Source organism: Streptomyces sp. SL06, from assembly GCF_058244745.1.
Window position 1 is genome coordinate 5538697 of the sequence record NZ_JBSYOT010000002.1, and the last position, 56636, is coordinate 5595332.

The window sequence follows — 56636 nt, forward strand, 5'->3', positions numbered from 1 at the left end:
GGCGGCGACGGTGTACGGGTTGAGGCCCACCAGGACCACGATGCCGCCCAGGATCGCGTTGCCCATCACGATCCAGAACTGCGCCCAGCCCAGCCGGGTCAGAGCGAGCCGGTACGGCTTCTGCGAGCGGGCGGCGACGATCGCCCAGCCGACCGCGGCGCACAGCACATACGTCAGCATGCGGTTGCCGAACTCGATGACGCCGTGGAAGCCCATCGCGCCGGTCGTGGTGAGGGAGTCCTCGGTGCACTTCGGCCAGGTCGGGCAGCCCAGGCCCGAGCCGGTCAGACGCACGGCACCGCCGGTGACGACGATGACCACCGCCATGACGAGCGCGAGGAACGCCGCCCGCTGGACCGTCCGGGGTCGCGGGGTCCAGCGTGCGGCGATGAAGGCGAGCGGATTGCGCACGGCTGCTGCGGCGTCTGCGCGGGTCACGTTTGGCACGCCGTCCATGGTAGGGGCCCGCTTGTGCACGCTTTCACGAGGGTCCGTCCCGTGACGCCGGTCCCTACTCCCAGCGGAAGAACCTCCCGGCGGCGGCGAGCCCCACGACCGCCCACCCGGCGAGAATCCCCAGGTCGCCCCACGGCATCCCGGCCCCGTGCCCGAGCACGTCCCGCAGTCCGTCCGACAGGGCGGAGATCGGCAGCAGCCCCAGCACGCTCTGCGCCGCGTCCGGGAACTTGTCCAGCGGCACGATCACCCCGCCGCCCACGAGCAGCAGCAGGAAGACCAGGTTGGCGGCGGCCAGTGTCGCCTCCGCCTTCAGGGTGCCCGCCATCAGCAGCCCGAGCCCGGAGAAGGCGGCCGTGCCCAGGACCAGGAGCAGCAGCACGGCGAGCGGGTTGCCGTGCGGCGACCAGCCGAGCGCCAGGGCGATCACGGTCAGCAGGACGATCTGGAGCACCTCGGTGACCAGGACGGACACCGTCTTCGCGGTCATCAGCGCCCAGCGCGGCAGCGGCGAGGAGGCCAGCCGCTTCAGCACGCCGTAGCGGCGCTCGAAGCCGGTGGAGATGGCCTGCCCGGTGAACGCCGTCGACATCACGGCCAGCGCGAGGATGCCGGGGGCGAGGAAGTCGACGGCCTTCCCGGCGCCGGTGTCGATGATGTCCACGGAGCTGAACAGGACGAGCAGCAGCGTCGGGATGACCACCGTCAGCAGCAACTGCTCGCCGTTGCGCAGCAGCATCTTCGTCTCGAGCACGGCCTGCGCCGCGATCATGCGCCCGAGCGGCGCGGCACCGGGCTTCGGCGTGTGGGTGCCCGTGGTCGTCGTGGTCATCCGCGCAGCTCCTTGCCGGTGAGTTCGAGGAAGACATCCTCCAGGGTGTGCCGCTCGACCGAGATGCGGTCCGGCATCACCCCGTGCTGGGCGCACCAGGAGGTCACCGTCGCGAGCAGTTGCGGGTCGACCGTGCCGTTGACGCGGTAGGAGCCCGGCGTCAGCTCGGCGGCCGCGGAGTTCGTGGGCAGTGCCTTGAGCAGCGAGGCGACGTCCAGTCCCGGCCGGCCGGAGAAGCGCAGGGTGTTCTCGGCGCCGCCGCGGCACAGTTCCTCGGGCGAGCCCTGGGCGATGACCCGGCCGGTGTCGATGATGGCGACGTCGTCGGCCAGTTGCTCGGCCTCGTCCATGTGATGGGTGGTGAGGATCACCGAGACGCCGTCGCCGCGCAGGTCCCGTATCAGGTCCCAGGCGGCGCGGCGGGCCTGCGGGTCGAGGCCGGCGGTCGGTTCGTCCAGGAACACCAGCTCCGGGCGGCCGACGACGGCCATCGCGAGGGCGAGCCGCTGCTGCTGCCCGCCGGAGAGCCTGCGGTACGTCGTGCGGCCGCACGAGCCCAGCCCGAGCCGCTCGATCAGGGCGTCCACGTCGAGGGGGTGGGCGTGCAGCCTCGCGACGTGGCGCAGCATCTCGTCGGCGCGGGCGCCGGAGTAGACGCCGCCGGACTGGAGCATCACGCCGATCCGGGGCCGCAGTGCGGAGCCCTGCCCCACCGGGTCGAGGCCCAGGACGCGCACCGTGCCGGAGTCCGGCCTCCGGTACCCCTCGCAGGTCTCGACCGTGGTCGTCTTGCCCGCCCCGTTGGGACCGAGTACGGCGGTGACTCCCGCCCGTGCCACCAGGTCGAGACCGTCCACCGCGGTCTTCGGGCCGTACCGCTTCACCAGGGCGTGGACCTGGACCACGGGCTCGCTTCGCATGGGTCACGAGTCTAGGGACGCGGGCGGGCACTCGGCCGCGGGGGTGCGGAATCTCCACCGCACGGGTCGGGTACGGGGGCTCACGGGGGAGGGGCGGGGTGGTGCGCGGGGCTCACACGTCGGCGCGCGTCCTCCACGGGCGGTGCGAGCCTCACGGCGCGGCCCCGGGGCCGGGTGCGTCGGGTGCGTCGGGTCAAGGAGGTGTCGCGCGGCGGCGGTCACTCGCGGGGGCGGTGCATCGGCAGCCACCACTGCGCGTAGGCGACCGCGTCCGCCAGGGGGAACAGGCGTACGTCGGCCGCGCCCACCCTCCCTCGTACGACGGGCCGGTCCCGTTCGAAGTCGTGGCCCAGCTCGTCGAACCGCTCCGAGGCGATCGACACCTCGCGCACCCGCTCCCAGCCCGCCCGTCCCGGGCGCCCCACCTCCACCAGCGGGGACGCGATGCGGTACTCGGCGAGGTGGAAGCCCGTGCACGCCTCGTATCCGGCGCCGAGCAGCAGCACCCGGGCGCCCAGCCGCTCCAGGGCCGCCAGGGGACTGCGCTCGCCCAGCCGGCAGTCGGCGGCGTGCACGGCGACCACCTCGGCGGCGCGCCGGCCGAGGGCCGCGAAGGATGTCTGCGGATGCGCGCTGCGCAGGGCGCCCGGCCAGGTGCGCACCGTCTCCGGGATCACCCCGACCCCGCGCGAGGGCGTGATCAGGGGATCGTAGGCAGGCATCGCGGCGCGGACGGTCTCCCACCACTCCTCGGGCACCGGCGGGCTCCTCCACAGGGCCGGGTCCGAGAGGTCGCCGGTCTGGGTGGGGACCACCAGGGTGCCGTCCGGACCGAGCACGTCGAGCAGCGCCCGAACGACCGCGACGGGACCTCCGCAGACCCATCCGAGGGAACTCAGGGAGGAATGCGCGAGGAGCGTGTCACCGGTCCGCACACCCAGCTCGCGCAGCCCGGCGGCGATCGTGTCGCGGGTGACGAGTGGGCCGGTGGGAGGGGGTGTGGGCATGCCGGGGAGTGTCCCGCAGGCCCGTCCGGGACGCCACCGGACTGATCGATCAAAGATCGTTTCCGCAGGTCAGATTAGGTTTACCTAAGTGACGTAGGGCACCTCCGATGATCCGGACGCGGCTTGCCCGCCCCGGATGAATTACGCAACAATGGCGTTGTGAAAAACGTTGGCGAGGCTCCGCAGGAGGAACTCGCGACCGGTGAGCGGTCCACCCGCAACCGAGTCGTGCGCTCCGTCCTGGACCACGGCCCGTCGACCGTCGCCGAACTCGCCGGGCGTCTGGGCCTGACCCAGGCCGCCGTCCGGCGCCACCTCGACGCACTGGCCGCCGACGACGTGGTCGAGGCCCGCGAGCAGCGGGTCTACGGCACACGCGCGCGCGGTCGGCCCGCCAAGGTCTTCGCGCTCACCGACTGCGGCCGCGACGCCTTCGACCAGTCGTACGACAAGCTGGCCGCGGACGCCCTGCGCTGGATCGCCGAGCGGGAGGGCGGGGAGCCGGCGATCGCCGCCTTTGCCCGCGCCAGGATCGCCGCGCAGGCGGGCGCCTACCGCAAGGCGGTCGAGTCCGCCCCCGCGAACAAACGCGCGGAAGCGCTGGCCAAGGCCCTGAGCGCGGACGGGTACGCTGCTACCGCGCGGAGCGCACCCCACCCCCAGCAGGGCGAGCAGCTGTGCCAGCACCACTGCCCGGTCGCCCATGTCGCCGGGCAGTTCCCCCAGCTGTGCGAGGCGGAGACGGAATTCTTCGCCGAGCTGCTCGGTACGCATGTGCAGCGGCTCGCGACCATCGCGCACGGCGACGGGGTCTGCACCACGTTCATTCCGAAGACTTCGAAGCCTTCCGAGACTTCCAAGACTGATCACGCATCCGCAAGCACGGCCGGGAGGAACCCCGCATGACACTCCCCACGGAGACTGCTCACCCCGAGCTCGAGGGCCTGGGCAAGTACGAATACGGCTGGGCCGACTCCGACACGGCCGGCGCCTCTGCCAAGCGCGGCATCAACGAGGACGTCGTCCGCGACATCTCCGGGAAGAAGAACGAGCCGGAGTGGATGACCAAGCTCCGCCTCAAGGGCCTGCGCCTGTTCGAGAAGAAGCCCATGCCGAACTGGGGCTCGGACCTGTCGGGCATCGACTTCGACAACATCAAGTACTTCGTGCGATCCACGGAGAAGCAGGCGGAGTCCTGGGAGGACCTGCCCGAGGACATCAAGAACACCTACGACAAGCTCGGCATCCCCGAGGCGGAGAAGCAGCGCCTCGTCGCCGGTGTCGCCGCCCAGTACGAGTCCGAGGTCGTCTACCACCAGATCCGCGAGGACCTGGAGGAGCAGGGCGTCATCTTCCTGGACACGGACACCGCCCTCAAGGAGCACCCGGAACTCTTCAAGGAGTACTTCGGGACCGTCATCCCCGTCGGCGACAACAAGTTCGCCTCCCTGAACAGCGCGGTGTGGTCCGGCGGCTCCTTCATCTACGTCCCGCCGGGCGTCCACGTGGAGATCCCGCTCCAGGCCTACTTCCGTATCAACACGGAGAACATGGGCCAGTTCGAGCGGACCCTGATCATCGTCGACGAGGGCGCGTACGTGCACTACGTCGAGGGCTGCACCGCCCCGATCTACAAGTCGGACTCGCTGCACTCCGCGGTCGTCGAGATCATCGTCAAGAAGAACGCCCGCTGCCGCTACACGACCATCCAGAACTGGTCGAACAACGTCTACAACCTGGTCACCAAGCGCGCCGTCGCCTACGAGGGCGCGACCATGGAGTGGATCGACGGCAACATCGGCTCCAAGGTGACGATGAAGTACCCGGCCGTCTACCTGATGGGCGAGCATGCCAAGGGCGAGACCCTGTCCATCGCCTTCGCGGGCGAGGGCCAGCACCAGGACGCCGGCTCCAAGATGGTCCACATGGCGCCGAACACGTCCTCCAACATCGTGTCGAAGTCCGTGGCGCGCGGCGGCGGCCGTACGTCCTACCGCGGTCTCGTCGAGATCGGCGAGGGCGCCCACGGCTCCAAGTCGAACGTGCTGTGCGACGCGCTGCTCGTCGACACCATCTCCCGCTCCGACACCTACCCCTACGTGGACGTTCCGCGAGGACGACGTGTCCATGGGCCACGAGGCGACCGTCTCCAAGGTCTCCGAGGACCAGCTCTTCTACCTGATGAGCCGCGGTCTCACCGAGTTCGAGGCGATGGCGATGATCGTGCGCGGCTTCGTCGAGCCGATCGCCAAGGAGCTGCCGATGGAGTACGCGCTCGAACTCAACCGGCTGATCGAGCTGCAGATGGAGGGCGCGGTCGGTTAGGACCCGCCCCCCGAAGCAGTCGCCAGATTCTGACGCAGGAACGCAGGAAGAGAGCAGACCGACAGCCATGGCTGAGGCTCAGAACATCCCCGTGGGGTCGACCACCGCGGGCCAGATCGCGGTGGCCGCCGAGTCGACCGTCGCCACGCGCATGAGCGCGCCCGCGTCCTTCGACGTGGCGGACTTCCCGGTGCCCAGCGGCCGTGAGGAGGAGTGGCGGTTCACGCCGCTCGAGCGGCTGCGCGGGCTGCACGACGGCACCGCGGTCGCCACCGGGGACGGCGTGAAGGTCGACATCGAGGCCCCCGAGGGCGTCGTCGTCGAGACCGTCGGCCGGGACGACGCGCGCGTCGGCAGGGCGGGCACCCCGGTGGACCGGGTCGCCGCCCAGGCCTACTCGGCGTTCGAGAAAGCCGGCGTGATCACCGTTCCCGCGGAGACGGTCCTCACCGAGCCGATCCGGATCGTCGTGCACGGCGAGGGCGGCACCGCCTACGCCCACCAGATCGTCGAGCTGGGCGCCTTCGCCGAGGCCGTGGTCGTCATCGACCACTCCGGTGACACGGTGCTCGCCGCCAACGTCGACTGATCTGCTGGGCGACGGCGCCAAGCTGACCGTCGTCTCCGTCCAGGACTGGGACGACAAGGCCGTGCACGTCGGCCAGCACAACGCGCTGATCGGCCGCGACGCCACCTTCAAGTCGTTCGTGGTCACCTTCGGCGGCGACCTGGTCCGCCTGCACCCGCGGGTCGCCTACGCGGGCCCCGGCGGCGAGGCCGAGCTGTTCGGCCTGTACTTCACCGACGCAGGCCAGCACCAGGAGCACCGCCTCCTGGTCGACCACAATGTCCCGCACTGCAAGTCGAACGTCGTCTACAAGGGCGCCCTCCAGGGCGAGGACGCGCACGCGGTGTGGATCGGCGACGTGCTCATCGAGGCCACCGCCGAGGGCACGGACACCTACGAGATGAACCGCAACCTCGTCCTCACCGACGGCGCGCGGGTCGACTCCGTGCCGAACCTGGAGATCGAGACCGGCGAGATCGTGGGCGCCGGCCACGCCTCCGCCACCGGCCGCTTCGACGACGAGCAGCTCTTCTACCTGATGGCGCGCGGCATCCCCGAGCTGGACGCCCGCCGCCTGGTGGTCCGCGGCTTCTTCACCGAACTGGTTCAGCAGATCGGTGTCCCGGACATCGAGGAGCGCCTGATCACCAAGATCGAAGAGGAGCTGGAGGCGTCGGTCGCATGACCTTCGTACGCGTCTGTGGAGCGGGCGAGCTGGAGGAGGACACCCCGAAACGGGTGGAACTCGACGGCACGCCGATCTCCGTCGTGCGCACCGAGGGCGAGGTCTTCGCGATCAACGACATCTGCTCGCACGCGAACGTCTCCCTCTCCGAGGGCGAGGTCGACGACTGCCACATCGAGTGCTGGCTGCACGGCTCGCGCTTCGACCTCCGCTCGGGCAAGCCCGACAGCCTTCCGGCGACGCGCCCCGTTCCCGTATACCCCGTAAAGATCGAAGGGGACGACGTGCTCGTCTCCCTCACCCAGGAGTCCTGAGGCACCCATGGCAACGCTTGAAATCCGAGACCTGCACGTCACCGTCGAGGCCGACAACGCCACGAAGGAGATCCTCAAGGGCGTCGACCTCACCGTGAAGCAGGGCGAGACGCACGCCATCATGGGCCCCAACGGCTCCGGCAAGTCGACCCTCGCCTACTCGCTCGCGGGTCACCCCAAGTACACGATCACCGGCGGCACCGTCACCCTCGACGGCGAGGACGTCCTGGAGATGTCCGTCGACGAGCGCGCCCGCGCCGGCCTGTTCCTCGCGATGCAGTACCCGGTCGAGGTCCCCGGCGTCTCGGTCTCCAACTTCCTGCGCACCTCCGCCACCGCCGTCCGCGGCGAGGCCCCCAAGCTGCGCCACTGGGTGAAGGAGGTCAAGGAGGCCATGGAGCGCCTCAACATGGACCCCGCCTTCGCCGAGCGCAACGTCAACGAGGGCTTCTCCGGCGGTGAGAAGAAGCGCCACGAGATCCTCCAGCTGGAGCTGCTCAAGCCGAAGATCGCGATCCTCGACGAGACCGACTCCGGCCTCGATGTCGACGCCCTGCGTGTCGTCTCCGAGGGCGTCAACCGCGTCCGCGAGAGCGGTGAGGTCGGCACCCTGCTGATCACGCACTACACGCGCATCCTGCGCTACATCAAGCCCGACCACGTCCACGTGTTCGCCAACGGCCGGATCGCCGAGTCGGGCGGCGCCGAGCTGGCCGACAAGCTGGAGGCCGAGGGCTACGAGGCATACACGAAGGGCGGCGCATCCGAGTGACGCATCTGCCGGGCCTCCTCGACACCGAGGCGATCCGCAAGGACTTCCCCATCCTGGACCGCCAGGTCCACGACGGGCACAAGCTCGTCTACCTCGACAACGCCGCGACCTCGCAGACCCCCCGCCAGGTCATCGACGTGCTCAACGAGTACTACGAGCAGCACAACGCCAACGTCCACCGTGGCGTGCACGTCCTCGCCGAGGAGGCCACGGCGCTGTACGAGGGCGCACGCGACAAGGTCGCGGAGTTCATCAACGCGCCCTCGCGTGACGAGGTGATCTTCACCAAGAACGCCTCGGAGTCCCTCAACCTTGTGGCCAACATGCTGGGGTGGGCCGACGACCCCTACCGCGTGGACCACGAGACCGAGATCGTCATCACGGAGATGGAGCACCACTCCAACATCGTGCCGTGGCAGTTGCTCGCGCAGCGCACGGGCGCGAAGCTCCGCTGGTTCGGCCTGACCGACGACGGCCGGCTGGACCTGTCCGACATCGACGAGGTCATCACCGAGAAGACGAAGATCGTCTCCTTCGTGCTGGTCTCCAACATCCTGGGCACCCAGAACCCGGTCGAGGCGATCGTGCGTCGCGCCCAGGAGGTCGGCGCGCTCGTGTGCATCGACGCCTCCCAGGCCGCGCCGCACATGCCGCTGGACGTACAGGCCCTCCAGGCCGACTTCGTGGCCTTCACCGGCCACAAGATGTGCGGTCCGACGGGCATCGGCGTGCTGTGGGGCCGCCAGGAGCTGCTGGAGGACCTTCCGCCGTTCCTCGGCGGCGGCGAGATGATCGAGACGGTCTCCATGCACTCGTCGACGTACGCGCCGGCGCCGCACAAGTTCGAGGCGGGCACCCCTCCGATCGCGCAGGCGGTCGGTCTGGGCGCGGCCGTCGACTATCTGAACTCGATCGGCATGGAGAATGTCCTCGCCCACGAGCACGCGCTGACCCAGTACGCGGTCAAGCGCCTGCTGGAGATCCCCGATCTGCGCATCATCGGCCCCACCACGGCCGAGGAGCGCGGTGCGGCGATCTCCTTCACCCTGGGTGACATCCACCCGCACGACGTGGGCCAGGTCCTGGACGAGCAGGGGATCGCGGTCCGGGTCGGTCACCACTGCGCGCGCCCCGTCTGCCTGCGCTATGGAATTCCTGCGACCACGCGAGCGTCGTTCTATCTGTACTCCACGCCGGCCGAGATCGACGCGCTGGTCGACGGCCTGGAGCACGTACGGAACTTCTTCGGCTGACGGGACGAGCGAAGAGCATGAAGCTGGACTCCATGTACCAGGAAGTCATCCTGGACCACTACAAGAACCCGCACGGGCGTGGTCTGAGGGACGGCGACGCCGAGGTGCACCACGTCAACCCGACGTGCGGCGACGAGATCAGGCTGCGCGTGAAGTACGACGGCACGACGATCAGCGACGTCAGCTACGAGGGCCAGGGCTGCTCGATCAGCCAGGCCAGCGCCTCCGTGCTGAACGAACTGCTCGTCGGCAAGGATCTCGCCCAGGCGCGGCGGATCCAGGAGACCTTCCTGGAGCTGATGCAGTCCAAGGGCAGGATCGAGCCGGACGAGGCGATGGAGGAGGTCCTGGAGGACGCGGTCGCGTTCGCCGGGGTCTCGAAGTACCCGGCCCGGGTCAAGTGCGCCCTGCTGAGCTGGATGGCCTGGAAGGACGCGACCGCCCAGGCGCTGGACGGCGCCGACGCCGAGAAGGAGACGACGGCATGAGCGAGACCCTGGAGATGAAGCCGGCCTCGGAGGAGGAACTCCGCGAGGCCCTGATGGACGTCGTGGACCCCGAGCTGGGCATCGATGTCGTCAACCTGGGACTGATCTACGGCATCCACGTCGACGACGCGAACATCGCGACCATCGACATGACCCTGACCTCGGCGGCCTGTCCGCTGACGGACGTGATCGAGGACCAGGCCAAGTCCGCCACGGACGGGCTCGTCAACGAGCTGCGCATCAACTGGGTCTGGATGCCGCCGTGGGGTCCGGACAAGATCACGGACGACGGCCGCGAGCAGTTGCGCGCGCTCGGCTTCAACGTCTGAGACGCGTCCGTACTGTTCAGGGAAACGGCGACGCCTTCGGGTGTCGCCGTTTTCGTGTCCGCGCGGACCCTCGTTATGTACGATCGTACACATGGGATATCTGCTCCTGGCCGGAGCCATCGCCGCCGAGGTCGCCGGAACCACCGCCATGAAGTACAGCGAGGGCTTCAGCAGACTGCTCCCCTCACTGCTGACGGCTTTCGGCTACGTGCTCTCCTTCGCGCTGCTCGCGAAGACCCTGAAGATCCTCTCCGTCGGCACGGCGTACGCCATATGGGCCGGGGTGGGCACGGCGGCCATCGCCACCATCGGCGTCGCCTTCATGGGGGAGGGGATGACCCTCACCAAGGCCGCCGGCATCGCGCTGATCATCCTCGGGGTCGTCGTCCTCAATCTGGGCGGTGCGCACTGATGTCCCGCCGCTACGACCCCGGGCGCCGGCAGCGCATCATCGACGCGGCGATCCGGGTGGTCGGGCAGAAGGGCATCGCCGGGCTCAGCCACCGCACGGTCGCCGCCGAGGCGGACGTTCCCCTCGGCTCCACGACGTACCACTTCGCGACCCTGGACGAACTCCTGGTCGCCGCCCTGCGCCAGGCCAACGAGGGCTTCGCCAACGTCGTCGCCGCGCATCCGGCCCTGACCGACCCGGAGGCCGACCTGGCCGGCGAACTCGCCCGCGTCCTCGGCGACTGGCTGGGCGGCGACCGCACCGGCGTGGAGCTGGAGTACGAGCTGTACCTGGCGGCCCTGCGCCGCCCCGCCCTGCGTCCGGTCGCCGCGGAGTGGGCCGAGGGCGTCGGCGGCCTCCTGGCCCGGCGCACGGACCCGGTGACGGCCCGCGCCCTGGTCGCCGTACTGGACGGCATCTGCCTCCAGGTCCTGCTGACGGACACGGCATACGACGAGGGCTACGCGCGGGAGGTACTGGCACGGGTGATCCCCGGCCCGCCGTGACGACGCGACGCCCCGCGCCCCTCGACACGACGCGCCACCGGCGTCCGTACCGATGCGGCGCCGGCCTCACGGCGATCCGGTACCGCCCGCGCCGGACTGCTGGGGCGACCTCGGCGCGGGTGCCGTGCGGGCCCGTACCGACGCCTGTCCGCCCCGTGTTCGCCCGGTACCCGAGATGGCTGTGGGGTCGGCTCGCTTCGGTGGGTGGTGGGCGGTTAGGTTGCCCACATGACCGACACGACTGCTCCCCGTACCACCGGCGCCGTGGCCGCCGGGCTTGCCACGATCGCCGCCGACGGCACCGTTCTCGACACCTGGTTCCCGGCCCCCGAACTCGCCGCCGAGCCCGGCCCGTCCGGTACCGAGCGGCTGAGCGCCGAACAGGCCGCCGAACTGCTGGGCGCCGGCGCGCCCGCCGCGGTCGGTCCGGACGCCCGCCGCGGTGTCGAGGTGGTCGCGGTGCGCACGGTCATCGCCTCGTTGGAGGAGAAGCCGGTCGACACCCACAACGTCTACCTGCGCCTGCACCTGCTCTCCCACCGCCTGGTCAAGCCGCACGGCCTGAGCCTGGAGGGCCAGTTCGCCTTCCTCGCCAACGTCGCCTGGACCTCGCTCGGCCCGGTCGCCGTCGACAACGTCGAGAAGGCCCGCCTCAACGCCCGAGCCGAGGGCCTGCACCTCCAGGTGACGTCCATCGACAAGTTCCCGCGCATGACGGACTACGTCGCCCCCAAGGGCGTCCGGATCGCCGACGCGGACCGGGTCCGTCTGGGCGCCCACCTCGCCGAGGGCACCACCGTCATGCACGAGGGCTTCGTGAACTTCAACGCGGGCACGCTCGGCACCTCGATGGTCGAGGGCCGCATCTCCGCGGGCGTCGTCGTCGGCGACGGCTCGGACATCGGCGGCGGCGCCTCCACCATGGGCACCCTCTCCGGCGGCGGCAACGTGCGCATCACCATCGGCGAGCGCTGCCTGGTCGGCGCGGAGGCGGGCGTCGGCATCGCGCTCGGCGACGAGTGCGTGGTCGAGGCCGGCCTCTACGTCACCGCGGGCACCCGCGTGACGATGCCCGACGGACAGATCGTCAAGGCCCGCGAACTCTCCGGCGTCTCCCACATCCTCTTCCGCCGCAACTCGGTCACGGGCACCGTCGAGGCCCGCCCGAACAACGCGGTGTGGGGCGGCCTGAACGAGATCCTGCACAGTCACAACTGACAGCCGGCGGCTACGCCGTCAACCGGGTGGTGGCGGCGAGCAGCCGGTCGTGGGCTTGCAGGAGTTCGGTGGTGGTTTCCCGGTCGGCGGGGCGCAGTGGGGCGCGGACCGGGCCGGAGGGCAGGTTCAGGGCGCCGAGGAGGGCCTTCGCGGTGACCGTGCCGGGCAGGGCCGTGGTCGTCATCAGCTCGATGAGGGGGAGCGCCCGCCGCTGGAGCCTGGCCGCCTGCCCGGTGGCGCCCGCGTCGAAGGCGTCGAGGACGGCTCGCAGGGGTTCCGGGGCGACGTTCGCCACCGTGCTGACGTACCCCGCCGCGCCGATCGCGTAGAGGGCGAGGATCTGCTCGTCGCAGCCCGCGTAGTACGCGAGGTCCGTGCGGGAGAGCACCTTCTGGGTGCCCAGGAGGTCGTGGGCGCAGTCCTTGACGGCGACGATCCGCGGGTGCCCGGCGAGCCGGACGAGTGTGTCGGGCTCGATGCGGGTGCCGGTGCGGCCGGGGATGTCGTAGAGGGCGAGCGGCAGCCCGCAGGCGTCCGCGACCTCCAGGAAGTGTGCCTCCAGGGCGTCCTGCGGGGGACGGCTGTAGTACGGCGCGACCACCAGCAGCCCGTCCGCGCCGGCCTGCTCGGCGGCCAGGGCCAGTTCCACGGTGTGCCGGGTGTCGGCGGTGCCCACCCCGGCGACGAGCGCCGCCCGGTCCCCGACCGCCTCCCGCACCGCGGTCACCAGCGCCGCCTTCTCGGCGTCCGTGGTGGTCGGCGACTCGCCCGTGGTGCCGGACAGCACCAGGCCGTCACAGCCACGCGACACCAGCCGGTCGGCGAGCCGCCGGGCGCCGTCGAGGTCCAGTGCGCCGGTCCCGGTGAAGGGCGTGACCATGGCGCACAGGGCACGGCCGAAAGGGGCGGCGCGGTCGTCGTCTGTCTTCATGGAAGTAGTGTCGGCGGCCGGACAGTGTAGCTCCACTTAATTTTTCTATGAGGTACAGATAAGTAGTTCTGCATCTTCGGTGGGGGTGGGGGCAGTGGTAGCGCCGCTCCGCCCGGGGTACCCGGGGGGCTCCCGAACCGAGAGGAGGCGGAACACCGTGACCGGGACCATGCACACCAGGCCGGTGCGCGACGAGCAGCACTCCGTGGGTGAACTCGTCGGCCAGGCAACCGAACAGCTTTCCCGGCTCGTGCGCCAGGAAGTGGCCCTCGCCAAGATGGAACTGGCCGAGAAGGGCAAGCGCGCGGGGCGGGGCGGCGGGATGCTCGGCGCCGCGGGCGCCATCGCCTACGTCGGTCTGTTCGCCCTGGCCGGCACGGCCGCCGCCGCGCTCTCGCTGGTGCTGCCCGTCTGGGCCGCCGCGCTCATCGTGACGGCGGCGCTCTTCGTGATCGCCGGCCTGCTGGCCGTGACCGGTCGCGCCCAGCTCCGCCGCGCCGTGCCGCCCAAGCCCGAGGAGGCCCTCGGCAGCGTCAGGACCGACGTGGACCGGATCAGGGAAAGGGCACATCGATGACCGACGCGACGAGCGGCGACGGCACGAGGAGCGGTTCCACCGCGCAGCCGACGGGCGGGGCCAAGGGCCCCGACGAACTGCGACGGGAGATCGAGCAGACCCGCGGCCGGCTCGGCGACACCGTGGAGGAGCTGGCGGGCAAGGCGGACGTGAAGGGCCGTGCCAAGGCCCGGGTCGCCGACCTGCGGGACAAGGCCGGCGCCATGACCGTCCAACTGCGCAGTACCGCCGTGCAGGCCCAGGACACCGTGCAGCACCGGGCGGGCCGGGCCGGACACACCGCGCGGGACAAGGCGGACAGGGCCCGGCACGGCGCGGAGCAGCACGTACCCGGACGGGCGCGCGGCGCGGTGCGGGCGGGGCTCGGTCATCCGCGCGTGGTGCTGGCCGCCGGGGCGGCGGCGGGCGCGGTGCTCGCTGCGGTCGTGCTGCGCCGCCGCAACAACGGGCACTGCTGAGGACGCGACGCGACGAGGGGCCCCGTGCCGGGCCCCTCGTCACCCGCGCCGAACCGGTCGTACCGCCGGGTGGCGGAGGGGAGTTGACCTCAACCTTGGTCGAGGTCGGAGGGTGGTGAGTGCACCCGACGGCCACCGATCAGTGGAGGCAGGCATGACCCGCCGTACCGACGCACACCCCGAACTCGACCGCCCCGACGTGCTGGCACCCCTCTTCAGTACGTGGCGGGTGGGCACCCCCGAGCGGCAGCGGCAGACCGTCGACGCCGTCGCCCGCGCCTGGGAGCGCCGCCCCTGGCCCGCCGACGACCTGCTCGGCTACCACGTCTACACCGGGCACGACGGCAGCACCCTGCTGCACCACTCGCAGTGGGCGAGCGAGCAGGCGTACGAGGCCTTCGTCAAGACAGGCAGGCAGGAGCGGGTCGACGAGATCGACACCGCCGTGCCGGACATCGAACGGCTCAGCCTGGGACGGTACCGGCGCTACCGCAGCGACACCCGCGAGCAGGGCACGGCGCCCGTCCCGGGGTGCGTCGTGATCGTCGACACCGAGTTCGAGGGACCCGACCCCGAGCGGCAGCGCGCCTGGACCGACGCCGTCTTCGAGGCGCTGGCGAGCGAGCCGGACCCGCGCCCCGGCGGCATCTCCGCCCACTTCCACCTCGGCACCGACGGCACCCGGGTCCTCGGCTACGCGGAGTGGGAGAGCGCCCAGGCCCACCTCGACGCATCCGCCGCACCGGGGTACGGCCTCGGTACGGCGACGGCGCACTGGGAGCGGGTGCGGACCTGGCCGGGCCTGAAGAGCAGCACGGTCAGCCGCTACGACCACGCCCTCGGCCTCGTGCCCCGCTGAACCCGCCCCCCTGGCACGCCGGTTACGGACGGAACCGCAGTACCTGCGGGTCGTGGTCGCTGATCTGGTCGTGGAACTCGGCGTTGATGTGCACGCTGTCGTAGGACAGATGCCCGCTGCGCCGGATCGACGGGCTGACCAGGATCTGGTCGAGGACCTGGCTGTTGCCCTGGTAGACGTACGAGTAACGCTCGTCGCGCGGCAGCGACTTGACCGCCGACCACAGGGCCCCGCCGTCCTCCAGGAGGCGCGCGGTCTTCGAGAACTCGAAGTCGTTGATGTCGCCGAGGGCGATGACGTTGGTGTTCTTCTGCGCGGAGAGGATCTCCTTGACGAAGGTGTTCACCGCCTTCGCCTGGAGGTGGCGCTGGGTCTCGGAGCCGCGCGACGGCGGCTGGTACTGCGCCGTCAGACCCTGGTCGCCGCCCTTGGAGTTGAAGTGGTTGGCGATGACGACGACCGTCCGGCCACGGAAGACGAACTCGCCCGCCAGCGGCTTGCGGCTGTTCTCCCAGGCCGGGTCGGCCGGGTCCACGCGGCCGGGGGAGAGGGTCAGCGCCGCCGCGCCGCGCACCTTGCGCACCCGCGTCGCGGTGGTCGCGTCGCCGGCCCCGCGGTCGGTGAAGGAGACCCGCGCGGGGTTGAACAGGAACGCCTGCCGGATGTTGCCGCCGGGCTCGCCGCCGTCCGCCTTGTCGACCGGGTCGATGCTCCGCCAGTCGTAGCGCGGGCCGCCGGCCGCGACGATCGCGTCGATCAGCTTGCCGACCGTCACGTCGGCGGCGACCGTGCCGTCGTCCGTGGCGCCGTTGTTGTCCTGGATCTCCTCCAGGGACACGATGTCCGGCGACTTCAGATGGTGCACGATCGCCTCGGCGTGCGCGGCGAACGTGTCGTCGGAGGGGTCGAGGTTCTCGACGTTGTACGTCGCCACCGCCAGTTCACCGCCGCTCTGGCGGTGCGTGGACTCGCGCTCCACGCCCCCGCTCCTCAGCGCGCCGATCTCGCCCGCGACGAGCGTGTAGCCGCCGAACTGGTTGTAGTCGAGCGGTCCCGCGGTCGTGCCGGTGAGGGTGTCGCCCACATCGGCGGCGGGGAAGTCGGCCGGCGCGCCCTGCGACTGGATCTGGAGCCGGCCGGTGTTCTGCGCGTCGTAGGAGCCGTAGACCGTGCCGCCGCGGCGGTTGGCGTTCTCCCCGGGCTTCACCGTCACCCACAGCTCGGAGTACGGGTCGGAGGCGCCCACCACGCGGGCGTCGGCGACCCGGACGTTCATGCCCTCCAGGGACTCGTAGTAGTCCAGGGCGTACTTCGCGGGCCGCAGCCGCAGGCCGTTGACCGAGCCGTTCGCGGCGCCGTCGCCGTCCGGCGCGTACGCCTTCGGCACCGACCGGGCGGAGACGACCATCGCGGCCGGGACCGCGTTGCCGCTGGAGACGACGGTGACCGTCGGGCGGGTGATCTCGGTCACCGACTGGTTCCCGGAGGCCGTGCCGCCGGGGACGTACTCCGAGACGGTGCCGGACACGGTGACCGCGTCGCCGACGGCGACCTCCGGGTCCGCGTTGGTGAAGACGAAGACGCCCTCACTGGTGGCCGGGTCGGCGTCCGGGTGGGGGTCCTGGAACCAGAAGCCCTTGGAGGAGCCGTAGCCGCGGACGCCGGTGACGATTCCGGCCACGTCCGTGACCTGCCGGCCGGCGTACGGCGACAGCCTGGTGCTGCCCTGGATGTCGTGGATGCGCACGGAGTCGGCGTGCGCGGGCGAGGTGAGGACGACGGTGGACGCCGCCGAGCAGACCGCGGCGACGGTGAGCGCGGCGAGGCGCGTGGAGGACTTGCTGGCCAACGGGATCCCTCCGGGGACGTGACGTGGCGCCGGGACGAGGGTGGGACGCGCGGGCCGCAGGGCTCACACGGACCTGAGTGAACACTTGTCCCCCGCCTTCTACGCGCGTCAATCTCCTGCCTGGCAAGGCCCGTTGTCAAGGTTTCGGCCATGTACACCACCCGACGGAGAGATGAACCGGGCGGCATGGGTGGAAACCCGTCTAGGCTGAGCGGCTGAGCCGTACGGCGTTTGGACCGGCCGTACGGCGGCCAAGGCGTGCGAGGAGAAACAGCCGATGTCAGACAGCTCCACCCTGCCGCCCGCACGGTTGCGCCCCGAGGCGGAGCTGGCCCGCGAGGCGCTGTCCGCGCCGGTGCTCGTGCGGGCCGCGCGGCTGGCCCGCTGGGCCGGGCCAACGACCCGTGTCGACGCCGGGGGCGGGCTGGTCGAGGAGCAATTGCCGGCCGCGGCCGAGCAGTTGGGGCTGACCGGGGACGACGCCGCGGCGTACGCGAGCGAGGCCTGGCGGATCGCCGTGGACACCGGGCTCGTCGAGATCACCGACGAGGAGGCGGGCACCGTCGCGGCGGGCGAGGACCTCGCGCTGCTCACCGCGGGCTCCCCGCGGGACGTGCTCGGGGTCTGGCGCACCGCCCTTGAGGCGGTGCTCGCCGACGCGAGCGTGCCCGACCTCGACGACCTGGTCGACGCGATGGCCGACGGCGGCAAGGCCGACCTGTCCTCCCTCGACTGGAACCCGCAGGCCGAGGCCGAGTTCCTCGACGGCGTGCTCGGCAACCTCTACCTGCTCACCGTCGGCGAGGACGGCCCCGGTGACGCCACGGTGCCGCTGCCCGCGCTGGCCGCCTCCGTGATCGTGCCCAGCGGCATGGGCGAGCCCAGCAACGAGGTGCTGGAGCAGGTGTCGGACGCGATGATGCGCCTGGACGACCAGTTCCGGCTGCTGGAGCCGGTCGGCCTCGTCGAGTACCAGCCGGTCGACGAGGACCTGATGGCCGACGCCGACGAGGAGCCCGCGGCGCCCGTGGACGAGGCCGACGTCGCCCGCTACGGCATGGTGCGGCTCACTCCGCTCGGACTGTACGGGCTGCGCTCCCGGCTTCTGGAGGCCGGCTTCGAGGCCCCCGCCGTCGGCGACCTCGCCGACAAGGGCGCCGACGTGCTGCTCGACGGCACGGCGCCCTTCCCGCCGGCCACGGCGCACGCCGAGACCGAGCTGTGGCTGGCCGGCCGCGGACCGCTCGCCGCGGCCCGCGAACTGCTGGCGGCGGCCCGCGGCTCGGACCCCGGCGCGCCGCTGCGCCGGCTGCGCTGCCAGCAGGCGCTGTCCCTGGTCGGCGGCGAGGCGGAGCCGGCGCTGCGGGAGGTGCTCGGCGACGCGGAGCTGGGCGGCCTTGCCCGGGTGTGGCTGACCGAGCACGGCGCGCGGGACGTGCCGGCCCCGCCGCAGGAGATGGTCTTCTGGCTCACCATCGACACCGTGGCCGCGCAGCTCGCGGCCGAGGGCAACTCAGAGGAGCTGCGCGCCCTGGTGGAGGGTCTGGCCCGGCAGCACAGCGGGTTCTTCGACACGGCCTGGCGGGTCGGCCACCCGGCCACGCCGGAACGTCCTGGAGGCGATGGGGCGGCTGCACCCCGACAAGAAGATCGCCAAGGAGGCCCGCAAGGCGGCCTTCAAGGCCCGCTCACAGCACGGCGCCTGACGCCAAGGCCTCCCGGCCGACGCGGCCCGCCGCCGACGAGTCGACGCGGGGGCGTGCCGACGGGGCCCCACTCTCGTCGGAACGGCCCCCACGACGGTACGGTCCACCCGGCCGACGGCCTCGACGGCACCGTGTGCGCTGTCCGGCGGGGCCCGCGTGCACCGCCCGGTGGACACCCGGCCGGCTATCCGACGGACCCCCGCGCGTGCACCCCGCGCGCTGTCCGGAGCGGCCTGCGTGCACAGTCCGGTGGGCACTATGCGCACTGCCCCGGCGGATCCCGCGCGCGCCGTCGGGCGGGCCTTGAGCCCGCTGCCCGGCGGCGCCTGCGCGTACCGCCGGGTGGGCACTGCGGGTGTCGCCCGGCGGACCCCCGTGCGTGCCGCCGCGCGGGCACTCGGCGAACCGTCCGGCGAACCCCCGCGCGTACCGCCCCGGCGAACCCGGGCGTTGGTCCGGCGTCCGGCGGAGCCTGTGTGTGCCGCCCGGTGGGCATTGCGCGCGACCCCCGCGCGGGTTCACGCAAGCGGGCGGGCAGAGGTCGTGCTCAGTTCAACCCCCGTTCAGACGCGGGCGGGAGTGTGGTGGGGAACGAGGTCTGTCGCCTCCACTGCACGTCGATCGGCACAGGAGACACCATGTCGCTCACCCGCAGGGGCTTCGCCAGTCGGTCCGCGCTCGCCGGTGCCGGAGTCGCGCTGGTGGGCAGCGTCGGCGCGCCGGCCACCGCCCCGAACGCCCTCGCGGCCAGGGGCACCGAGAGCGCGGGGGACGAGCACGGGCACGACGGCGGGGTCGGCTACGGGGAGCTGCTCCCCGACCCGGACGGCATCCTCGCCCTGCCCGCCGGCTTCCGGTACGAGATCATCACCCACTGCGGCCGGACCAGGCTGGAGTCCGGCGAGTACACCCCGTCCCATCACGACGGCACCGCCGCCTTCGACGGCCCGCGCGGCACCACCCTCCTCGTCAACAACCACGAACTCGGCGGCCACCGCGACGGCCGGCCGCACCCCGTCCCGCTCACCGAGGGCCTCGTCTACGACCCGGCCGCCGCCGGCGGCTGCACCGTCGTCGAGGTCGGCCCCGGCGGGCACGTCGCCGAGTGGGTCGGCCTCGCCGGCACCGCCACCAACTGCGCGGGCGGCAGCACCCCGTGGGGCACCTGGCTGACCTGCGAGGAGACCGAGGACAAGGCCGGCTCCAACGGGATGACCAAGGACCACGGCTACGTCTTCGAGGTCGACCCCGTGGACCGGCGCGCCAACCGGGACCCCAAGCCCCTCAAGGCACTCGGCCGCTACGCCCACGAGGCCGTCGTCGTCGACCCCGGGCGCGGACACCTCTACCTCACCGAGGACGCCTCCGGACCCAACGGCCTCCTCTACCGCTGGACCCCGCCCGAGGGCTTCCGGCCCGGACGCGGCAGGCTGCGCGGCCTCGCCGACGACGCCGGGGTCCTCCAGGCCTTCCAGTGCTTCGACTCCGGCGGCAGGTTCGTCGACGACCTCTCGCGCGCGACGCGGACCGGCACTGTCTACGGCGTCGACTGGACCGACGTACCCGACCGCGACGCGAGCACCACGCCGGTGCGCCGGCAGTTCACCGACGGTCGGGTCACCCGAGCCCGCAAGCTGGAGGGCATGTGGTGGGCCGACGGCGGCGCCCACATCGTCTCCTCCTACGCCCGCGACGAGAGCCCCGGCCGCCCGCACGACGGCCAGGTCTGGTTCTACGACCCGTCCCGCCGCACCCTCACCCTCAAGATCCTCCTCGGCGTCAACACCGACCCGTCCGCCGACGGCGCCTTCGACGGCCCCGACAACATCACCGTCTCCCCCTACGGCGGCCTCGTCGTCGCCGAGGACGGCGAGGGCCTCCAGCACCTCTTCGGCGCCACCGACCGCGGGCGCACCTACCCGATCGCCCGCAACGAGCTGAACATCGGCACCGAGGACGATCCCGAGTACAGCGAGTTCACCGGCGTCACCTTCTCGCCCGACGGCCGGACGCTGTACGCCAACATCCAGACACCCGGCATCATGCTGGCCATCACCGGGCCGTGGAAGCGTCAGCGCGGCTGACCCGCCCGGCGGGGGCGGCCCGGTGCGCCGCGGCCGGGTCCGGCAGCAGGAGGCGGAAGGCGCAGCCCTCGCCGGGCCGGTTGTCGAGTTCCAGGCGTCCGCCGTGTGCCTCCGCGAGGGCCGAGGCGATGGCGAGACCGAGCCCGGAGCCCGAGAGGCGGTTGGGATCACGGGGCTCGGCCCGGTAGAAGCGGTTGAACACCTGCCCTGCGTCGTCCGGTGCGATGCCCGGACCGTCGTCGACGACCTCGACGACGCACACGGGCAGGCCGGGGGAGAACGGCCGGCCCGCGCTGACCCGGCCGGGGCCGTCCGTGCCGCCGGTGTCCACGCCGGTGCGCGCGGCGCCCACCCTGACGATGACACGGCTGTCGGCCGGCGTGTGCGCGCAGGCGTTGGACAGGAGGTTGCCGACGATCTGGGCGAGTTGGTGGGGGTCGCCGAGGGCCTCGACGACATCGAGGTCGCGGTCCGGGGCCGAGGGGTGTTTCGCGGTGCGGTCGCCCAGCGGGTGCAGGCCGATGTCGCGGCGCGGGTGGCGTACGGCGGTGCTTGCGATGGCGTCGGCGCACAGGGACAGCAGGTCGACGGGCTCGCGTTGGGGCACGGGAGTGTCGCCCAGCCGCGCGAGCAGGAAGAGGTCGTCGACGAGGCGGCTCATCCGGTCGGCGTTGTGGACGATCAGGGCGTGTGCCTCGCGGCGTCGCGCGCCGGTCATCCCGGGCTGGTCGGCGAGGAGTTCGGCAAAGCCCTGGATCGCGGTGAGCGGGGTGCGCAGTTCGTGGCCGGCGTCCGCCATGAAGCGCCGCATGCGCTGTTCGGAGTTCTCGGCGCGGCGCAGGGCAGCGCGCAGCCGGTCGAGCATGGTGTTGAGGGCCCGGCCGAGACGGCCCACCTCGGTGTTCGGGTCGGCCACGGGCACGTTGAGTTCCAGGGCGCCCGCGGTGATGTGCTCGGCGGTGCGCTCCACCCGGGTGAGCGGACGCAGTCCGAGGCGGACGGCCGCATCGCCCAGTACGACCACGCCGACGGCCGTCAGCGCTCCGAGCACGATGCTGAACCAGAGCAGCTTGGTGGTGGCCCCGTCCACCGTGTCGAGCGGGAGGGCGACCACGGTCCGCGCGCCCGCGGGGCCGGGACTCGCGAGGACCCGCCAACCGGCGTTCGCGGAGCCGTCGTCGGCCGGCACGGTGACCGGCCGCCCGTCGGCCCGCTCCAGGTCGTCGGCCCGGTCGGGCAGCCGGGGCCCGGCCGGCTCGGCACGCCCGAGCGACTCCGCGAGCAGGTGCCCCTTCGCGTCGTAGAAGAACACCCGGTAGTCCGAGGGCAGTACGTCGGGGGCGCGGTGCCCGAGGCTGCCGTCGGCCAGGTCCTCGAACACTCCGGGAGGCGGCCGGAACCCGGCGAGCCGCTCGTCCACCTGGTCGGTCAGCCAGGACCGCAGCACCGCCAGTCCGGCGACCTGGCACAGGGCGACCGCACAGGTGGCCAGCAGCCCCGCGATCAGTACCAGGCGGCTGCGCAGGGAACGCGCGCGCGGGCGGCCCGGCCACCTCACGGGGTGGCCGCCTTCGCCTCCCCGGGCGGCAGCCGCAGGCAGTAGCCCACCCCGCGCACGGTGTGGATCAGCGCGGGCGGCACCTGGTCGATCTTGCGGCGCAGGCTCTTCACATAGGTGTCGACGATGCGGGTGTCGCCCGAGAACTCGTACCGCCAGACCTCGCGCAGGATCTCCCGCTTCTCCAGGACGCGTTCGGGATGGGACAGGAAGCAGGCCATGAGCCGGAACTCGGTCGGCGACAGCTTCACGGCACGGCCCGCCCGCCGTACCTCGTGGGCGCCGTCGTCCAGGGTCAGATCCGCGTACCGGAGCGGACCCCGGCCCCGGGAGACGGACGTGGCGGGGCTGCCGCGGCGCAGGATGGCCCTGATGCGCAGCAGGACCTCCTGGACGTGGAACGGCTTGGTGACATAGTCGTCCCCGCCCGAGCTGAGGCCGATGATGCGGTCCTCGACATCGGTCCGGGCGGTGAGGAAGAGGACCGGTGTGTAGCAGCCCCGACCTCGCAGTTCGCGGGTGAGCCGGAAGCCGTCGGTGTCGGGCAGCAGTACGTCGAGGACGATCAGGTCCGGCCGTCCGCCGGCCGCCTCGCGCAGGGCCGCCCGCCCGTCGGCCGCAGTGGTCACGGTGTGTCCGGCGGCGGTGAGGGCGGCGGTGAGCAGGGCGCGGATGCTGGGGTCGTCCTCCACCACGAGGATGTGGCCGCCCGCGGGTGCCCGGGGCGGGGTGGGGGGCTCGGTCATGTTTCGACACCTCGGCGGTACAGGGTGAGCGGCTCCCGTGGGGCGGGGACACGGGCTGCGGCGCGATGGTAGCCAGCGATCCTGTACGCGAGGCGTGGGTTCCGGGGCGATGCGATCGCTGGCACGGCGGGGCGGGCATGCCGGGCGGCCTCCTCGGCGCAGGGGCCGCCCGGACTCCGGGAGGTCAGCCGGTCACCTGCTCGTCCTCGGCCAGTGCCCGGCCGCGCTCGGTGACGGTCTTGCGCAGCGCGGCGACGGCCGAGTCCAGCTCCTCGGAGCCGGCGCCCGCGTCGCGCGCCTGGCCGGCGATCACCGTCAGCTCCTCGCTCGCGGTCCCGGACCGGAAGAGCGTTTGGTACAGCGTGCGGTACGCCTTCAGATAGGCGCTGTCGAAGGCGTCCGACTCCAGGAAGCGCGTCTTGAGCACATGCCCCGACATGGCACCGCCCCCGCCTTGGCCCTGTCCCGGGCCCTGCTCCTGTTCGCCGGGGATGCCGCCCGGGGCGCCCTCGGGCATGCCCTCCGGCATCCCGGACGGCGGTGCCCCGGCCTCGCCCGATCCGGTCGCACCGCCTGGAGCCTGCTGTCCCTCTCCGCCCTCTCCGCCCCCGCCGGGTCCGCCCATGCCGATGGAGTCGTCCGGTCCGGTGGTCGCGTCCCCGCTGAAGGTGAGGTTGTAGTCCCAGCCGAGGACCGAGAACCTCTTGGTGTCCAGGTCGTACCGGAGCAGGTAGTTCTTGCCCGGTCCTGACATGTCGTCGGAGTTCAGCAGCAGGTTCTGGGTGGCGACGTAGGCGGCCAGCGAGTCGACGTCCACGTACCGGTCGAGGTCGCGGGCGAACTCCTCGTCCGAGGCGTTGTTCACCCACTTCACGAGCTTCATGACCGGTTCGAGGTCCTGGCTGCCCTTCTTGTTGAGCTGCTTGAAGGAGTCCTCGTAGTCGGTCGGGTCGTCGCCGACGTAGTCGAAGCTGCTGCCGGCCCTCGCCTTGTACAGCACCCCGTTGCCGTCGCCGATGTCGTCGGCGTAGTCGGTGTCGGGGTTCTCCACCATCAGCCGGGTGGCGGCGGGACGGCTGTTCACCGTCAGGGAGGTGAAGGCGTACCGCTCCGCCTTCTGGCCGCTCTTCCCGGTGAGCGACAGGGACAGCGCCTCGTTGAGGGGCACTTCCGCGTTGCTGCCCGGACGCAGCGAGATCTCCCGCTCGCCCTGGTAGGCGCGGCCCTCGACATACTCGTCGATCTTGACGAGCCAGGGCAGTTCCTCGGGCTTGTCCGCGGACAGGTCGTACATCGTCATGCCGCCCCCGCCCCCGCCCCCGGGACGGTCGCCGCCCGTGTCGTCGCCGTCGGGGCGAGCGCCCTGCGGGGCACCCGGCATGTCCCGGCCGCCACCGGGTGCGCCGCGCGTGCCCCGCAGGGACATCAGCGTGGAGTTGCCCTTGAGACGGATGCCGACGTCGTTGAGGTAGACCCCGTCGACGGTGAGGTCCGCCTCGATGTACTCCTTGGTCCCGTCGTCCTTGAACTTCTTCATCATCTTCTCGAAGTCGTCCTGGTCGTACGTCAGTTGGATCGAGTGCGAGACGGATGTGTCATAGAGGCCGACCGAGCCCCTGACGTTCTCGGTGACGGGGTCCGCCTCGACGCGCGAGGCGGACGTGACGTACGGGGAGATCCGGGCGTCGCCGAGGAGGTACACCATCGCGGCGAGGCCGACCCCCAGGGCGGCGGCCGGCCTCCAGTGGTGGCGCAGCCGGACCGGCAGCCGGTCGCGCAGCCGCCGCCGGCGTCGTCCCGTCGTGTCCTCGGCCATCACAGATCAGTGCTGTCGTAACCGGTCAGCACCGTCACCCGCTGCCCCGAGGTGCGCTCCTGAAGGGCCGCGACCAGATCGCCGGGCTCGCTGCCCTTCTTCAGACGGACGGTGTAGAAGACCTCGGTGAGCGCGCCGCCGCGGATGGTCTCCGTGCTCACCAGCTCGAACTCGCTGGTGTACTTGATCAGCACGTCACGGATCTGCGGGGTGTAGTCGTCACCGGCCGGCACCTGCACCTTGACGACCTGGCGCTGCACGTCGAGAGCGAACCAGTCGAACTTGGCCATGATGAGGACGACGGCGCAGATCACCACGGCGCCGACCGCCGCCAGCGTGTAGAACCGGGCACCGCAGGCCATGCCGATGGCCATCGCCAGGAAGATGAAGCCGACGTCCCTGGTCTCCTTGACCGCGTTGCGGAAGCGGACCACGGACAGGGCGCCGACGAGGGAGAACGCCCTCGCCAGGTTGGACCCGACCACCAGCATGATCAGCGCGACGATCATGCCGACGACGACCAGGGTCTGCACATAGGACTGGCTGTAGGAGACGTTGCGGTGCGTGTACCGGTACACGTAGCCGATCAGCGTCGACAGGACGAACGACAGCGCCATCGCCGCCACAACGTTGGCCACACTGAACGTGCCGCTGAGTTCCTGCAGTTCGAGATCGAAGTTCACTGTACTCCTGCTTTCGACGGCGCGTGCCGCGCCGGCCGCCGCGGTGGCGGCTGTTCCGCGGGTGGGGTGGGTGGTGGGCAGTCCGTCTCGGCGACGTGGAAGACGGACCGGGGCGCGAGCCCGAACGCCTCGACGGACTGCACGTACTTGGAGACCCGGACGAGGTTGAGATTGCGGCGCGCCGCCAGGTCGGTGATCCAGTGCGGGGTGCGCTCGTTGACCTTGATCTCCATGATCGACATGTGCGGCGGGATCGTGAACCGGTTCTCCGGCGTGGGGGTGCCGAAGTGGAAGTCCCGGTCCCGGCCCCGGACGCGCCGGTCGAAGGTGACGCGCAGACCGGTGTCGGCATCCCGGCCGACCAGTGCCTCGCGCTGGTATCCGGTGATCGCGGTGGGACGCAGGTCGAGCCGTACGACGAGTTCCAGGACCTCCTGGACGAAGGCGCTCTCCCTCGCCGAGTGGGCGATCGGCTCGCGGTCGTCGCAGAGGTGCCGCGCCGCGCCGTAGGGCAGGGTGATGCGCCGCTTCTGGGTGACGCGGTTGACGCGCTGCTTGATCTCCACGCAGACCGGTGAGTCGTCGGTGACGCCGTCGAGGTCGCCGTAGTGGCGGATCCGCAGCTTGCGCCGGAACTTCAGGCCCTCGATCTTCTCCCAGTAGAACCTGAGCCGGGGCGTGTCGTAGTACACGCTCCACACGCCGTATCCGCCGACCGGACTGTGCGCGTCCCGGTCCATGCGCTCGGCGAGTTCGTCGCGGATGTCCGTCGCCTGCTCCACGGGAACCAGGTACTTCAGCTCGAACCGGTTGAAGGCGTGCAGCCGGCTCGCCACATGCAGCGGTTCCCCGCCGTCCGTGCCCGGGTCCGCGCCGGTCAGGTCCCGACCGGCCGAGTCCTTCCGCGCTGCGGCTGCCTTCGACAGGAACACCATGCGCCTCCTACGTCGTTCGTCGCGGACCGATCGGCCACGAGAACGCAACCAACGGCACATGAAAGCGTCATGAGAAAACCGGGTGCATTGCGGGAGTCTTGGAGATGGCCGAAAGATGAACACCGGGTGGCTGGGGCGCGGCCCTCCGGACGGTTCTCGGCTCGTGGCCGAGGCGGCCCGGCCGGGGGGTAGGGTGCGGCGCAAGGACGCCCGACGGGCAGGGAGTGGCGGGATGGCGCAGGCCAGGCCCATGCGTGCGGACGCACGGCGCAACCGTGAGCGGTTGCTCGCGGCGGCGGCACAGGCCTTCGCCGAACGCGGGGAGGGCGCCTCACTGGACGACATCGCCAGGCGCGCGGGCGTCGGGGTCGGCACCCTCTACCGGCACTTCCCGACGCGCCAGGCCCTGCTGGAGGCCGCCTACCTGGAACGGATCGAGGCGATCGCGGCGCGCGCGGACACGATCGCGGGGGAGCTGGCGCCGGGCGCGGCCCTGGTCGCGTGGCTCGGCGAACTCGCCGCCGGCACGCTCCAGGTGCGGGGGCTGAAGGCGCTGCTGGGCTCGGCCGTCACGGATGGCGACCCGGCGGCGGACCGGGCGTGCGGCGACTGCGTGCGGGGCGCGGCGACCCGGTTGGTCCGGGCCGCGCAGGACGAGGGGACGGTGCGGTCCGACGTTCGAGCCGATCGAGGTGCTGCGGCTGGTGCACGGCGTCGTGACGGCGTCCGAGCTGAGCGACGGGGAGCACGGCACGTCCATCCCGCGCTATCTGTCCCTGCTGCTGGACGGATTGCGGGCCTAGAGGCAGGAGCCGGGGCCGCGCCCGGTGTTCGGGGAGCGGCCCCGTCCTGTCCCCCGTCCGTGTCCCCCGTCCGTGTCCCTACAGGGCCTGGGCGGCCGGCTTCACCATGCCGCGGACCGTGCGGGACTTGACGAAGTCGCCGATGGCGGTCATCTCCCACTCGCCGGAGAACTGGCGGATCAGCTTCGCCATCATCACGCCGGTCTGCGGTTCGGCGCTGGTGAGGTCGAAGCGGACCAGCTCCTCGCCGGTCGCGGCGTCGGTGAGGCGGCAGTAGGCCTTGGCGACCTCCGTGAACTTCTGGCCGGAGAAGGAGTTGACCGTGAAGACCAGGCCGCTGACCTCCTGCGGGAGCCGGCCGAGGTCCACGACGATCACCTCGTCGTCTCCGCCGCCCTCTCCGGTGAGATTGTCGCCGGAGTGCTTGATCGCGCCGTTCACGATCGAGAGCTTGCCGAAGTAGCAGCTGTCGATGTGGTTGCGCTGCGGGCCGTAGGCGATGACGGAGGCGTCCAGGTCGATGTCCTTGCCGCGGTACGCGGGCTCCCAGCCGAGGCCCATCTTGACCTGGGAGAGCATCGGACGGCCGCCCTTGACGAGGGAGACGGTCTGGTTCTTCTGGAGGCTGACGCGGCCCTTGTCCAGGTTGATCTTTCCGGCGCCCGGTGCGGGGGCGGGCGGCGCGGCGGGCGGGGCCGGGGGCACGGGCGGGGTGACCGCCCGCGCCCGCGCCGGGGCGGCCGGCTCGGCTGCGGCTGCGGCCGGGGCCGGGGCCGCGGGCTCCTCCACCGTGACGCCGAAGTCGGTGGCGATGCCCGCGAGCCCGTTGGCGTAGCCCTGGCCGACCGCGCGGGCCTTCCAGGCGCCGTTGCGCAGATAGACCTCGACGATCACCAGCGCGGTCTCGGCACCGAGCTGCGGGGGCGTGAAGGTGGCGAGGACGGAGTTGGCGTCCGCGTCGCGGATGGTGGCGGTCGGTTCGATGCCCTGGAAGGTCTGGCCCGCGGCGTCCGGGCTCGCGGTGACGACGATCTTCTCGATGCCCGGCGGGACGGCGGAGGTGTCGACCGTGATCGCGTCCGGGGCGGTGCCCCCGCCGGAGCGGTAGGAAACGCCCTGGCCGGCGGGCTGGTTGTAGAAGATGAAGTCGTCGTCGGAGCGAACCTTGCCGTCGGCGGTGAGCAGCAGGCCCGATACGTCGAGCCGCACGGGCGCGGTGACGTCCACCGTCACGCGGGCGGCGGAGAGGGGGATGTTCGAGCCGGGGGTCATAGCTGTCATGCCGGGTCAACGAGCGAACCCGTTTTACCGTTCCCTTACCCGGCGGCCAATCGGGTGGGAGACGGCCGAAGGGGGCCCGGAGACTGGGTCCCCGGGCCCCCTTGCAGGTTCTGCGGCGTGCTGCGGTGTCCTACGGCACGACCACGATCTTGCGGCCCACCCCCGCCGCGAACTGCTCCAGCGCCTGCGGGTAGCGGTCCAGCGGGATGCGGTCGCTGATGAAGACGTCCGGGTCGAGGACGCCGTTGGCGAAGAGTTCGGCCGCGCGCTCGTAGCTGTGCAGGACGGCCATCGAGCCCGTGATGGTGATCTCCTGGTTGTAGATGCGGTACGGGTCGATCTGCACCCGCGTCGCGTAGTCGGCGACGCCGAACTGGAGGAAGGTGCCCGCCTTGGCGACCCGCTCCAGGCCGTCCTGGATCGCCGCCGCGTTGCCGGTGGCGTCGATGACCAGGTCCCAGCCCTGGGGGCGGTCCAGCTCGTCCGGGCTCGCGGCCGAGGCCGAGACACCGAGGCCGCGGGCGGTCTCGAGGCGGGCCGGGTTGAGGTCGACCATGTCCACGCTGGCCGCGCCGGTCCGCTTGGCCAGCTCCAGCATCATCAGGCCCATCGTGCCGGAGCCGTAGATCAGCACGTGGGCGCCGAGCCGGGACTGCAGCACGTCGTAGCCGCGGACCGCGCAGGACAGCGGCTCGATCAGGGCCGCGTCCTGGGTGCGCACGTGCTCGGGCAGCTTCACGCAGTTCGCCACGGGGGCCACCGCGTACTTGGCCGCGCCGCCCGCCGTCGTCACGCCGATGGCCGCCCAGCGCTCGCACAGGTTGTTGTGGCCGGTGCGGCAGTACCGGCACTCGTAGCAGTAGAGGGAGGGGTCCACCGCGACCCGGTCGCCGACGGCCACCTCCGTGACCTGGGCGCCGACGCCCACCACCTCGCCGGCGAACTCGTGGCCCGGCACGATCGGGAGCTTGGGCGCGAACTCGCCCTGGAGGATGTGCAGGTCGGTGCCGCACAGGCCGCAGGCGGCGACCTCGACGACGACCTCGCGCGGCCCTGGCGTCGGGTCGGGGACCTCGGTGACGACGGCGCGGCCCACGGACTCGATGACGGCGGCCTTCATTTCACGGCTCCCAACGACAGACCCTGGACCAGCTTGTCCTGGGCGGCGAACCCCGCGGCGAGCACCGGCAGGGAGATGACGAGCGACGCGGCGCACACCTTGGCCAGGAAGAGGCCCTGGCTGGTGATGAAGCCGGTCAGGAAGACGGGGGCGGTCTCGGCGACCACACCCGTCAGAACCCGGGCGAAGAGCAGTTCGTTCCAGCTGAAGATGAAGCAGATCAGCGAGGTGGCGGCGATGCCCGGCAGGGCGATGGGGGCGACCACCCGGACCAGGATCGTGGGCAGCTTCGCGCCGTCCACCCGGGCCGCCTCGATGATGGCGACCGGGACCTCGGCCAGGAAGGACTGCATCATCCAGACCGCGATCGGCAGGTTCATGGAGGTGTAGAGGATGACGAGCAGCCAGATGTTGTCCAGCATGCCGGTGTTCTTGGCGAACAGGTAGATCGGCAGCAGGCCGGCCACCACCGGGAGCATCTTGGTGGACAGGAAGAAGAACAGGACGTCGGTCCACTTCCGTACCGGGCGGATGGACAGGGCGTACGCGGCCGGCAGGGCGAGGACCAGGACGAACAGCGTCGACGCGATCGACGCCACCGCCGAGTTGGCCAGCGCGGGCCAGGGGCTCGCGCCGCCGCCCGCGCCGAAGAACTCGCGGTAGCCGTCCAGGGTCAGGGAGGCCGCGAAGGACGGCGGATTGGTGGCCGCGTCCGACTCCGAGTGGAAGGAGGTCAGCGCCATCCAGGCGATGGGCAGGAAGAAGATGATGCCGACCAGCCAGGCCACCAGGCCCAGTCCGGCACCGGCCTTGCGGCCGGTTCGCACGGGCTTGGCGCCGGTGGCGGCGGGTTGTACGGCGGTGGCGCTCATGCGCGGCCGACCTCCTCGCGGAACAGGGACGACACCACACGCAGTGCGAAGGTGGCGATGATGATCGAGCCGATGACGACCAGGACGCCCGCGGCCGAGGCGAGGCCGTTCTCGTGGGCCTGGTAGAAGCTCTGGTAGACGGTGTAGGGCAGGTTGGCCGTGCCCAGGCCGCCGGACGTGATGGTGAAGACCGCGTCGAAGTTCTGGACGATGTAGATCGAGCCGAGCAGGGCGCCCAGTTCCAGGTAGCGGCGCAGGTGGGGGAGGGTGAGGTGGACGAAGATCTGCCAGTCGCTCGCGCCGTCCACCCGGGCGGCCTCGATCTGCTGCTGGTCCCGGCTCTGCAGACCGGCGAGCAGGATGAGCATCATGAAGGGCGTCCACTGCCACACGAGCGCGGCCTCGACCGCGAGCAGCGGGGTGTTGGATATCCAGTCCGGCTGCGGTCCCCCCACGTAGTGCAACAGGCCGTTGAACAGGCCGTATTCGGGGTTGTAGAGGACGTGCTTCCACAGCAGGGCGGCGGCCACGGGGACCACGAGGAACGGTGCGATCAGCAGGGTGCGGACCACGCCGCGGCCCTTGAACCTCCGGTCGAGCAGCAGGGCGAGGACCAGGCCGAGGATCAGGCTGGCCAGGACCACCGCCACGGTGAGCAGGATCGTCGTCCACACCGACTTGCGCAGGGCCGCGTCGCCGAGCACGTCGCCGTAGTTGCCGAAGCCGGTGAAGTGCCGGGCGTCCGGGTAGAGGGCGTTCCAGTCGAAGAAGGAGATCACCAGGGTTGCCACGAAGGGCAGTTGGGTGACCGCGATCATGAAGATCAGGGCGGGGAGGAGGGGGGCCCGGGTGGCCCAGGCCCGCAGTCGCGGGGACGGCGGACGGACGGCGGGGCGGGTCTGGTCGGGTGCGGCCGAGGGGGCCGTTGTCGTGGCGGTCATCGTCCCTCGTACTCCTCGGAGATCTTCTCGGCGAGCTGCTGGGACTTCTTCAGGGCCTCTTCGACGGACTGGCGTCCGGCGATGGCCGCGCTGATCTCCTGGGAGACCTTGGTGCCGAGGTCGGTGAACTCGGGGATGCCGACGAACTGGATGCCGGGCGCGGGGCGCGGCTGGACGCCGGGGTCGTTCGGCTTTGCGCCCTCGATGGCCTGCTTCGTCATCTCCTGGAAGGCGGCGGCCTCCTTGACGTAGTCCGGGTTCCGGTACGTCGAGGCGCGCTTGCCGGCCGGTACGTCGGACCAGCCGACCTCGTCGCCGACGAGCTGCTCGTACTCCTTGCCGGACGCCCAGGAGACGAACTGCCAGGCCTTGTCGGAGTTGCGGGACGCCTTCTGGATGCCCCAGGCCCAGGTGTAGAGCCAGCCGGAGGAGTCCGTCTTCTCCACCGGGGCCGGCGCGTAGCCGACCTTGCCCTTGACCGGGGACTTGGCGGCGTCCAGGGAGCCGGCCGCCGAGGTGGCGTCGTACCACATGGCGACCTTGCCCTGCGTCATGTTGTTCAGGCACTCCGCGAATCCGGACTGGGCGGCGCCGGACTCACCGTGCTCGCGGACCAGGTCGACATAGAACTTCGTCGCCTTGGCCCACTCGGGCGAGTCGAGCCGGGCCTTCCAGTCCTTGTCGAACCAGGTGCCGCCGAAGGTGTTCACCACCGTCGTCAGCGGCGCCATGATCTCGCCCCAGCCGGGCAGTCCGCGCAGGCAGATGCCCTTCATGCCGGGCTCGGACCCGTCGAGCTTCTCGGCGAAGCCCGCCACGTCGCTCCAGGTGGGGTGCTCGGGCATGGTCAGGCCGGCCTTGGCGAACAGGTCCTTGCGGTACATGAGGAAGGACGACTCGCCGTAGAAGGGCTGGCCGTAGAGCTTGCCGTCGTCCCCGGTGAGGGACTCGCGCATCGGGCCCAGGATGTCCTTCTCGTCGTACGCCGGGTCCTTGGCGACGTAGGAGCCCATCTCGTGCAGCCACTCGTTGCGGGCGTAGATCGGTATCTCGTAGTTGGAGAGGGTGGCGACGTTGTACTGGCCGGCCTGGTTGGCGAAGTCCTGGCTGATCTTGTCGCGGACGTCGTTCTCCGGCAGGACGGTGAAGTTCACCTTGATGCCGGTCTCTTTCGTGAAGTGCTTGGCGGTGAGCTTCTGCAACTCGACCATCTGCGGGTTGTTGACCATCAGGACGTTGATGGCGTTGCCGCCTGATCCGGCTCCGCCCGCTCCGACCCAGCAGCCGGAGAGCAGCGGGGCGAGTAGCGTCCCTGCGGCGGCCAGGGCGAGCGTCGCTCGCGGCCTCCGTCGGCTCTGGGTTCGCATGGATCGCTCCTGAACATATGGGGATGTATGGGGCATTGGGGGTGAACGTGATGTGAAGGTGAATGCGGGGGGTGAATGTGGGGGTGCCCGGTGGGGGCCGGGCGGTTTCTCAGACGCGGATGACCTGCGGCCCGAGCAGCGAGTAGCGGTGGGCCTCCGCCGTGGGCAGCAGCGTGCTGGTGACGATGGCCTCCAGGGCGCCGACCTCCGCGAACCGGCAGAAGCTCACCGCCCCGAACTTGGTGTGCGCGCCGGCGAACACCGTGCGGCGGGCGGCCCGGATGGCCTGCGCCTTGACCTCGCTGACCGCGGGGTCGGGGGTGGTGAGGCCGTGCTCGCGGGAGATGCCGTTGGCGCCGATGTACGCCAGGTCGATGACGAAGCCGGCCAGCATCTTCGTCGTCCAGTGGTCGACGGTGGCCAGGGTGCCCGAGCGGACCCGGCCGCCGAGCAGCAGGACGGAGGTGTCGCCGGCCTCGGCGAGCGCGCCGGCGACCGGCAGGGACGCGGTGACCACGGTCAGCGGCCGGTCCCGGGGGAGGACCTCGGCGATGAGCTGGGGGGTGAAGCCCTCGTCGACGAAGACCGTCTCCGCGTCGCCGAGCAGCTCGGCCGCGGCGGAGGCGATCCGGCGCTTCTCGGGCACATGGCTGGTGGCGCGGAAGGCGAGCGTGGTCTCGAAGCCGGCGCTCTCCACGGGGTAGGCGCCGCCGTGGGTGCGGCGGACCAGGCCGTGGTCCTCCAGGGCGCGCAGGTCCCGTCGTACGGTCTCCTTGGCGACGCCCAGGTCGGCGGCGAGCGCGGTGACGTTGACCGAGCCGGTGGCGCGGGCGACCCGCACGATCTCGCGCTGGCGTTCTTCCGCCGTCTTCGTGCCCATGGCGAACACCTGCCCACCGCCTCGTTGCCGTGTCGTTGCCCGTTCGGGCCCGTGAGGACCCTGGGGGAAAGTTCTACAGCGGTCGCGTGGCACTGACCAGGCCTGTTGCGGACCCGATACTGACCGTTTGTGCCCGTTCACGTCGTCGGGCGTCCGTCGTCGACCTGGAAGGCAGCGGTTCGAGGGGTGAGAACGGGCAGTGCCACTGCCCGCGTACCCGCTCGGGCGGGCCCGTTCGGTGCCCGCTCGCATAAGGATGCGATCAGTTCCGGTCAGTACGGCCAGATCGGGGGGTCGGTCACGAAGTGGCCGCCCAGGCGGGCGTGCGCCGGGTCGTCCGGGTCGAGTTCGCCCTGTTCGGCGATGAGCCTGCCGGCGTACGGCTCGGAGTCGTCGCGCGGTTCGTAGCCGAGCGCCCGCGCGGAGGCGAGGTCCCACCACAGGCGGGTGTTGGCGGAGGAGCCGTGCACGACGGTGTGGCCGACGCCCTCGGCGGTCAGGGCGGCGTGGAAGAGGCGGGCGCCGTCGGCCGGGCTCAGCCAGATGGAGAGCATGCGCACGCTGGTCGGCTCGGGGAAGCAGGAGCCGATGCGCACCGACACGGTCTCGATGCCGTGCTTGTCCCAGTAGAGCTGGGCGAGGTCCTCGCCGAAGCACTTGGACAGGCCGTAGAAGGTGTCCGGGCGGTGCGGGGTGCCGACCGGGACGAGGGGGTCCGCGCCGCGCGGGCGCGGGGTGTAGCCGGTGGCGTGGTTGGAGGAGGCGAAGACGACACGGCGGACGCCCTCCTCGCGGGCGGCCTCGTACAGGTTGTAGGTGCCCTCGATGTTGGCCTTCAGGATCTTCTCGAAGGGGGCTTCCAGGGAGATGCCCGCCAGGTGGATGATCGCGTCGACGCCCCGGACCGCCTCGCGCACGGCCGCCCGGTCGGCGAGGTCGGCGACGACCGCGTCCGGCTCGCCCTCGACCGGGCGCAGGTCGAACAGGCGCAGTTCGTAGCCGTGGCCGGGGAGCAGGGCCCGCATCAGGGTGCCGAGGCCGCCGGCGGCGCCGGTGAGCAGGACGGTGCGGGGAGCGGGCATCCTCGGGACTCCTGGGTCTCCTGAAGCGGCATCCGTGCGAAAGAGTGCCTGACGTTCATATGCGTGGACACGCTAAGGAACCCGTGGTCACGCGTCAAGAGGGCCTGCTTGACGGCGTTTCCGGGGCGGCCTAGCGTGGTCGCGTTCAGAAATATAGACACAGATCACGGATATGGAATGGGGAGCGCCCGTGACCACAGCCCCTCTCGCCGCCCGGCTCACCGCCCCCACGGGGCCGCTGTTCTTCCCCGTCACGGCGTACGGTCCCGGCGGCGACCTCGACCTCGATGTCTACCGCACGCATGTGCGCCACGGGGCCGGGGCCGGGGCCGCCGCCGTGTTCGCCTGCTGCGGCACCGGTGAGTTCCACGCCCTCACGCCCGAGGAGTTCGCGGCCTGCGTCCGGGTGGCCGTGGAGGAGACCGCGGGGCGGGTGCCCGTGCTGGCCGGCGCCGGCTACGGCACCGCGCTCGCCGTGCGCTACGCCCGGCTCGCCGAGGAGGCCGGGGCCGACGGGCTGCTCGTCATGCCGCCCTACCTGGTGCTCGCCGGACAGGAGGGACTGGTGCGGCACTACCGCGAGGTGGCCGCCGCGACCTCCCTGCCCGTGATCGTCTACCAGCGCGACAACGCCGTGTTCACCCCGGGGAGCGTCGTCGAGCTGGCCCGCACGGACGGGATCGCCGGCCTCAAGGACGGGCTCGGCGACCTCGACCTCATGCAGCGCGTCATCAGCGCGGTCCGCACCGGGCTGCCCGGCGAGGACTTCCTGTACTTCAACGGGCTGCCGACCGCCGAGCAGACCCAGCTCGCCTACCGCGCCCTCGGCGTCACCCTGTACTCGTCCGCCGTCTTCTGCTTCGCCCCCGAGATCGCCCTCGCCTTCCACCGCGCGCTCCGCACCGGCGACGAGGCCACCGCGCACCGCCTGCTCGACGGCTTCTACCGGCCCTTCGTCGAACTGCGCGCCCGGGGCCGCGGATACGCCGTCGCCCTGGTCAAGGCGGGCGTACGGCTGCGCGGCCTGGACGTGGGGGAGGTGCGGACGCCGCTCCAGGAGCCGACCGGGGAGCATGTGAAGCAGCTCGCGCAGGTGATCGAGCGGGGCTACGCGCTGCTCGACGAGGAGGGCGGCAAGTGAGGGCGTCGGCGTTCGTCTACCCGTGGGACGTCAACGGCGACCCGGAGGCAGCCGCGTTCCTCGCCGGCCTCGGCGCGCGGCAGGTGACGCTCGCGTCCGCCTACCACTCCACCCGCGCCCTCACCCCCCGGCACCCGCGCCACCGCGTCGTCACCGCCGGGCACGCCGCCGCCCTCTACCTGCCGGGCGCCCGCTGGGAGGGCCGTGACCTGCGCCCGTACGAGGCCGGCGACTGGGCGCCGGGCGACGCCTGGGGCGAGGCCGCCGCCGCCCTCGCGGACGCGGGCCTGGAGGTGCACACCTGGGTCGTCCTCGCCCACAACTCCCGCCTCGGCGCCGAGCACCCGCACACCTCGGTCGTCAACGCCTACGGCGACCGCTACCCCTGGGCGCCCTGCGTCGCGCAGCCCGCCACGCGCGCCTACCTCACCGACCTGGCCGCCGAGGCGGCGGTGCGGCCCGGGGCGCGCGGCACCGAACTGGAGTCCCTCGGCTGGTACGGACTCGCCCATCCGCACGCCCACGACAAGACCGGCGGAGTCGGCCTCGGGGACGCCGGGCACTACCTGATGTCGCTGTGCTTCTGCCCCCACTGCCGGGCGGGATACGGCGGTCAGGGCCTCGACGCCGACGAACTGGCCGCCGCCGTACGCGCCGCGCTGGCACCGGTGTGGCGGGGTGAGGCGCCCTCCGGCGGGGGCTGGGCGGGCGTCGAGAAGCTGCTCGGACAGGCACCGGCGAACGCCACCCGCGCATGGCGGGACGAGACCGCCCGCACCCTCCAGGAGGCGGCGGTCATAGCCGTGCGCGCCGCCGCGCCCGACGGCTTCCAGGTCCTGCTGCACGCCGACCCGGTGTCCTACCACTGCGGCGCCAACGCGGGCGTGGACCCCGCGCACATCCTCTCCGTCGCGGACGGCGTGGTCGTGCCCTGCACGGGCGGCGCGGGCCTGCTGACCCCGTTCGCCGAGCAGGGCCGCACCGGCGCCGTCCTCGCCGCCAACCTCACCGTGGTCGCCGGCATGGGCGGCAGACCGGACACACTGGCCGCGGACACGGCACGCGCCCGCGACCTGGGCGCGACGGAACTGCGCCTGTACCACGCGGGGTTGGCGTCGGACGCAGACCTGACGGCAGTACGGTCGGCACTCACGCGCTGACCCCGGCATCCCGGCCGACGACCGGCCCAGGCCGCTTCCCGGCGCCGGTGGGCCGCGGTGCGCCTCGCGCGGGGTCGGCGGCGGCCTGCCGGTGCCGGTGGGTTGGCGGTGCTGAGCCGTGGCGGGGTGCGGGGGCCCGAGTCGTGTCCTGGCGCGCAGTTGGCCGCGGGCGCCTCACGCGGGGTCGGTGGTGGGCGGCGGTGTGGAGTCGGTGGTCTCGGGGGCGGGCTGCCGTGGGCCGCGGGACAGGGGCAGGGCCGTCGCCAGCAGGGCTGCGCCCAGGGTGGGCAGTAGGACGCGCAGGTCGGTCAGTTCCACCAGGGCCGCGCCCGCGGCCAGTCCGAGCACGTTCGGGATGAAGATCAGCGAGTTGGCCGTCGCGGAGACCCGGCCCAGCATCGCCCCCGGCGTCTCGCGCTGGACGGCGGTCATGGCGGCGATCAGCACCGCCGGCATCCCCGCCCCGGCCGCCGCCCAGGACGCCGGCGCCACCGCGTCGTACGGCACGGCCCGCACCGCCACCGCGACCGCCAGCAGCGCGATCCCGGCCGCCGCGAACCGCCGTTCGCCCAGCCCGCGCATGAGCGGCCCCGCCAGCAGCCCCACCGTCACCGAGCCCGCGCCCTGCGCGGCGTACAGCGCACCGGCGTACGCGGGGGAGTGACCCAGGGACTCGACGACGGCGTACACCGTGGCCCCGCAGACGCCCGCGCACAGCATCATGAGGCCGCCCGCGACGACGAGCGGACGCAGCCGGGGGTGCCCCCACAGATACCGGGCACCCTCGGCCGTCTGCCGCCGCCAGTTCACCGCGGGCCGCCCCGGCGGCGCCTCCCGCACCCGCACGGCCGCGTACAGCCCCGTGGCCAGCACGAACGTCATCGCGTCCAGCGCCGCCACACTCGCGCCGCCGTACGCGGCGTAGACGCCCGCCCCCGCCGGCGGCGCCACGAGCTTCATGCCCTCGGTGGCGGTCATGCGCAGTCCGTTGAAGTCGCCGAGCAGCGGCGGGCCGACGGCGGCGGCGACGAGCGCGGACTCGGCCGCATCGTGGACGACACCCGCCGCGCCGTACCCGAGGAGCACCAAGAACAGCAGCCACAGCCGGTCCGGCCCGTCCACGGCGAAGAGGGTGCACAGAAGGCCGGCCAGGAGCAGGTTCGTGGCGATCAGCAGCGGCTTGCGGCGGACGCGGTCCGCCAGCGTGCCCAGCGCCGGGCCCACCAGCGTCGGCGCCCACATCGCGAGCATGCACAGCGCCGCGAGCCCGTCCGATCCGGTGAGGTCCTTGACCCACACCCCGGACACCAGCCACAGCGCCGAGGTGCCGAAGCCGGACACCACCACCCCGGCGAGATACAGGCCCGCATTGCGGTCGCCCAGGACCCGGACCACGGGCCAGGCCGCCCCGTACCGGCGTGCCGCCCCCGTCGCCCTCGTCGCCCTTGTCTTTCTTGCCGTCATGACCGGTCAGCGTGGTTCTAAGGTGCCGCGGCCGGCATCGGGCAGATGCCCTACCGGACCTCCCGGCCGCCGGCGGATCCGGTCGCCGCCATCGGTCCGCCTCCCGAGCGAACCGGCCACCGGCCCGGGAAGCCGCGGATCCGCGAACTCCCTTTGTCCGAAGCATTGACGCGGCCCCGCGTCCCTCCTACCTTCAACGCGTCGTACTCCGTACGTCATATATGAGACGCGATACGCGATATCCCGAGAGGCGCGCATGACCTCTGTGCCCACGCCGATCCCCTCCCGCACGCAGTACGTGCTGGAGGAGATCAAACGCCGCATCCTCACCGGCCGGCTGACGCCCGGCCAGGCCCTGGTCGAGACCGACCTCGCCGCACAGTTCGGGGTGTCCAAGACACCGGTGCGCGAGGCGCTCAAGACGCTGGCCGGAACCGGACTGGTCGTGATGAGCCAGTACAAGGGCGTCACCGTGCGCATGGTGGACGCGGACATGGCGCGCGAGGTCTACGACGTGAGGCTCCTCCTGGAGCCCGAGGCCCTGCGGCGCGCGGTCCGCCGCGAGGCCCCCCTGGACGCCGCCCGCGCCGCGCTGACCCGCGCCGACCGGGCCACGGACACGGCCGAACGGTCCCTGGCCAACCGGGAGTTCCACCGCGCCCTGTACACGCCGTGCGGCAACCCGCTGCTCGGCCGGATGCTCGACGAGGTCCGCGACCAGGCCGCCCTCGTCTCCGCCGTCGCCTGGGCCGCCGACCCCTCCTGGGAACGGGAGGCCGGCGAGCACCAGGAGATCCTGCGCCTCGCCCTGGCCGGCGACGCGGACGGCGCGGCCCGCGCCCTCCACGCGCACATCGCGTCGTTCGTCGAGCGGGCCTTCCCCGAAACGGGAACCCGGGCCCAGGAAGAGGACGGTCAGGCATGACAGCGACGTTCGAGACCCAGCGGGCGGCCCTGGCCGACGTGGTGGCGATCCCGGTGACCCCGTTCGCCGCGGACGGCTCCGTCGACCCCGCCCGCTACCGGGCCCTGCTGCGTCGTCTCCTCGACGGCGGCATCACGACCCTCACCCCCAACGGCAACACCGGCGAGTTCTACGCCCTCTCCCCGGCGGAGCGCCGCCTCGTCACCGAGCTGACGGCCGAGGAGGCCGGCGACCGTGCCGCGATCCTGGCCGGCGTCGGGCACGACGTGCCGACCGCGGTCGCCTCCGCGCGGCACGCCCGCGACCTGGGCGTGCCGATGGTGATGGTCCACCAGCCCGTCCACCCCTACGTCTCCCAGGACGGCTGGGTCGACTACCACCGCGCCATCGCCGAGGCCGTCCCCGAACTGGGCGTCGTGCCCTACCTCCGCAACGACCGGCTCACCGGCGCCCGCCTCGCCGAACTCGCCGACGCCTGCCCCAACGTCATCGGCGTGAAGTACGCCGTCCCGGACGCCGCCAGATTCGCCGGCTTCGCCCGCGACGCCGGCCTCGACCGGTTCGTCTGGGTCGCGGGCCTGGCCGAGCCGTACGCGCCCTCCTACTTCTCCGCGGGCGCCACCGGCTTCACCTCCGGTCTGGTGAACGTCGCCCCCGCCGTCTCGCTGAACATGATCGAAGCGCTTCGATCCGGCGACTACGCGGGCGCCATGAAGGTCTGGGAGCAGATCCGCCGCTTCGAGGAACTGCGCGCCGCCGACGGATCCGCCAACAACGTCACCGTCGTCAAGGAGGCCCTCGCCTCGCTCGGCCTGTGCCGCAGGGAGGTCCGCCCGCCCAGCAAGCCGCTGCCCGAGGCCGAGCGCGCCGAGGTCGCCGCCATCGCCGCGGGGTGGTCGATATGACCCCCAGGAAGTCCCCGGAACAGCTCCGCAGCCACCAGTGGTACGGCACGGAAGGGCTGCGCTCCTTCAGCCACCGCGCCCGCACCCGCCAGCTCGGCTACCTGCCCGAGGAGCACCTCGGCAAGCCGGTCATCGCCGTCCTCAACACCTGGTCCGACATCAACCCCTGCCACGTCCACCTGCGCGAGCGCGCCCAGGCGGTCAAGCGGGGCGTCTGGCAGGCGGGCGGCTTCCCGCTGGAGTTCCCGGTCGCCACGCTCAGCGAGACCTTCCAGAAGCCGACCCCGATGCTCTACCGCAACCTCCTCGCCATGGAGACCGAGGAACTGCTGCGCTCCTACCCGGTCGACGGCGCCGTGCTGATGGGCGGCTGCGACAAGTCCACCCCCGCCCTGCTCATGGGCGCCGCCTCGGTGGACCTGCCCGCGGTCTTCGTGCCCGCCGGGCCCATGCTCCCCGGCCACTGGCGGGGCGAGACCCTCGGCTCCGGCACCGACATGTGGAAGTACTGGGACGACAAGCGGGCCGGCCTCGTCGGCGACTGCGAGATGCAGGAACTGGAGAGCGGCCTGGCCCGCTCGCCCGGCCACTGCATGACGATGGGCACGGCCTCCACGCTGACCGCCGCCGCCGAGGCCCTCGGCATCACCGTCCCGGGCGCCTCCAGCATCCCGGCCGTCGACTCCGGGCACGACCGGATGGCCGCCGCGGCGGGCATGCGCGTCGTGGAACTGGTCCACCGGGACCGGAAACCGAGCGACATCCTCACCGCCGACGCCTTCGAGGACGCCGTCACCACGGTGCTCGGCCTCGGCGGCTCCACCAACGCCGTCATCCACCTGATCGCCATGGCCGGCCGCGCCGGTCTCGCCCTCACCCTCGACGACTTCGACCGCGTCGCCCGCACCGTCCCGGTGCTGGCCAACGTACGCCCCGGCGGACAGACGTACCTGATGGAGGACTTCCACTTCGCCGGCGGCCTGCCCGGCTTCCTCTCCCGCATCCCGGACCTGCTCCACCTGGACCGGCCCACCGTCTCGCACGACACCATGCGCGAGCAGATCGCGGGCGCCCGGGTGCACCACGACGACGTGATCCGCCCCCGGGACAACCCCGTCGCGGACGAGGGCGGGGTCGCCGTACTGCGGGGCAACCTCTGCCCCGACGGCGCCGTCATCAAGCACATCGCCGCCGAACCGCACCTGCTCGAACACACCGGCCCCGCGGTCGTCTTCGACGACTACCGGACGATGCAGCGCACCATCAACGACCCGGCGCTGAACATCACCGCCGACAGCGTGCTGGTGCTGCGGGGCGCAGGACCCAAGGGCGGTCCGGGCATGCCCGAGTACGGGATGCTGCCCATCCCCGACCACCTGCTCAAGCAGGGCGTACGCGACATGGTCCGGATCTCCGACGCCCGGATGAGCGGCACGAGCTACGGCGCGTGCGTGCTGCACGTGGCGCCCGAGTCGTACGTCGGCGGACCGCTCGCGCTGGTCCGCACCGGCGACTCGATCACCCTCGACGTGGCGGCGCGCTCCCTGCGGCTGTGCGTGGACGACGCGGAACTGGAGCGCCGCAGGGCCGCGTGGACGCCGCCGCCCGCCCGCCACGAGCGCGGCTACGGCGCCCTCTACAACGAACAGATCACCCAGGCCGACACCGGCTGCGACTTCGAGTTCCTGGCCCGTCCGGGCAAGGCGCAGGACCCGTACGCCGGCTGACCCCCTCCCTCCGGGGCGGGCGACCGCACACCCCTGCCCGTGGAGAAAGCGCTTCCCGCACGACCCGCGCACGACGTACCAGAACGGAGAACTGTCATGGCCCGAGCCGCAGCCGTGGCGAAACCGCCCGAGCCACCCCGGCGGCGCCGTGCCTCCGCCACCCCGCGCAGGCTCCCGTACCTGCTGATCGGACCGGCCGCCCTGCTGATGCTGGGCTTCATCGCCTACCCGGTCATCAGCGTCTTCTACTACAGCCTGCGCGACTACAACCCCACCAAGCCGTGGCGGAACGGCTTCGCGGGCCTCGACAACTTCGTCAGGATCTTCACCGAGGACCCGATGTTCCGGGACACCCTCGTCTTCAGCGCCAAGTGGGTCTTCGTCGAGGTCGGGCTGCAACTCCTCCTCGGTCTGGCACTGGCCCTCATCGTCAACCAGACCTTCGTCGGCCGCGGCGTCGGGCGCGCCCTGGTCTTCTCCCCGTGGGCCGTCTCCGGCGTGCTGACCTCCGCCATCTGGGTGCTGCTCTACAACTCCCAGACCGGCATCACCCGTTACCTCGCCGACCTGGGCATCGGCGAGTACGGCACCAGCTGGCTGTCGGACACCTCGACCGTGTTCTCCGCGGCGGTCGTCGCCGACCTGTGGCGCGGCGTCCCCTTCTTCGCGATCCTCATCCTTGCCGACCTCCAGTCCGTCCCGAAGGACCTGTACGAGGCCGCCGAGGTCGACGGGGCGAGCCGGCTCAAGCAGTTCTGGCACATCACGCTGCCGCACCTGAAGGACGCCATCATCCTGTCCACGCTGCTGCGCGCGGTGTGGGAGTTCAACAACGTCGACCTGCTCTACACCCTGACCGGCGGCGGACCCGCGGGCGAGACCACGACCCTGCCGCTCTACATCGCCCACACCAGCATCGACGCCCACGACTTCGGCTACGCGTCGGCCCTCACCACGGTCGCGTTCGTGATCCTGCTCTTCTGCTCGATCGTCTATCTGCGGCTGAGCAAGTTCGGAGGCGAGAACAAGTGATCACCAAGGAAGCCACCGCGACCGCGCCCGCCCCCGCGCCGGCCGCCCCCGCACCGCCGCGGCCCGGCAGGAGGCGCCCGGCCTGGGACGAGGTACCCCGCCGGCAGATCTATCTGCCGCTCGGCGGCTATCTGGTCTTCACCCTGATCCCGTTCTACTGGATCCTGCTCTTCGCGCTGCGGCCCGCCGGATCGACCTCGCTCGTGCCCTGGCCGGTCACCTCCGAGCACTTCGAGAAGGTGTGGACCGACCGGAGCTTCGGCACCTTCTTCCAGAACAGCGTGCTGGTCGGCCTCGCGACCCTGGTGATGACCACCCTCGTCGCCCTGGCCGGCGGCTACGCCCTCGCCCGGTTCGACTTCAGGATCAAGCGGGCCTTCATGCTCGGCCTGCTCTGCTCCCAGTTCGTGCCCGGCGCGCTGCTGCTGGTCCCGCTCTTCGAGATCTTCGCGAAACTCCAGATGATCAACTCGCTGTTCAGCGTCATCATCGCCGAGACGGTCTTCCAACTGCCGCTGTCGATGATCCTGATCAGCAACTTCATCAAAAACGTGCCGCCCTCCCTGGAGGAGGCCGCCTGGGTCGACGGCTGCGGCCGGCTCAGGGCCTTTTTGATCGTCGTGCTGCCGCTGCTGCGGCCGGGACTGATCGCCGTCGGCTCCTTCGCCTTCGTGCACTCCTGGAACCACTTCCTGTTCGCCCTGATGTTCCTCAACAACCAGGACAAGCAGACCGTCCCGGTCGGCCTCAACACCCTGATGAGCGCGGACAGCGTCGACCTCGGCGCGCTCGCCGCGGGCGGCATCATCGCGGCCGTCCCCGTGGTGCTCGTGTTCGCCTTCATCCAGAAGTGGCTGATCACCGGCTTCAGCGCGGGGGCGGTGAAGGGATGAGCGCGCTGCCCGTCGTCCTCGCCGGCGCCCGCGGTCACGGCCGCTGGCACGTCGCCAACATCCGCCGTCTGGAGCGGGCGGGACTGGTCCGGCTCGCCGGCATCTGCGAGCTGACCCCGCTGACCGAGGAGGAGGCCGGTGGCGGACTCCCCGAGCAGTCCGCCGACTTCGGCGCCCTGCTCGACTCCACCGGTGCCCGGGTCGCCGTCGTCTGCACGCCGATCCCCACCCACACCGAGCTGGCGCTGACCGCCGCCCGCAAAGGCGTGCACCTGCTGCTCGAGAAGCCCCCGGCACCCTCGTACGCCGAGTTCCGCCGCATGGCCGACGGGGTCGCCGAGGCCGGCGTCGCCTGCCAGATCGGCTTCCAGTCGCTCGGCTCGCACGCCGTGCCGGCCATCCACGAGCTGGTCGCCGAGGGCGCGATCGGCGAGGTGACCGGCATCGGCGGAGCCGGCGCCTGGGTGCGCGACGAGGCCTACTTCCGCCGGGCGCCCTGGTCGGGCAGGCGGCGGCTGAACGGCGCCGACGTGATCGACGGGGCGCTGACCAACCCCCTCGCGCACGCCGTCGCCACCGCCCTCGCGCTCGGCGGCGGCACCCGCGCCGAGCACGTCACGGGCGTCGAGACCGAGCTGAGCCACGCCAACGACATCGAGGCCGACGACACCTCCTGCGTACGGATCACCACGGCGCGCGGACCCCGTGTCACCGTCGCCGCGACCCTGTGCGCGCGGCGGGCCGCGGAACCGTACGTCCTGGTGCACGGCACCAGCGGCCGCATCACCTTCTGGTACAAGCAGGACCGCGTCCTGCTCCAGCGCGGCGGCCACGGCCCCGAGGAGTACGAGTACGGCCGCACCGACCTGCTGGAGAACCTGGTCGCGCACCTCACCACCGGCGCCGGCCTGCTGGTCCCGCCGGACGAGACGGGCGCCTTCATGCGGGTGGTGGAAGCGGTCCGCCGGGCCCCCGACCCCGAGCGGCTGCCCGACGCCGCCTGGCACCGCGTCCCCGGCGAGGGCCGCCGCGTGGTCCCCGGCGTCGAGGCGCTCGTGGCGGGCGCCGCCGAGACCCTCCGCCTCTACTCCGAGCTGGGCGCCCCCTGGGCGCCGCGCACCGAACACCCGCTGAACGAGGTGAGTCCACGATGACCGGCCACGACTCCCCGGTACTGCGGGTGGCGGGCCGCCCCGTCGCCCGCTACGTGACCCGGCCCGCGCTGCCGCTCCGGCTCTCCCCGCGCCCCTACCTGCACCCCGTCACCACCCTGGCCGGCACCGCCGTCACCGAGTGCGGTCCCGCCGACCACCTCCATCACCTCGGCGTCGGTGTCGCCGTTCCCGACGTCGAGGGGCACAACTTCTGGGGCGGGCGCACCCATGTGCGCGACCGGGGGCCGACCGAGCTGCACAACCACGGCGCCCAGCGGCACACCGCCTTCCAGCTCCGCGACCCCGACGGCTTCGTCGAGGAGCTGCGCTGGGTCGCCACCGGCACCGAGCTGCTGCGCGAGCGCCGCACGGTCGCGGCCATGGAACTCACCGCCACCGCCTGGGCGCTGGACTTCACCTTCTCCCTCACCAACGTCACCCCCGCCCCGCTCACCATCGGCAGCCCCGCCACCAACGGGCGCCCCGGCGCGGCCTACGGCGGCTTCTTCTGGCGCGCCCGCAAGGAGAGCGCGGCGCCCGGGGTCTTCACCGCCGATCGCGCGGGCGAGCGGGAGGTCCACGGCAGCCGCGCCGACTGGCTCGCCCTGACCGGCGGCGCCTGGACGCTGGTGTTCGCCGGCGCCACCGAACGGACCCGGCGGGACCCGTGGTTCGTGCGCACCGAGGAGTACCCGGGCGTGGGCTCCTGCCTGGCCCACGACGACCGGGTGGCCCTCGCCCCGGGCGACACCCTCGTCCGCCGGATCGTCACCGTCGTCGCCGACGGCCGCCTCGACGCCGAGGGCGCCGCCGGCCTCGTACGAAGGGCGGTGGGCCCGTGATCCCCGACCGGCCCGAACCGGCCGTCACCCACTGACCTCCCCCACGGGATCGGCACGTCACCGCTCCACCGCTCCACCGCACTTCTCCGTCTCATCGCTCCGTTGGACCCAGCAGAAGAGAGCCGACCAATGAAGATCAGCAATCTCAGCAGCACAAGCGCGGGCAGGCGCCGGGCCTCGGCCGCCGTCGCCCTCGCGGCCGTGCTCGCGCTGACCGCCACCGCCTGCGGTGACGACGGCAGCGGGGCGGGCGGCGACAAGGGCGCCGAGGGCAGCGGCAAGGGGAAGATCGTCTTCTGGGACAACAACGGCGGCATCCGCACGGTCGTGTGGAAGGAGATCATCGCCGACTTCGAGAAGGCGAATCCGGACATCGACGTGGAGTACGTCGGGATCGCCGCCACCGAGTACCAGTCCAAGGTCGACACCGCCATCCAGGGCGGCGGACTGCCGGACGTCGGCGGTGTCGGCTCGGCGATGCTCGCCGGGTTCTCGGCCCAGAACGCCCTGGAGCCGCTGGACGACCGGCTCGCCGACTCCTCCCTGGACGGCAGGCTCAACAAGGACATGGTCGAGTCCCTTAAGGCGGCCGGCGGCGGCGACGGCACGCTGTACTCGGTGCCGACCTCCGCCAACAACGGCGTCCTCTACTACCGCACCGACCTGTTCGAGAAGGCCGGGCTTGAGGCGCCGACGACGTGGGACGCCTTCTACACGGCCGCCGAGAAGCTGACCAGGGCGGACCGGAACGAGTTCGGCTACACCATCCGCGGCGGCTCCGGCTCGATCGCCCAGGCGCTCGACGCGATGTACGGGCAGTCCGGCATCACCTCGTTCTGGGACGCCGGAAAGAAGAAGACCACCGTCAACGACCCGAGGAACGTCGAGGCGCTGGAGAAGTACGCGGCCCTCTACAAGAAGGTCACGCCGGCCGCCGACGTCAACAACGACTTCGCCAAGATGGTCGCCCAGTGGGACTCCGGCACGATGGGCATGCTCAACCACAACCTGGGCTCCTACCAGGACCACGTCAAGGCGCTCGGGGCCGACAGGTTCCGCGGCATCCCGCAGCCGGTCGGCGCCTTTGGCAAGCGGGTCCAGGTGTCCAACCCGGTCGACGGGCTCGGTGTGTTCAGGAGTTCCAAGAACAAGGAGGCGGCCTGGAAGTTCATCGAGTTCGCCACCTCGCACGAGGCGAACTCGAAGTTCAACGAGTCGGCCGGGCAGGTGCCGTCCAACACCGAGGCCGCGAAGGACGCGTGGATCCAGAAGGCCGAGCCCACGAAGCTGGCGGCCCAGGCGCTCGGCGACGGCTCCACGACCATCGTCCAGTTGCCGTACTACCTGCCGGACTGGAACACGATCTCCAAGGCCGACAACGAGCCGAACTTCCAGAAGGTGCTGCTCGGGAAGACGAGCGCGAAGGCGTTCCTCGACACGATGGCCGAGCAGTTGAACGAGGCCCAGGCCGAGTGGAACGAGCAGATGGGCTAGCCGCAGGCGGCGGCTGTCCCGCCCCTCCTTTTCAGCCCGCCGGGCGCGGAGATCCCCGAGTCCCGGATCGGCCGCCCGCCCGCGCCGGCCACCGCGTCGCCCTACTGGTCGCCGCCCCACCTCGCGTTCCCCGACTCACGACCCCGACCAAGGAGAGCCGCACCATGAACACATCTGTATGGCATGGGCATGCCACGAAGAGAGTCGTCGCGCTGGCCGGCTGCACCGCCCTGGTGCTGAGCCTGACCGCCGCCACCGCCGAGGCCCGCCCCGGTCACCACCTCCGGCGTGACGCCGCCCGGCAGACGCTGCCCGCGAACGACGGCTGGGCCTCCCAGGGCACCGGCACCACCGGCGGCGCCGCCGCCGACGCGGAGCACGTGTACACCGTCACCGACTGGGCCGGGTTCAGGGCCGCCCTCGCCGCCGACGGCACCGCGCCGAGGATCATCAAGGTGAGGGGCACCGTCGACGCCGCCGCCGAGGGCTGCGAGGCCTTCGCCGCGCCCGGCTACGACCTCGACGCCTACCTGGAGAAGTACTCCCCAGGGAACTGGGGCCTGGAGAGGGACCTGAGCGACGAGCCCGACGACAGCCCCGAGGGCCTGCGCCGTGCCTCCGCCGCCGCGCAGGACCGGTCCGTCAAGGTGAACGTCCCCTCCGACACCACCATCATCGGCGTCGGCCCCGACGCCGGCCTCAAGGGCGTCAGCCTGCAGATCAAGGGCGTGGACAACGTCATCGTCCGCAACCTGACCTTCGAGAGCCCCGTGGACTGCTTCCCGCAGTGGGACCCCACGGACGGCGACCGGGGCAACTGGAACTCCGAGTACGACAGTGCCGTCGTGTACGGGTCGACGCACGTCTGGCTGGACCACAACACCTTCACCGACGGCGAGCACCCCGACAGCGCGGCGCCGACCTACTTCGGCATGCTGTACCAGCAGCACGACGGCCAGCTCGACATCGTGCGCGGCGCCGACTTCGTCACCGCGTCCTGGAACGTGTTCACCGAGCACGACAAGACGATCCTGATCGGCAACAGCGACAGCGAGTCCACCGCCGCCGAGGACCGCGGGCACCTGAAGGCGACCTTCCACCACAACCTGTTCCAGGGCCTCGTCGAGCGCGCGCCCCGCGTCCGGTTCGGCCAGGTCGACGTTTACAACAACCACTTCGTGGCCGACGAGGGCTACGGCTACAGCCTCGGCGTCGGCAAGGAGTCCCAACTCGTCGCCGAGCACAACGCCTTCACCCTGCCGGACGGCATCAGTGCCGCCAAGGTGCTCAAGCGGTGGAACGACTCGCCGCTCACCGCCGCGCACAACCGCGTCAACGGCCGCACCGTCGACCTGATCGCCGTCCACAACGCGGAGTTCCCGCAGGAGACGCTCCGCCCCGGCGCCGGCTGGCGGCCCACCCTGCGCACCGCGGTCCTGCCCGCGCCCGCGGTCCCCGCCGCCGTCGACCACGGCGCGGGCGCCGGCCGCCTGCGCTGACGCCCCCGAACCGAGGGCCGGGGCGAGCACACCGCCCCGGCCCCGCGGACCCGCATCCCGCCCGAAGGAGCACCCGCATGCACCGACCCGCCCCGTCCCGCACGGGATTGTCCCGAAGGGGACTGTCCCGCAGGGGATTCCTCCTGACGACCGCCGGCGCGGGCGCCGCCCTCGGCCTCGCGGCCGGCCCCGCCGTCGCCGGCGCCCCACCGCGCCCGCGTCCCTTCGGCCGGTACGGCTCGCCGGCCGCCCGCCGCACCCCGCAGACCCTGTACGTCGACCCGCACGGCCGCGGCGACTTCACCTCCGTCCAGGCCGCCGTGACCGCCGCCCGGGACAGCGGCTGGACGCTGGTCCTCGCCCCCGGCACCTACCGCGAGACGGTCCTCGTGGACGCCGACCGCACCGAGGCCACGTGGCTCGGCGCCGCCGAGGACCCGCGCGATGTCGTCGTCGTGTACGACAATGCGGCCGACACCCCGAGGCCCGACGGCTCCGGCACCCACGGCACCAGCGGCTCCGCCACCTTGACCGTGCGGGCCGACGGCTTCACCGCCCGCGGGATCACCTTCGCCAACGACTGGCTGCGCGCCGACCACCCCGGCTGGACCGGCACCCAGGCCGTCGCCGTCAAGGTCATGGGCGACCGCTCCGCCTTCCACGCGTGCCGCTTCCTCGGCCACCAGGACACCCTCTACGCCGACACCCGCGACCTCGGCCTCTTCGCCCGCCAGTACTACGACCACTGCTATGTCGAGGGCGACGTTGACTTCGTCTTCGGCCGGGCGACCGCGGTGTACGAGAACTGCGAGTTCCGCACCCTGGACCGCACCGACCTCGCCTCCGCCCCCTACGGCTTCGTGTTCGCGCCGTCCACGGCGGGCGCCAACCCGCGCGGCTACCTGGTGACTCGGGGGAGCGTCGGCAGCGAGGCCCCCGACGGCCGGTACAAGCTGGCCCGCCCCTGGGTGCCCAGCTCCGACCCCACCGCCCGCCCGATGCTCACCGTGCGCGACACCCACCTCGGCGCGGGCATCGACGCGGTGGCGCCCTACGCCGACATGCAGGCCGAACACCCCTGGCAGCAACAGCGGTTCCGCGAGTACCGCAACACCGGTCCCGGCGCCGAGGTCACCGTCCCGGAGAACCGGCCCCGGCTTACCGACACCGAGGCCGCGGCGCACACCCGGGAGGCCTACCTCGGCGACTGGCGGCCGTACGACCAGCCCCGCTGACCCGCCCGCCGGGGCGGTCACGGGAGCGGCTTGACGCGATTTTTGCCAGATAAAAGGGTGCGAAACCGGCCACGGGTCTCGCGCCCACCCGGGCGACGCGCGTAGAAACATGTGTCATGCATAAACCATTGCGCATCGCGACCGTCACCACCGCCTGTGCCGTCGCCGGTGCCGTCCTGTACGGCACCGGCGCCGCCACCGCCGACCAGTCCACGGCCAACTCCACCCACGAGCCGTACAACATCGGCGTGCTGGCCAAGGACATCGACGCCTACTACGGCACCACACTCGACGCCGACGGTGTCTACCAGGCCTCCCCCGACAGCCCGTACGCCGACGACCTGGCCCGGGTCGACGCCGCCGCCAGGAAGCAGATCGACCGGGCGGCCCGCGCGGCGCACCACAACCACGACAGGCCCGCGGTCGTCTTCGACATCGACGACACGCTGCTCCTCAGCCTCGACTACGAGAAGAAGAACAACTACGGCTACGACAGCGCCACCTGGGCCGCCTACGTCAACAAGGCCGACCGCCCGGCCGTCCCCGGCAGCCCCGCCCTCGTCCGGTACGCGGACAAGCGCGGCGTCGAGGTCTTCTACAACTCGGGCCTGAGCGAGGCACAGCGCGCCGCCGCCGTCGAGAACCTGAAGAAGGTCGGCGCCGACGTCAACCTGGACACCGGCCACATCTTCCTCCAGGACAAGGCGAATCCGCCGTCCTACCTGTCCCACTGCGCCACCCCCGGCGCCTGGACCTGCACCACCGTGCAGTACAAGTCGGCCACCCGCAGGCACATCGAGCGGGACCTCGGCTACGACATCGTCGGCAACTTCGGCGACCAGTACTCCGACCTCCAGGGCGGCTACGCCGACCGGACGTACAAGCTGCCCAACCCGACGTACTTCGTCGAGTAGCCCTCACCGGCGGGGTCGTACGGGTGGTCAGCGCGCCTGATCGGCCGTGAAGTCGCCCTCGGCCGAGAGCCGTTCGGACCCGGCGGTGGCCGTCACGAAGTAGCGGTCGCCGCGCGCGTCCCGGTCGCCGGGTGCGTGGTCGTACTGTCCGGCGAACACCCACTCGCCGGCCGGGACCGTACGGCCCCGCTTGAGCGTCCACCGGTACACCAGGAAGCCGTCCCGCTCCCCGACCGCGAACGTGAAGTCGTCCTCCGGCAGCGACCGCCAGGCGCCGGTGGAGGCGACCGATCCCGTCTGCGCCACCCTGAGTTCGACGGTGAGCGCGGTCAGCGGCTCACCGGTCCGCAAAGTGATGTCGCTCTGCGCCCAGAACTCGTTGCTGTGCGGGTCCACCGAGCCGTCCGACCACAGCGGGCCGTCCTCGGCCGACGGGGCGGGCGCCGGGGCCGGCGAGGCGGCGACCGAGCGCTGCGCGGGGGCGTCCTCCTGCACCGCCGACGCGACCGCCCAGCCGCAGGCCGCCAGGACGCCCGCCACCGCGGCCGTCGCCCCGGCCACCCGCACCCAGCCCGGCGGCCGACGGTCCGCGTACCGGCGGCCGGGGCGGTCCCGGCCCGCCATGCCGTCCTCGACCCGGGCCAGGATGCGCGCCCGGTCGGGCTCGTGCGCCCCGGCCGCCTCGCGCAGCCGGGCGCGCAGCCCCTCGTCCACGTCCTGCCGCCCGGTCATCGCTTCCCTCCCGCGGCCCCACCACTGTGCGCGATCGCGGCGTGCACCTGCTTCCCGGCCGCCCGGGTGCCGAGCGACCGCTGCAGTTCGGCCATCCCCCTCGACGTTTGGCTCTTCACCGTACCCACCGAGATGCCCAGGGCGAGCGCCGTGTCCTTCTCGGAGAGGTCGAAGGCGTGCCGCAGCACCACGCACGCCCGCTTGCGAAACGGCAGCCGGCGCAGCGCCTCCCGCACATCCACCGCGCCCGCGATGTCCGGGTTCTCCGTCCGCTCCTCGCGCTGCGACCAGAACAGGGCCACCCGCCGGCGCTCGCGCACCGCGCTGCGGATCCGGGTGCGGGCGAGGTTGGCGACGACTCCGCGCGCGTACGCGGCCGGGTGGTCGGCCGCGCGGACCCGGTCCCAGCGGTGCCACAGCGCCAGCAACGCGTCCGCCGCGAGGTCGTCGGCGGCGTCCGGATCGCCGGTCAACAGATGTGCCAGGCGCGAGAGTTCGGCGTAGTGGCGTTCGAAGAAGGCGTGGAACTCCGCGGAGGCGGCGGCGTCGACGGCTGTCCTCACGGGCGGACTCTCCTCCCAGCGGCGGTCCCGGCGTCGAACAGCCGTGCGCCGGGCCGGGATCCGGAACTGTAGCAGCGTTCGGCGCACCGGTACGGTGCGTCGAACGCCGTATGACAGACCGAACCTCCGGGGAAGGTCAGCTCCTCAGCGCCGCCTCCATCATCGCCTTGGCCACGGGAGCGGCCAGGCCGTTGCCGCTGACCTCGGAGCGGGCCGCGTCGGACTGCTCGACGACGACCGCCACGGCGACCTCCCGGTCCGAGGAGCCGGACTTGGCGTACGCGGTGAACCAGGCGTACGGCGTCTTGCTGTTGTTCTCGCCGTGCTGGGCCGTGCCCGTCTTGCCGCCCACGGTCGCGCCGGAGATCCGCGCGTTGGACCCCGTGCCCTTCTCGACGACGGTCTCCATGGCCGACCGCAACTGCTCGGCGGTGGCGGAGCTGACGATCCGCTTCGAGTCCGCGTCGGAGTCGTCCTCCAGGACATCGCCGCCGCCGTCGGTGATCCGGGAAACCATGTGCGGGGAGACCAGCTCACCGCCGTTCGCGAGGGCCGCCGACACCATCGCCATCTGCAGCGGGGTCGCCGTCACGTCGAACTGGCCGATGCCCGTCAGGGCCGTCGAGGAGCGGTCCATGTCCTTCGGGTACACGCTGGTGTACGCCCGTACCGGCACGTCCTGCGTCTCGTCGTTGAAGCCGAACTTCTCGGCCATGGCCCGCAGCTCGTCCTGACCGAGGTCGACGGCCATCTTCGCGAAGACGTTGTTGCACGAGTACTGGAGCGCGGTGCGGATCGTGGCGTTCTCGCAGGGGGCGGCCGGGTTCTCGTTGGCCAGGTCCGTCGTGGTGTCCGGCAGCCGGTACGGATCCGGGCTGTCGGTCTTCTCGTCCACCGATCCGTACAGCCCGTTTTCCAGCGCGGCGGCCGCCACGACCAGCTTGAACGTCGAGCCCGGCGGCAGTGGCCGGCGCAGCGCGCGGTTGGTCAGCGGCTTGTCCGGGTCCTCGGTGAGCTTCTTCCAGGCCGCGGCGGCGGTGTTGGCGTCGGTCAGCGACGAGGGGTCGTACGACGGCGTCGACACCACCGACAGGATCTCGCCCGTCCTCGGGTCGATCGCCACGGCGGCGCCCTTGGTCTCGCCCAGCGCCTCGGACCCGGCCTTCTGCACGTCCGGATCGATGGTGGTGATCACATTGCCGGGCTCGGCCCGGGTGCCGGTGACGGTGTCCGTCACGGTTTTCAACCGGGGGTCGCTGCCGTCGAGCAGATCCTGGTAGATGCCCTCCAACTGCGTGGGCGCGTACGACTGCGAGGCGTAGCCCGTCACCGCCGCGTACAGCGCGCCGTTCTCGTACGTGCGCTTGTAGGCGAGGTCGCCGTCCTTCGTCGGCGCCGATCCGGTGACCGAACGGCCGGCCACGACGATGTTCCCGAGCGGCGCCGCGTACGTCTCGATCGCGCCCCGCCGGTTGTCCTTGCTGTCCGCGAGCGCCCGGCCCTCGTAGAACTGCACCCAGGTCGCCCTGACCAGCAGAGCGAACACCAGGAGCAGCGTGAGGACCGAGGCGCGCCTGATCGTCTTGTTCATCCCGCCGACAAGGACGAACGGGGCGGAGGGAATCGTTCCCTCTGCCCCGTTTTCTCATCGTCCATTCATGAAAGGCCGCCCGTTCGGGAGAGATGCAGCACGACTTCGTCGATCTCCTCGCCCCGGGCCGGGGCGAATCCCCGGGCCCTGGCGCTCGTCTCGAAGCCGCACTTCTCCAGCACGCGCCGCGACCCGGTGTTGTCGGCCGCCGCCCGCGCGTACAGCGGGCGGTCCGGCACCTCGGCGAGCAGGGCCCGCAGCGCCGTCGTGGCCACGCCCCGGCCCCAGTACGCCCGGTCCACCCAGTACGTCACCTCGCGCTCGCCCGGCTGCCCGTACACCGCCGCGCTGCCGACGACATCACCGTCGCCGAGGATGGTCCGCACGACGTTCGGACGAGGCCCGGATCCTGCGCCAGTGGGCCGTGAACGCGTCCCAGTCGGCCGGATCCTCGGGGGTGAAGGCGGCCATGCGCTGGGCCTCCGGGTCGTTCATCTGCCGGAAGAAGACCGGCAGATCGCTGTCGTGAACCTCGCGCAGAGCGATGTGCATGCCTCAGAGCCTACGCGTGGCCAGTGTCAGCCGGTCGCGCGCGTCGAACAGCGCGTCCTTGACCATCTGCTCGTGCGCGGGCGTCAGCCGCGCCACCGGCACCGAGCAGCTGATCGCGTCCCGCGCCGGGGTGCGGTAGGGGATGGCGACGCCGAAGCAGCGCAGCCCCAGCGTGTTCTCCTCGCGGTCCACGGCGAAGCCCCGCTCGCGCACCTGGCGCAGCTCCTCGATGAGCTTCTCCCGGTCGGTGATCGTGTGCTCGGTCAGCGCGAGCAGCGTTTCGGGCAGCATCTTGCGGACCTGCTCGTCGCTGTACGTGCTCAGCAGCGCCTTGCCCAGCGATGTCGAGTGCGCGGGCAGCCGGCGGCCGACCCGGGTGAAGGGGCGCAGGTAGTGCTGCGACTGGCGGGTGGCCAGATACACGACGTTCGTGCCGTCCAGCCGGGCGAGGTGGATGGTCTCCGTGGTGTCGTCGGAGAGCCGGTCGAGCGTCGGCCGCGCCGCCGCGACCACCTCGTCGCCGTCGATGTACGAGGTGCCGACCAGCAGCGCCCGTACGCCGATCCCGTACCGCGTGCCGGTCGCGTCCGTCTCCACCCAGCCCAGCTCCACCAGCGTGCGCAGCAGCATGTAGAGGCTGGACTTGGGGTAGCCGACGGCCTCCTGGACCGACGCGAGGGAGTGCATGCCGGGGCGTCCGGCGAAGTATTCGAGCAGTTCAACCGTCCGCACGGCGGACTTGACCTGCGCTCCGCCCCCCGTCACGCCAGCCGACATCGCCCTTGACCCCTTCGTTCGACGGGAAATAGTCTCGACAGCATATTCACCATCAGAGACAGCGTTCAGTATATCGAACGAGTCCAGATGTACGGCACGTCCGATGCAGAGCATGTGAAGGGACCCGCGGTGGCAGCAGCACCAGTCTGGAGTGTCGACCCCCGTACCGGGAAGCAGCGGGAGCAGGTCGCGGTGGAGGCCACGGCCCAGGAGGTGGACACCACCGTCCGCGCCGCGCACGCCGCCCGGGGCGCCCTCGCCGACCGCACCGTCCGCGCGGCCTTCCTGCGCACCGCCGCCGACGAGCTGAAGGCGGCCGAGGGCACCCTCGTCGAGGTGGCCGACGCCGAGACCGCGCTCGGCCCGGTCCGGCTCACCGGTGAACTCGCCCGCACCTGCTACCAACTGCGCGCCTTCGCCGACATCGTGGACGAGGGCGAGTTCCTCGGTGTCGTCGTCAACCACCCCGACGACACCGCGACCCCGCCGATCCCGGACCTGCGCCGCTACAAGGTCCCCCTCGGCGTCGTCGCCGTCTACTCGGCCTCCAACTTCCCCTTCGCCTTCTCCGTGCCGGGCGGCGACACCGCGAGCGCCCTCGCGGCCGGCTGCCCGGTCGTCGTCAAGGCCCACCCCGACCATCCGGCCCTGTCCGAGCTGGTCGCCAAGGTGCTGCGCAGGGCCGCCGCCCGGCACGGCGTCCCGGACGGCGTCCTCGGCCTGGTGCACGGCCTGGAGGCGGGCATCGAACTGATCGAGCACCCGCTGGTGGCCGCGGCGGGCTTCACGGGTTCCGTCCGCGGTGGCCGCGCGCTGTTCGACGCCGCCGCGGCGCGTCCGGTGCCGATCCCCTTCCACGGCGAGCTGGGTTCGCTCAACCCGGTCGTCGTCACGGAGGCCGCGGCCGCCGAGCGCGCGGAGGCGATCGGCGCGGGGCTGGCCGGTTCGACGACCCTGGGCGTCGGCCAGTTCTGCGTGAAGCCGGGCCTGGTCCTGGTGCCCTCGGGCGCCGCCGGCGACGGCCTGGTCAAGACCCTCACGGACGCGGTCAGCGACACCGAGGCCGGCGTGCTCCTGGACCACCGCATGCGGGACAACTTCGTCGCCGGCGTCGCCGAGCGCATCGCGCTGCCCGACGTGGACTCCCCGGTGACACCGGGCGCGGGGGGCGAGCACACCGTCAGCGCCGGGTTCCTCACGGTGCCGGCCGGGCGGCTGACGGCGAAGGGCGAGCACGACCTGCTCCTTGAGGAGTGCTTCGGGCCGGTCACCGTGGTGGCCCGCTATCAGGACCAGGACGAGGTGCGGGAGGTGCTGTCCCGGCTGCCGGGGAACCTCACGGCCACCGTGCAGCTCTCCGCCGC

At 71.9% G+C, this 56636-nt stretch carries 50 protein-coding genes and 5 pseudogenes (2 of these 55 only partly in view); 31 read left to right on the forward strand and 24 right to left on the reverse strand.

Annotated features, from left to right (window positions below):
- From AC4IHM_RS25330 to AC4IHM_RS25345, 4 genes are all read right to left on the reverse strand, one after another.
- A protein-coding gene (locus AC4IHM_RS25330) for a COX15/CtaA family protein (protein ID WP_490869303.1) crosses the window boundary here: on the reverse strand, window positions 1-456 show its 5' end (the start). Its footprint begins 573 nt before the window's first position; the window shows 456 of its 1029 coding nt (coding positions 1-456); it begins with the start codon at window positions 454-456; its stop codon lies beyond the left edge, outside the window.
- 55 nt (window positions 457-511) lie between these two features.
- Window positions 512-1288: an ABC transporter permease gene (locus tag AC4IHM_RS25335; protein ID WP_490869304.1), complete on the reverse strand. Its 777-nt coding sequence runs from the start codon at window positions 1286-1288 to the stop codon at window positions 512-514.
- Entirely contained in the window at window positions 1285-2208 is a 924-nt protein-coding gene (locus AC4IHM_RS25340) for an ABC transporter ATP-binding protein (protein ID WP_490869305.1), read from the reverse strand. Before AC4IHM_RS25340 ends, AC4IHM_RS25335 begins: the two co-directional genes overlap by 4 nt.
- Before the next feature lie 218 nt (window positions 2209-2426).
- Complete coding sequence (locus tag AC4IHM_RS25345; protein ID WP_490869306.1) at window positions 2427-3215, reverse strand: AAC(3) family N-acetyltransferase; 789 nt, start codon at window positions 3213-3215, stop codon at window positions 2427-2429.
- Window positions 3216-3374: 159 nt separating this feature from the next.
- Here AC4IHM_RS25345 and AC4IHM_RS25350 point away from each other — a divergent pair, with 159 nt between their 5' ends.
- The 11 genes and pseudogenes from AC4IHM_RS25350 (at window position 3375) to dapD (ending at window position 12124) form a co-directional block, all read left to right on the forward strand.
- Window positions 3375-4121, forward strand: coding sequence for a helix-turn-helix transcriptional regulator (locus tag AC4IHM_RS25350; RefSeq protein WP_490869307.1), 747 nt, complete (start codon window positions 3375-3377; stop codon window positions 4119-4121).
- Window positions 4118-5540 (forward strand): annotated as a pseudogene (gene sufB / locus AC4IHM_RS25355) (Fe-S cluster assembly protein SufB). Before AC4IHM_RS25350 ends, sufB begins: the two are co-directional and overlap by 4 nt.
- Window positions 5541-5607: 67 nt before the next feature.
- Window positions 5608-6793: pseudogene (gene sufD, locus AC4IHM_RS25360) on the forward strand (Fe-S cluster assembly protein SufD).
- Window positions 6790-7107: a non-heme iron oxygenase ferredoxin subunit gene (locus AC4IHM_RS25365; RefSeq protein ID WP_490869308.1), complete on the forward strand. Its 318-nt coding sequence runs from the start codon at window positions 6790-6792 to the stop codon at window positions 7105-7107. The pseudogene sufD and the gene AC4IHM_RS25365 overlap by 4 nt, the downstream one beginning before the upstream one ends.
- A 7-nt stretch (window positions 7108-7114) precedes the next feature.
- Window positions 7115-7879 carry a Fe-S cluster assembly ATPase SufC gene (sufC, locus tag AC4IHM_RS25370; protein ID WP_490869309.1) on the forward strand — a complete coding sequence of 255 codons (765 nt, stop codon included), beginning with the start codon at window positions 7115-7117 and terminating at the stop codon, window positions 7877-7879.
- Window positions 7876-9132, forward strand: a complete 1257-nt coding sequence (locus AC4IHM_RS25375) for a cysteine desulfurase (RefSeq protein ID WP_490869310.1) — start codon at window positions 7876-7878, stop codon at window positions 9130-9132. Before sufC ends, AC4IHM_RS25375 begins: the two co-directional genes overlap by 4 nt.
- A gap of 17 nt (window positions 9133-9149) precedes the next feature.
- Window positions 9150-9620 (forward strand): Fe-S cluster assembly sulfur transfer protein SufU, encoded by a 471-nt coding sequence (gene sufU / locus AC4IHM_RS25380; protein WP_490869311.1) that lies wholly within the window; start codon window positions 9150-9152, stop codon window positions 9618-9620.
- Window positions 9617-9949, forward strand: coding sequence for a metal-sulfur cluster assembly factor (locus tag AC4IHM_RS25385; RefSeq protein WP_490869312.1), 333 nt, complete (start codon window positions 9617-9619; stop codon window positions 9947-9949). The genes sufU and AC4IHM_RS25385 overlap by 4 nt, the downstream gene beginning before the upstream one ends.
- Window positions 9950-10040: 91 nt before the next feature.
- Window positions 10041-10361, forward strand: a complete 321-nt coding sequence (locus AC4IHM_RS25390) for a DMT family transporter (protein WP_490869313.1) — start codon at window positions 10041-10043, stop codon at window positions 10359-10361.
- On the forward strand, window positions 10361-10906 hold the full coding sequence (locus AC4IHM_RS25395; protein ID WP_490869314.1) for a TetR/AcrR family transcriptional regulator: 546 nt from the start codon (window positions 10361-10363) through the stop codon (window positions 10904-10906). Before AC4IHM_RS25390 ends, AC4IHM_RS25395 begins: the two co-directional genes overlap by 1 nt.
- Before the next feature lie 228 nt (window positions 10907-11134).
- Window positions 11135-12124 carry a 2,3,4,5-tetrahydropyridine-2,6-dicarboxylate N-succinyltransferase gene (dapD, locus tag AC4IHM_RS25400; protein WP_490869315.1) on the forward strand — a complete coding sequence of 330 codons (990 nt, stop codon included), beginning with the start codon at window positions 11135-11137 and terminating at the stop codon, window positions 12122-12124.
- A 10-nt stretch (window positions 12125-12134) separates the two neighbouring features.
- Here the strand turns inward: dapD and dapA are convergent, their stop codons facing one another.
- Window positions 12135-13055, reverse strand: a complete 921-nt coding sequence (gene dapA, locus AC4IHM_RS25405; protein ID WP_490869316.1) for a 4-hydroxy-tetrahydrodipicolinate synthase — start codon at window positions 13053-13055, stop codon at window positions 12135-12137.
- A gap of 157 nt (window positions 13056-13212) precedes the next feature.
- Here dapA and AC4IHM_RS25410 point away from each other — a divergent pair, with 157 nt between their 5' ends.
- From AC4IHM_RS25410 to AC4IHM_RS25420, 3 genes are all read left to right on the forward strand, one after another.
- On the forward strand, window positions 13213-13632 hold the full coding sequence (locus AC4IHM_RS25410) for a phage holin family protein (protein ID WP_490869317.1): 420 nt from the start codon (window positions 13213-13215) through the stop codon (window positions 13630-13632).
- The gene (locus AC4IHM_RS25415) at window positions 13629-14090 is read left to right on the forward strand and encodes a DUF3618 domain-containing protein (protein ID WP_490869318.1); all 462 of its coding nucleotides are present in this window, start codon (window positions 13629-13631) and stop codon (window positions 14088-14090) included. The genes AC4IHM_RS25410 and AC4IHM_RS25415 overlap by 4 nt, the downstream gene beginning before the upstream one ends.
- A gap of 154 nt (window positions 14091-14244) precedes the next feature.
- Complete coding sequence (locus AC4IHM_RS25420; RefSeq protein WP_490869319.1) at window positions 14245-14949, forward strand: antibiotic biosynthesis monooxygenase; 705 nt, start codon at window positions 14245-14247, stop codon at window positions 14947-14949.
- Between the two features lie 22 nt (window positions 14950-14971).
- On the opposite strand, the gene AC4IHM_RS25425 is transcribed toward AC4IHM_RS25420, so the two are convergent.
- Window positions 14972-16798 (reverse strand): DUF8508 domain-containing protein, encoded by a 1827-nt coding sequence (locus AC4IHM_RS25425; RefSeq protein WP_490869320.1) that lies wholly within the window; start codon window positions 16796-16798, stop codon window positions 14972-14974.
- A 277-nt stretch (window positions 16799-17075) separates the two neighbouring features.
- Between AC4IHM_RS25425 and AC4IHM_RS25430 the strand changes: the two are divergent.
- Together AC4IHM_RS25430 and AC4IHM_RS25435 are read left to right on the forward strand one after the other, a co-directional pair.
- Window positions 17076-18504 (forward strand): annotated as a pseudogene (locus AC4IHM_RS25430) (hypothetical protein).
- A gap of 638 nt (window positions 18505-19142) precedes the next feature.
- Window positions 19143-20588 carry an alkaline phosphatase PhoX gene (locus AC4IHM_RS25435; protein ID WP_490869321.1) on the forward strand — a complete coding sequence of 482 codons (1446 nt, stop codon included), beginning with the start codon at window positions 19143-19145 and terminating at the stop codon, window positions 20586-20588.
- Here the strand turns inward: AC4IHM_RS25435 and AC4IHM_RS25440 are convergent.
- The 5 genes from AC4IHM_RS25440 to AC4IHM_RS25460 all read right to left on the reverse strand — a co-directional run bounded on the left by AC4IHM_RS25440 (window position 20557) and on the right by AC4IHM_RS25460 (window position 26227).
- Window positions 20557-22146 carry a HAMP domain-containing sensor histidine kinase gene (locus AC4IHM_RS25440; RefSeq protein WP_490869322.1) on the reverse strand — a complete coding sequence of 530 codons (1590 nt, stop codon included), beginning with the start codon at window positions 22144-22146 and terminating at the stop codon, window positions 20557-20559. The genes AC4IHM_RS25435 and AC4IHM_RS25440 overlap by 32 nt on opposite strands.
- Entirely contained in the window at window positions 22143-22892 is a 750-nt protein-coding gene (locus AC4IHM_RS25445) for a response regulator transcription factor (RefSeq protein ID WP_490869323.1), read from the reverse strand. The genes AC4IHM_RS25440 and AC4IHM_RS25445 overlap by 4 nt, the downstream gene beginning before the upstream one ends.
- A gap of 184 nt (window positions 22893-23076) precedes the next feature.
- Window positions 23077-24708, reverse strand: coding sequence for a CotH kinase family protein (locus tag AC4IHM_RS25450; protein ID WP_490869324.1), 1632 nt, complete (start codon window positions 24706-24708; stop codon window positions 23077-23079).
- Window positions 24708-25391, reverse strand: a complete 684-nt coding sequence (locus AC4IHM_RS25455) for a DUF4956 domain-containing protein (protein ID WP_490869325.1) — start codon at window positions 25389-25391, stop codon at window positions 24708-24710. The genes AC4IHM_RS25450 and AC4IHM_RS25455 overlap by 1 nt, the downstream gene beginning before the upstream one ends.
- On the reverse strand, window positions 25388-26227 hold the full coding sequence (locus tag AC4IHM_RS25460) for a polyphosphate polymerase domain-containing protein (RefSeq protein ID WP_490870931.1): 840 nt from the start codon (window positions 26225-26227) through the stop codon (window positions 25388-25390). The genes AC4IHM_RS25455 and AC4IHM_RS25460 overlap by 4 nt, the downstream gene beginning before the upstream one ends.
- A gap of 331 nt (window positions 26228-26558) precedes the next feature.
- Between AC4IHM_RS25460 and AC4IHM_RS25465 the strand changes: the two are divergent.
- A pseudogene (locus AC4IHM_RS25465) lies at window positions 26559-27129 on the forward strand (TetR/AcrR family transcriptional regulator).
- Between the two features lie 78 nt (window positions 27130-27207).
- Here AC4IHM_RS25465 and AC4IHM_RS25470 read toward each other — a convergent pair.
- The 7 genes from AC4IHM_RS25470 to AC4IHM_RS25500 all read right to left on the reverse strand — a co-directional run bounded on the left by AC4IHM_RS25470 (window position 27208) and on the right by AC4IHM_RS25500 (window position 34672).
- Entirely contained in the window at window positions 27208-28401 is a 1194-nt protein-coding gene (locus AC4IHM_RS25470) for a TerD family protein (protein ID WP_490870932.1), read from the reverse strand.
- A 139-nt stretch (window positions 28402-28540) separates the two neighbouring features.
- Window positions 28541-29530: a zinc-dependent alcohol dehydrogenase family protein gene (locus tag AC4IHM_RS25475; RefSeq protein ID WP_490869326.1), complete on the reverse strand. Its 990-nt coding sequence runs from the start codon at window positions 29528-29530 to the stop codon at window positions 28541-28543.
- A complete protein-coding gene (locus AC4IHM_RS25480) occupies window positions 29527-30402 on the reverse strand; it encodes a carbohydrate ABC transporter permease (protein WP_490869327.1) in 876 nt (291 codons plus the stop codon). Before AC4IHM_RS25480 ends, AC4IHM_RS25475 begins: the two co-directional genes overlap by 4 nt.
- Complete coding sequence (locus tag AC4IHM_RS25485) at window positions 30399-31343, reverse strand: carbohydrate ABC transporter permease (RefSeq protein ID WP_490869328.1); 945 nt, start codon at window positions 31341-31343, stop codon at window positions 30399-30401. The genes AC4IHM_RS25480 and AC4IHM_RS25485 overlap by 4 nt, the downstream gene beginning before the upstream one ends.
- Complete coding sequence (locus AC4IHM_RS25490) at window positions 31340-32710, reverse strand: ABC transporter substrate-binding protein (protein ID WP_490869329.1); 1371 nt, start codon at window positions 32708-32710, stop codon at window positions 31340-31342. The genes AC4IHM_RS25485 and AC4IHM_RS25490 overlap by 4 nt, the downstream gene beginning before the upstream one ends.
- 109 nt (window positions 32711-32819) lie before the next feature.
- On the reverse strand, window positions 32820-33590 hold the full coding sequence (locus AC4IHM_RS25495) for a DeoR/GlpR family DNA-binding transcription regulator (protein WP_490869330.1): 771 nt from the start codon (window positions 33588-33590) through the stop codon (window positions 32820-32822).
- 272 nt (window positions 33591-33862) lie between these two features.
- Window positions 33863-34672 (reverse strand): NAD-dependent epimerase/dehydratase family protein, encoded by an 810-nt coding sequence (locus AC4IHM_RS25500; protein WP_490869331.1) that lies wholly within the window; start codon window positions 34670-34672, stop codon window positions 33863-33865.
- A 190-nt stretch (window positions 34673-34862) separates the two neighbouring features.
- Between AC4IHM_RS25500 and AC4IHM_RS25505 the strand changes: the two genes are divergently transcribed.
- Both AC4IHM_RS25505 and AC4IHM_RS25510 read left to right on the forward strand, forming a co-directional pair.
- Window positions 34863-35813 carry a 5-dehydro-4-deoxyglucarate dehydratase gene (locus AC4IHM_RS25505; RefSeq protein ID WP_490869332.1) on the forward strand — a complete coding sequence of 317 codons (951 nt, stop codon included), beginning with the start codon at window positions 34863-34865 and terminating at the stop codon, window positions 35811-35813.
- Window positions 35810-36973, forward strand: coding sequence for a hypothetical protein (locus AC4IHM_RS25510; protein ID WP_490869333.1), 1164 nt, complete (start codon window positions 35810-35812; stop codon window positions 36971-36973). Before AC4IHM_RS25505 ends, AC4IHM_RS25510 begins: the two co-directional genes overlap by 4 nt.
- 174 nt (window positions 36974-37147) lie before the next feature.
- Here the strand turns inward: AC4IHM_RS25510 and AC4IHM_RS25515 are convergent, their stop codons facing one another.
- Entirely contained in the window at window positions 37148-38437 is a 1290-nt protein-coding gene (locus AC4IHM_RS25515) for an MFS transporter (RefSeq protein ID WP_490869334.1), read from the reverse strand.
- Between the two features lie 256 nt (window positions 38438-38693).
- On the opposite strand from AC4IHM_RS25515, the gene AC4IHM_RS25520 reads away from it, so the two are divergent.
- The 11 genes from AC4IHM_RS25520 to AC4IHM_RS25570 all read left to right on the forward strand — a co-directional run bounded on the left by AC4IHM_RS25520 (window position 38694) and on the right by AC4IHM_RS25570 (window position 51057).
- Window positions 38694-39362, forward strand: a complete 669-nt coding sequence (locus AC4IHM_RS25520) for a GntR family transcriptional regulator (protein ID WP_490869335.1) — start codon at window positions 38694-38696, stop codon at window positions 39360-39362.
- Entirely contained in the window at window positions 39359-40267 is a 909-nt protein-coding gene (locus AC4IHM_RS25525) for a dihydrodipicolinate synthase family protein (protein ID WP_490869336.1), read from the forward strand. Before AC4IHM_RS25520 ends, AC4IHM_RS25525 begins: the two co-directional genes overlap by 4 nt.
- Window positions 40264-41994, forward strand: coding sequence for an L-arabinonate dehydratase (gene araD, locus AC4IHM_RS25530; protein ID WP_490869337.1), 1731 nt, complete (start codon window positions 40264-40266; stop codon window positions 41992-41994). The genes AC4IHM_RS25525 and araD overlap by 4 nt, the downstream gene beginning before the upstream one ends.
- Before the next feature lie 96 nt (window positions 41995-42090).
- The gene (locus AC4IHM_RS25535) at window positions 42091-43026 is read left to right on the forward strand and encodes a carbohydrate ABC transporter permease (RefSeq protein WP_490869338.1); all 936 of its coding nucleotides are present in this window, start codon (window positions 42091-42093) and stop codon (window positions 43024-43026) included.
- The gene (locus tag AC4IHM_RS25540; protein WP_490869339.1) at window positions 43023-43919 is read left to right on the forward strand and encodes a carbohydrate ABC transporter permease; all 897 of its coding nucleotides are present in this window, start codon (window positions 43023-43025) and stop codon (window positions 43917-43919) included. Before AC4IHM_RS25535 ends, AC4IHM_RS25540 begins: the two co-directional genes overlap by 4 nt.
- Window positions 43916-45073: a Gfo/Idh/MocA family protein gene (locus tag AC4IHM_RS25545; RefSeq protein ID WP_490869340.1), complete on the forward strand. Its 1158-nt coding sequence runs from the start codon at window positions 43916-43918 to the stop codon at window positions 45071-45073. Before AC4IHM_RS25540 ends, AC4IHM_RS25545 begins: the two co-directional genes overlap by 4 nt.
- Window positions 45070-45915: a DUF6807 domain-containing protein gene (locus AC4IHM_RS25550; RefSeq protein WP_490869341.1), complete on the forward strand. Its 846-nt coding sequence runs from the start codon at window positions 45070-45072 to the stop codon at window positions 45913-45915. The genes AC4IHM_RS25545 and AC4IHM_RS25550 overlap by 4 nt, the downstream gene beginning before the upstream one ends.
- 129 nt (window positions 45916-46044) lie before the next feature.
- Window positions 46045-47409 (forward strand): ABC transporter substrate-binding protein, encoded by a 1365-nt coding sequence (locus AC4IHM_RS25555; protein WP_490869342.1) that lies wholly within the window; start codon window positions 46045-46047, stop codon window positions 47407-47409.
- Between the two features lie 164 nt (window positions 47410-47573).
- Window positions 47574-48908 (forward strand): pectate lyase family protein, encoded by a 1335-nt coding sequence (locus AC4IHM_RS25560; RefSeq protein WP_490869343.1) that lies wholly within the window; start codon window positions 47574-47576, stop codon window positions 48906-48908.
- A gap of 77 nt (window positions 48909-48985) precedes the next feature.
- On the forward strand, window positions 48986-50143 hold the full coding sequence (locus AC4IHM_RS25565) for a pectinesterase family protein (protein ID WP_490869344.1): 1158 nt from the start codon (window positions 48986-48988) through the stop codon (window positions 50141-50143).
- 116 nt (window positions 50144-50259) lie between these two features.
- A complete protein-coding gene (locus AC4IHM_RS25570) occupies window positions 50260-51057 on the forward strand; it encodes an HAD family acid phosphatase (protein ID WP_490869345.1) in 798 nt (265 codons plus the stop codon).
- 27 nt (window positions 51058-51084) lie between these two features.
- Here the strand turns inward: AC4IHM_RS25570 and AC4IHM_RS25575 are convergent, their stop codons facing one another.
- The 5 genes and pseudogenes from AC4IHM_RS25575 to AC4IHM_RS25595 form a co-directional block, all read right to left on the reverse strand.
- On the reverse strand, window positions 51085-51789 hold the full coding sequence (locus AC4IHM_RS25575; protein ID WP_490869346.1) for a hypothetical protein: 705 nt from the start codon (window positions 51787-51789) through the stop codon (window positions 51085-51087).
- On the reverse strand, window positions 51786-52352 hold the full coding sequence (locus AC4IHM_RS25580) for a SigE family RNA polymerase sigma factor (RefSeq protein ID WP_490869347.1): 567 nt from the start codon (window positions 52350-52352) through the stop codon (window positions 51786-51788). The genes AC4IHM_RS25575 and AC4IHM_RS25580 overlap by 4 nt, the downstream gene beginning before the upstream one ends.
- Before the next feature lie 136 nt (window positions 52353-52488).
- The gene (locus tag AC4IHM_RS25585; protein ID WP_490869348.1) at window positions 52489-53943 is read right to left on the reverse strand and encodes a peptidoglycan D,D-transpeptidase FtsI family protein; all 1455 of its coding nucleotides are present in this window, start codon (window positions 53941-53943) and stop codon (window positions 52489-52491) included.
- Window positions 53944-54008: 65 nt separating this feature from the next.
- Window positions 54009-54495, reverse strand: a pseudogene (locus AC4IHM_RS25590) (GNAT family N-acetyltransferase).
- 3 nt (window positions 54496-54498) lie between these two features.
- Window positions 54499-55272 (reverse strand): IclR family transcriptional regulator, encoded by a 774-nt coding sequence (locus AC4IHM_RS25595; protein ID WP_490869349.1) that lies wholly within the window; start codon window positions 55270-55272, stop codon window positions 54499-54501.
- Between the two features lie 129 nt (window positions 55273-55401).
- On the opposite strand from AC4IHM_RS25595, the gene AC4IHM_RS25600 reads away from it, so the two are divergent.
- Window positions 55402-56636: the 5' portion of an aldehyde dehydrogenase (NADP(+)) gene (locus AC4IHM_RS25600; protein WP_490869350.1), read on the forward strand. 295 nt of this gene lie beyond the right edge of the window; 1235 of the gene's 1530 nt are visible here — the first part of the coding sequence; it begins with the start codon at window positions 55402-55404; its stop codon lies beyond the right edge, outside the window.

Coding starts and splice junctions, on each gene's coding strand:
- AC4IHM_RS25385 (WP_490869312.1), top strand. CDS start 9,617: ATGAGCGAGACCCTGGAGATGAAGCCGGCCTCGGAGGAGGAACTCCGC.
- AC4IHM_RS25345 (WP_490869306.1), bottom strand. CDS start 3,215: ATGCCCACACCCCCTCCCACCGGCCCACTCGTCACCCGCGACACGATC.
- AC4IHM_RS25575 (WP_490869346.1), bottom strand. CDS start 51,789: ATGACCGGGCGGCAGGACGTGGACGAGGGGCTGCGCGCCCGGCTGCGC.
- AC4IHM_RS25475 (WP_490869326.1), bottom strand. CDS start 29,530: ATGAAGGCCGCCGTCATCGAGTCCGTGGGCCGCGCCGTCGTCACCGAG.
- AC4IHM_RS25565 (WP_490869344.1), top strand. CDS start 48,986: ATGCACCGACCCGCCCCGTCCCGCACGGGATTGTCCCGAAGGGGACTG.
- AC4IHM_RS25490 (WP_490869329.1), bottom strand. CDS start 32,710: ATGCGAACCCAGAGCCGACGGAGGCCGCGAGCGACGCTCGCCCTGGCC.
- AC4IHM_RS25335 (WP_490869304.1), bottom strand. CDS start 1,288: ATGACCACGACGACCACGGGCACCCACACGCCGAAGCCCGGTGCCGCG.
- AC4IHM_RS25480 (WP_490869327.1), bottom strand. CDS start 30,402: ATGAGCGCCACCGCCGTACAACCCGCCGCCACCGGCGCCAAGCCCGTG.
- sufC (WP_490869309.1), top strand. CDS start 7,115: ATGGCAACGCTTGAAATCCGAGACCTGCACGTCACCGTCGAGGCCGAC.
- AC4IHM_RS25570 (WP_490869345.1), top strand. CDS start 50,260: ATGCATAAACCATTGCGCATCGCGACCGTCACCACCGCCTGTGCCGTC.
- AC4IHM_RS25485 (WP_490869328.1), bottom strand. CDS start 31,343: ATGACCGCCACGACAACGGCCCCCTCGGCCGCACCCGACCAGACCCGC.
- AC4IHM_RS25595 (WP_490869349.1), bottom strand. CDS start 55,272: ATGTCGGCTGGCGTGACGGGGGGCGGAGCGCAGGTCAAGTCCGCCGTG.
- AC4IHM_RS25525 (WP_490869336.1), top strand. CDS start 39,359: ATGACAGCGACGTTCGAGACCCAGCGGGCGGCCCTGGCCGACGTGGTG.
- dapA (WP_490869316.1), bottom strand. CDS start 13,055: ATGAAGACAGACGACGACCGCGCCGCCCCTTTCGGCCGTGCCCTGTGC.
- AC4IHM_RS25500 (WP_490869331.1), bottom strand. CDS start 34,672: ATGCCCGCTCCCCGCACCGTCCTGCTCACCGGCGCCGCCGGCGGCCTC.
- AC4IHM_RS25365 (WP_490869308.1), top strand. CDS start 6,790: ATGACCTTCGTACGCGTCTGTGGAGCGGGCGAGCTGGAGGAGGACACC.
- AC4IHM_RS25545 (WP_490869340.1), top strand. CDS start 43,916: ATGAGCGCGCTGCCCGTCGTCCTCGCCGGCGCCCGCGGTCACGGCCGC.
- sufU (WP_490869311.1), top strand. CDS start 9,150: ATGAAGCTGGACTCCATGTACCAGGAAGTCATCCTGGACCACTACAAG.
- AC4IHM_RS25560 (WP_490869343.1), top strand. CDS start 47,574: ATGAACACATCTGTATGGCATGGGCATGCCACGAAGAGAGTCGTCGCG.
- AC4IHM_RS25520 (WP_490869335.1), top strand. CDS start 38,694: ATGACCTCTGTGCCCACGCCGATCCCCTCCCGCACGCAGTACGTGCTG.
- AC4IHM_RS25585 (WP_490869348.1), bottom strand. CDS start 53,943: ATGAACAAGACGATCAGGCGCGCCTCGGTCCTCACGCTGCTCCTGGTG.
- araD (WP_490869337.1), top strand. CDS start 40,264: ATGACCCCCAGGAAGTCCCCGGAACAGCTCCGCAGCCACCAGTGGTAC.
- AC4IHM_RS25550 (WP_490869341.1), top strand. CDS start 45,070: ATGACCGGCCACGACTCCCCGGTACTGCGGGTGGCGGGCCGCCCCGTC.
- AC4IHM_RS25395 (WP_490869314.1), top strand. CDS start 10,361: ATGTCCCGCCGCTACGACCCCGGGCGCCGGCAGCGCATCATCGACGCG.
- AC4IHM_RS25495 (WP_490869330.1), bottom strand. CDS start 33,590: ATGGGCACGAAGACGGCGGAAGAACGCCAGCGCGAGATCGTGCGGGTC.
- AC4IHM_RS25420 (WP_490869319.1), top strand. CDS start 14,245: ATGACCCGCCGTACCGACGCACACCCCGAACTCGACCGCCCCGACGTG.
- AC4IHM_RS25435 (WP_490869321.1), top strand. CDS start 19,143: ATGTCGCTCACCCGCAGGGGCTTCGCCAGTCGGTCCGCGCTCGCCGGT.
- AC4IHM_RS25535 (WP_490869338.1), top strand. CDS start 42,091: ATGGCCCGAGCCGCAGCCGTGGCGAAACCGCCCGAGCCACCCCGGCGG.
- dapD (WP_490869315.1), top strand. CDS start 11,135: ATGACCGACACGACTGCTCCCCGTACCACCGGCGCCGTGGCCGCCGGG.
- AC4IHM_RS25515 (WP_490869334.1), bottom strand. CDS start 38,437: ATGACGGCAAGAAAGACAAGGGCGACGAGGGCGACGGGGGCGGCACGC.
- AC4IHM_RS25470 (WP_490870932.1), bottom strand. CDS start 28,401: ATGACCCCCGGCTCGAACATCCCCCTCTCCGCCGCCCGCGTGACGGTG.
- AC4IHM_RS25415 (WP_490869318.1), top strand. CDS start 13,629: ATGACCGACGCGACGAGCGGCGACGGCACGAGGAGCGGTTCCACCGCG.
- AC4IHM_RS25390 (WP_490869313.1), top strand. CDS start 10,041: ATGGGATATCTGCTCCTGGCCGGAGCCATCGCCGCCGAGGTCGCCGGA.
- AC4IHM_RS25555 (WP_490869342.1), top strand. CDS start 46,045: ATGAAGATCAGCAATCTCAGCAGCACAAGCGCGGGCAGGCGCCGGGCC.
- AC4IHM_RS25340 (WP_490869305.1), bottom strand. CDS start 2,208: ATGCGAAGCGAGCCCGTGGTCCAGGTCCACGCCCTGGTGAAGCGGTAC.
- AC4IHM_RS25445 (WP_490869323.1), bottom strand. CDS start 22,892: ATGACCGAGCCCCCCACCCCGCCCCGGGCACCCGCGGGCGGCCACATC.
- AC4IHM_RS25450 (WP_490869324.1), bottom strand. CDS start 24,708: ATGGCCGAGGACACGACGGGACGACGCCGGCGGCGGCTGCGCGACCGG.